Raw genomic sequence first — 57,215 nt, 5'->3', positions numbered from 1 at the left:
ACCCGGAGGCCATCGCGGCGAGCGCCGGGGTGATGCCGGGCAGCCAGCCCAGGTTGACGAGCAGACCGTTCAGGCCCGCGATGATGCCGCAGCCGATCAGCGCCGGGATCAGCGGCACGAAGATGTTCGCGATGCGGCGCAGCAGGAGCTTGAAGGGGGTGGCGTTCTGGGCCTTGCGCTCCGCGCGCAGCGCCGCGCCCTGTACGGCGAGGTCCTCGGCGGTCACGGGGTCACCGCCCGGGACGCCACCAGCCGCGGGGGCGGCCTCGGCAGCCTCGGCGCGCTCCTGCTCGACCAGGGTCTCGAACTCCGGGGTGACGCGGGCGACGGTGCCCGGTCCGAGCACGATCTGGTAGGTGTCGTCCTCGACGACGCCCATCACCGCCGGCAGTGCCTTGAGCTGTTCCTCCTGCACCAGGGTCCGGTCGTGCAGGCCCAGCCGCAGCCGGGTCATGCAGTGGGCCACCGACGCCACGTTCCGCGCTCCGCCCACCAGGGGCAGGATGGCGGCCGCGGTGTCGCGGTACTTGTTCTCGTTCGCCATGAGATCGGCCTTGCTGTGAGTATCGGCTGGTAAATCGGCTGGTACGTCAGGCGGCTGCGGTCTCCAGGGCGCTGCGCAGGTGCCCGTGCGCGTCCTGGAGCAGGCGCTCGGCCGTCCGTGCGTCCACGGATCCGAGCAGGGTGAGGATGGCGTTCTTGACCTCGCCGCCGGTCGCCGCGAGCGCGGCGGCGACGGCCTCGTCGGAGGCGTCGGTCGCGAGGCCCACGATCCGGTGGGCGCGGGCCCGCAGCTTCTCGTTGGAGGCGCGGACGTCGACCATCAGGTTCCCGTAGGTCTTGCCCAGCCTGATCATGGTGATGGTGGAGAACATGTTGAGCACCAGCTTCTGCGCGGTGCCCGCCTTCAGCCGGGTCGAGCCCGTCACGGTCTCCGGTCCGACCACGACCTCGATGCCGTGGTCGGCGGCCGCGGCCAGCGCGCTGTCGGCGTTGCAGGACAGCCCCACCGTGAGCGCGCCGAGGGTGCGCGCGTGCCGGACGGCCTCGACGGCGTACGGGGTGCGGCCCGAGGCGGAGATGCCGACCACCACGTCGTCCGCGGACACCCTCAGTGCGTCCAGGTCCTGACGGGCCCCCTCCTCGGAGTCCTCGGCGCCTTCGACGGCGGTGACCATGGCGGCCGGACCTCCCGCGATGAGGCCCACCACCTGCGACGGGTCGGTGTTGAAGGTGGGCGGGCACTCGGAGGCGTCGAGCACACCGAGCCGTCCGGCGGTGCCCGCCCCGGCGTAGACGAGCCGTCCGCCCCGCGCCATCCGCTCGGCCATGCCGTCGACGGCGGCGGCGATCTCGGGGAGCCGGGCCGCGACCGCCGCGCTGACGGTGGCGTCCTCGGCGTTCATGTGGCGGGCGATGTCCAGCGTGCTCAGGCGGTCGATGTCCGCCAGGTCGGGGCGGTACGCCTCCGTGGCCATGGTGGCGAGCTGGTCACGCAGCAGGCCGTTCCCTACGGCGTCTTGGGTGGACATGAACGTTCACGGCTCCTGTGGTTCGGGCATTTCAGGTGGCTTGGGTGTCTCTGGCGCTTTTCCGTCATACGCGACGGACAGCGGGATCGGCCGGTCCGTGTGACACGAGAGACAGCGACGAAATTTTCTTTCATTTCGCTCCGGCGAAACGAAACATATTTTCAGTGCGCGGGCGCGTCAAGACTCGGTAGGCGATCAGTGGGTCACATCCCGGCCACGGTCGGGGTGGTGGCCTCGTCGAGGAGTTCGAGGATGTGCCGGTAGGGCCGCCCGGTGGCGCGGCTCATCCCGAGCTCACAGGTGCGGTTGCAGGAGGCGTAGGCGTCGTACGAGCGGGTGTTGATCTCGGCGGCCTGGCGGGCCGTGGCCACCGCGGTGACCTCCGGGTGCAGCAGTCCCCGGTCGCCCGCGAACGCGCAGCAGCCCCAGGAGTCGGGCACCGTGACGTCCGGGCTCAGGGCGGCCGCCAGAGTCCGCAGGGCGTCGTCGGCGCCCAGGTGGGTGGTCGAACAGGTGGGATGCAGGGCCAGGGATCCCACGGGCCGCACGGCGGGGAGGGCGGGGAGCAGCCGCTCGGCGGCGAAGGCCACGCTGTCCACGAACCGCAGGGTCGCGTAGCGGGCCCGGTCCTGCTCGGGCAGCGCGTCGGCCAGCCCTTCCAGGCCGTGGGTGCACGAGGAGGCGTCGCAGACGACGGGCAGCCTGCCGTGGTCGGTGGCCGTCCACAGGGCGTCCAGCGTGCGGGCGGCCATGGTGCGGTGGCCCCGCGTGTACCCCTTGGACTGCCAGGGGGTGCCGCAGCACAGGCCGCCCAGTCCGTCCGGCACGGCGACCGGGACCCCCGCCCGCTCGCACAGGCGCAGGAAGGCGTGCGCCGCTCCCCCGGCCCCGCCGGCGCCGTCCTCGGCCGCGAAGAGGCTTCCGATGCAGGCGGCGAAGAACACGGCCTCCGCGTCGGCGGGACGCCGTGGGGCGGGACGGTCCGGCCCGCTGCGCGGCATGTCCGGGGTCCATACGGGGACCAGTTCCCCGGCACCCAGCCCTCGCACCGCCCTCGTCGCCGCCCTGGTGACGGGCAGCGGGACGGCATGGGCCGCCTTGAGCGCCGTACGGACGCCCGCGACCGCTCCTTCCCAGTGCCGCGCCACGCGGTCGGCGGCGCCCTGGGCCGCCTTTCCGTGCCCGTCCGCGCGCAGCCGCTTCATGACCTCGCCCGTGTCGATGTGGACCGGGCAGGCGGTGACGCACAGGCTGTCGGCCGCGCAACTGCCGACGGCCGCGTAGCCGTAGTCGTCCTCCAGGGCGCGGCGCCGGTCGTCGTCGCCCGCGGCCCCCGCGAGGGCGATCTCGCGCAGCAGGGCGATGCGCTGTCGCGGGGTCGTGGTCGCGTCGGCCGTCGGGCAGACGGGCTCGCAATAGCCGCACTCGACGCAGGCGTCCACGGCCGGGTCGACCTCCGGGACGCTCTTCAGGTGGCCGAGGTGCGCGCCGGGGTCGTCGTCGAGGAGGACGCCGGGGCTGAGCAGCCGGTGCGGGTCGCACAACCGCTTGAGCTCCCGCATCACCTCGTAGAGTTCGTCGCCGTACTGGCGCCTGACGAACGGGGCCATGGCGCGTCCGGTGCCGTGCTCGGCCTTGAGCGTGCCGCCCGCCGCAAGGACGAGGTCGACCATGTCGTCGGTGAAGCGGGCGTAGCGGTCCAGTTCGCCGCCGGAGTCGAAGTCCTGGGTCAGCATGAAGTGCAGGTTGCCGTCGCGTGCGTGCCCGAAGATCACCGCGTCGTCGTAGCCGTGCCGGGCGAACAGGTCGATCAGGCCCTCGCCGGTGGCGGTCAGCCGCTCCATCGGCACCGCCACGTCCTCCAGCAGGGCCGTCGTACCGGGGCGGCGCGCGCCGGCGACCGCGGTGTACAGCCCCTTGCGCAGCCGCCAGAGCCGGTTCCGCTCCCCCGCGTCACGGGTGAGCTCCGCCGTGGTGACGGTGGGCAGCTGCCGCAGCGCGGGGTGGGCGGCGGCGACGGTGTGCTCCAGGGCCTCGGCGTCGTCCTCGGCGAACTCGACGAGCAGCGCCGCATGGCCGCCGACGGTGAGAGCGCGCAAGGCCTCCACCGGGTCGGCGGACCGCTGCGCCACCCGCAGGGAGGCGGCGTCGAGCAGTTCCACGGTGCGGGCCCCGGCGGCGAGCAGCGCCGGCAGGCAGTCGGTCGCCTCGGCGAGGCCCGGCAGGACGAGCAGCCCCGTGGCGGTGTGCGGCAGGAGCGGGACCGTGCGGAAGACGGCCTCCGCGACGAACCCGAGCGTGCCCTCGCTGCCCACCATCAGCCGCGCGAGGACGTCGGCCGGGGTGGAGTGGTCGAGGAAGGAGTTCAGCCCATACCCCATGGTGTTCTTCATGGCGAAGAGCCGCTCCACCGTGGCCCGCGACGCGGCCGATCCGCGCACCCGGTCCCGCAGGCGCAGCAGTCCCGCGTGCAGTTCGGGTTCGCGCGCCCGCAGCGCCTCGTCGGCGTCCGCGTCCGCGGTGTCGACGACGGTGCCGGAGGGCAGCACGAACCGCAGGGACTCGATGGTGCGGTAGGCGTTGTCCCGGGTGCCGCAGTTCATGCCGCTGGAGTTGTTGGCGACGAGGCCGCCGATGGTGCAGGCGCTCTCGCTTGCCGGGTCCGGGCCCAGCCGGCGGCCGTACCGGGCGAGCCGGGCGTTGGCCCGGCGGACGGTCAGTCCGGGCTGGAGGCGGACCCGGTGCCCGTCGTCGAGGATCTCCGCGTTGCGCCAGTGCGTGCGTACGTCGATCTGGACGCCGTCGCCGCCGGCCTGGCCGGCGAGGCTGGTGCCGCCGGAGCGCAGGGTCACCGGGACGCCGGCCGCGCGGGCTCCGGCCATCAGTGCGCCGACCTCGCCGGCCGAGGCGGCGCGGACCACCGCGCGCGGGGTGAACAGGTAGGGCGAGGCGTCGTGGGCCGCCGCGATCCGGCGGGGCAGCGCGGTCGTCACCCGGGCCGGGTCGCCGACGCACGAGGCGAGCAGTTCGGCCAGCCGCTCGTCGGAGGGCGGCGACGCGGGGGCGGACGGGACGGAGGCGGTGGGGTGGCTCATGGCTCCTCGGCGCCGCCGGTTCGGCGCGGGACGACGGTGGGTCACGGGAGTATCGGGATCACCGTCGCGCGATGTCAATAACTTACGACCGGATGTGCGACATGTAATTAAATTACATTCGGCGCATGGGCAGGCCTGGGCGCGGGGCGGAGCGGGACATCGGGGTGCCGTCGGGCATGCCGACGCGCAGGTGCTACGGGCGACGCCGCCGGCGTCGCTGCACGGCGGTGTAGGTCTCCTGGAGGGCCGCCGCCGCGGCGTCGTAGGAGCGCTGCGCGACGGCGACGAACAAGCAGTCGACCAGGGCCAGCTGGGCGATCCGGCTGACCGTGGCGCCCGAGCGGAACGGTGTCTCGCGGGCGGAGGTGGTGAGGACGAGGTCGGCCGCCTCCGCCAGCGCGGACCGGGGGAAATTGGTGAGGGCGACGGTGGTCGCTCCCCTGGCGGCGGCCGCGGCCAGCGGCTCGACGGTGTCCTCCGTCTCCCCGGAGTGGGAGATGCCGATCGCCACGTCGCCGGGCCCCAGCAGCGCGGTCGCCGTCAGGGCGGCGTGGACGTCGGTCCACACGAACGCGATGTGGCCGACGCGGTGCAGCTTCTGGTGCAGGTCCTGGCCGACGAAGCCGCTCGCGCCGACGCCGAAGATGTCGATGCGCCGGGCCGTGGCGAGGGCGTCGACGGCCCGGCCGAGGACCGTCGGGTCCACGCTGCGGGCGGTCTCGTCGAGCGCGCGCACCTCGTTGTAGATGATCTTCTTGACGATCTGTTCCAGGGAGTCGGAGGGATCGATGTCGGTGCCCAGCGCCGACTGCTCCCCGCCGACCGCCCGCTCGTGCGCGACCGCGGCGGCCAGGGCGAGCCGCAGCTGGGGGTAGCTGCCGAAGCCGAGCGTCCGGCAGAAGCGCAGCACTGTGGCGGGTGAGGTGGATGCTCGTTCGGCTAGCGCGCCGATGGAGAGTTCCGAGCTGCCGGCCGGGTCCGCGAGCACCGCGTCGGCCACCCGTCGCTCCGAGGGCGGCAGCGTGGGCCGGCCGGCGCGGATGCGGGTCAGGGCGTCGGCTCCGCCCGCACCCACGGGGCCGCGCTCCGGCGTGAGGGGCTCGTCCCGGCGGCTCATCGGCTTCCTCCTGCACCGGACGACGGGGGCGTACGCACCGTGACAGGCAGTTAATCACAACACCAGGTCACGACGGTGCCGGGGCATCCGACGAGCCGCTCGGTCGCTCAGCCGCCCAGGATCCACCACAGCCCGTTGCCGCCGAGGAGCGTGCTGTCCCGCTGGATGAAGCCGAACATGTTCGGCGTGAAGGCGTAGCTGCCCTTGCCGGTCGGGCGTGAGGCGCCACCGGGGATGACGAACACCGCGCCGGTGTAGTCGTTCTCGCAGGCGGCACCGACGAGCAGTTCCGGCATCCCGTCCCGGTCGACGTCCCCGGCCGAGACCGTGGTGCCGAAGCAGTCACGGTGTTCGGAGATGCTCGGGACGCCGGGGGTCTCCTGGTGGAAGGAGTACGCGCCCGCGCCCAGCCCGCCCGTCCGCCGGCCGGGGATCACGGTGACCGTGCCCGCCCTTCTGACGCTGCCGACGGCTTCGTTGGGTGCGCCGACCACGATGTCCGCGAGACCGTCCCGGTTCAGATCGGCCACGGTGACACCGGCACCGAAGGTGTCGCCGCGCTCGCTCGAGCCGGGTACGCCCTCGGTCCGCTGCGTGATCTCCTCGGGCTGCGCGTCGCCGGCGATGCCGTCCGCCGACCCGCGCCAGAGCAGCACACGGCCGCCCAGCGCACCGTCGCAGCAATGGGTCGCCTCCTGGGGGTCACCGACGACGAGGTCGGCGTACCCGTCGCCGTCGACGTCACCGGTCGCGGCGATGAGCCCGTTGCCGTTCCGAAGCCCCTCCGGCCATGGCCGACTTCCCGTCGGGCGCACCCTGACCTGACTGCCCGACAGGTCGGCCCGGTGGCCGCCGAGGGCCACCTGGTCGGGAACGCCGTCGCGGTCGAGGTCGCCGAGTGCCACCGACCCCACGGCGTCCTCCTCCGCGTTCTGCGCCGCGGAGCCGAAGGCGCCGGTACGGCTGAACGGGCCGGTGAAGGCGACGGTCACCTTCGCCCCGCCGACCAGGACCTGCGTCCTGGCGCCCGCCCCCAGGCCGGCCGCGGCCACGTCGAGGCCGTACGCCTGGTTGGCGGCGGCGGCCGGCGGTGGCAGCACCGTGCCGCGGCCGAGGCCGTCCCTGCCGCCCCAGAGCACCATCACGACACCGGAGTTGACGCCGTACGCGGTGTCCTCGTACGGCGAGCCCACCACCAGGTCGGCGTACCCGTCCCGGTTCAGGTCGGCGGTCGCCGTGGAGGCACCGAAGCGGTCGTACGGCTCGACCGAGCCCGGCACGCCGTACGTGTTCTGAGTGATCGTCTTGCGTCGGCCGGCCGAGAGACCGGAGGACGAGCCGTACAGCACCACGACGGCGCCGGCGGCCACCTTGCCGGAGACGTTCGCACCCGGCGCGGGCAGGACCGCGTCCCGGTACCCGTCCCCGTTGAAGTCACCGGGTGCCGCGGCGTGCACGGCGGCGGCCGGAGCCGCGGGCAGCAGCGAGCCCGCCATCAGTCCGGCCGCCATCACCGCGGCCGTTCTCCATCTGCCCATCTGTGCGTCCCCTTCCCCAAGGCGCGGCCAGGGCTCGCGCCGACGGCACACGGGAGGCGCGACGGTCTCCGAGGCCGGTGGAACCGGCCGGACATCGTGCGGCAACCCGTTCGCCATGGATACGTCACAGAGGGGACTCGTGGCCGGGTCGGAAGGTTGTGGGAGCGGTCCGGGCGGCGGTCGCCTCCGGGGCGTTCCGTCAGTTGGGCAGTGAGGACAGCGCGGCGGCGACCCGCTCGGAGGTCTCCGGCGGCGTCGAGGCGTGCGGGGAGAGCCTCAGCGAGTCGGTCCGCACCGTCGCCGTGATCCCCTCGGCCTGCAGCGCCTTGGCGACGAGCAGGGGGTCGTGGTCCGGCAGCGCGAAGGAGAGGATGCCCGCCCGGCGCGCCGGATCGGCCGGGGACAGGACGCGGCCGCCGGAGCGCCGGACGACCTCACCGAGTTCCGCGACCCGCGCTGCGACGGCCTCCTCGATCGCCGCGACGGTGTGCCGTTCCACGAGGTCCAGCGCGGCGGCGAAGGCGCCCGCCGCCACCGGGCTGAGATGCGTGATGGACCATCGCCGCGCGTCGGGGGCGGGCCGGTGCTCCGTGTCGTCGAAGAGGCCGGGCTCCTCGACCCCCGTCCAGCCGGTGAGCACCGGCTCCAGGGTGTCGAGCGCCCGGTCGGACAGGGCGGCGAACCCCGTGGACCAGCCCGCCCGCAGCCACTTCTGGCCGCCCACGACGAGGACGTCGGCGGCCTCCCAGGGCATCTGCGTCACGCCGAAGGCCTGGATGGCGTCGACGATCAGGAGCCGTGATGCCCCGATCACCTCGCGCAGCGCGGCCAGGTCCGCGCGGAACCCGGTGCGGAAGTCCACCGCGCTGACGGACACGGCGACGGTGTCGTCGGTCAGCGCTGCACGGACCAGGTCGGGGCCGACGCCCTCGCCGGGCGCGGGGTCGAGCCAGCGGGGCGTGACCCGGCCCAGGTCCGCGGCGCGGCGCCACGGGTACTGGTTGGAGGGGAAGTCGGTGCGGGGCGCGAGGACGACGCCCTCGCGCATGCCGAGCGCGGCGTGGAAGAGGCCGGTGGACGCGTTGGGCAGGAGCACGGTGTGCCGGGCGTCGGTGCCCGCGAGCCGGGCCGCGCTCTCGCGTGCGGCCAGGTCCGCGCGCATGAGGTCGTCCACGGTCCCGTGGTCGGCCCGCGCGGACTCCTCCATGGCCCGGGCGGTGGCTGCCACGACGTCCCGCGACGGCGGCCCGAACCGGGCGAAGTCCAGGTAGCCGGCGGGTGTGTCGAAGTGCGCTGCGTACGACGTAAGCACGGGGGGCTCTTCCTTCCGGGACGGTGCGATCGAGCGGAGCGGAGCGGCCGCCGGGCCGGGAGCGTGCGTGGCGATCCACCGGCTCCCGCCGTCCCCCACGGTAGGGGCCCTGCCCGGCGCCGCCCGCACCAGGGCCGACGTCCCGGGGCCCGTGCACCGACCGCCGGCGAAACGGCCGGACGCTTCGTCACCAGGTCCGGGGCCACCGAACGGCGGTCCGTCCGGCGCGGCCGAGCGCGAGGTCGACGAGTCGTCGCCAGTCCACCGGCGGCGCCGGGAGCGCGACACCCGGCCGGTCGCGCGGCACCCGGACCCGCAGGGCCCTGTGCCGCAGGGTGCACACCACCGGTGTGGCCATCCGCAGCGCCTCGCCGTCCACCGCCACCGGGATCTCGGCCGTGTCGGCGGTCACCTCGACCCGTCGTGCCGTCCCGACCGTCAGCGCGCCGGACTGCGAGCCCCGCACCGCCAGATCCGCGGCCTGCGCCGCGCTCCCCACCCGGATGGCCACCAGGCCCAGCTCGCCACCGTCGAGCCTCGGCCGGCGTCCGCTCCCGTGGAGCGCGTCGGGTGACGTGTAGGCGTTGTTGCTGACCAGCAGTGCCTGCTGCGAGGCGAGCGACGTGCCGTCGACGCGCGCGTCGAGCCGTCGCACCCGGTCCCCCACCAGCAGTTCCGGCATCACGGTCAGGGCCGTGCCCGCCTTGTCGTCGCGGTACTCGGGGCGCTGCACGACGTCGGCGTAGACCCCGAAGGACACGGTGTTGACGAACGCCCGGCCGTCGACGTCGCCGAGGTCGACCCGGAGTTCCTCGCCGTCGGTCAGCGCGTCGAGGCAGCGCGTCGGGTCGGACCGGTCGAGGCCGAGGTCCATGGCGAAGTGGTTGCGGGTGCCGGCGCAGATCACGAGGAAGGGCAGGTCGTGTTCGGCGGCGACCGCGGCGACCTGGGCCTGGGTGCCGTCGCCTCCCGCGACACCCAGCAGGTCGGCCCCTTCGGCGACCGCCTCGCGGGCCAGCGCGGTCACGTCCGACGGGGCCGAGGGGTCGAGCAGGACGACCCGCGCTCCCATTCGCTCCGCCCGCTCCACGAGTCCGAAGCGGCCGACCTTCCCTCCCCCCGACTTCGGGTTCATGACGAGGAACGGCCGGGCGGGACGGGACGCGGCGACCGTCTCCCTCGCCCGCGCGGGGCCGGCCCGGCGCAACGCCGCCCGGGCGCAGGCGAGCGCGGCCGCCCAGCACAGGATCAGCACCAGGGCGGTCAGCCACAATCCGTCGAACGCGTACAGCACCAGCACCGCGGCGGGCGCGGCGATCGCGAGGGACGCTCCGAACAGGCGCACCAGGCCCCGGTACGCCAGGAACCACCACACCCCCGCCGCCCCGAGGACCAGCCCGAGCAGCCCGGCCGCGATCACCTCCAGGCCGCCCCTGCCCACCGTGAGCGCCAGCACGGCCAGGCAGCCGATCGCCGCCAGCACGGCCAGCCGCGCCAGCAGCCGTGCGAGCGCGCCCCCGTCCCCTCCGGAGCCCGCCATCAGCGCCTTCTCATGACGTGGTCCACCTTTCGGCCCGGTCCGGGACACCAGACTGCGCCCTCACGGACCGGAGGGCATCCCGGCCGGGCGCCGCGTCACCCGGGGCGCACCCGTGGTCGCCGGTTCACCCGTCCAGCGCCAGGGCCTCCCCGACAAATCCCCGAACCGCCTCCAGCGCCTCGGCGCGGTCCGCCGGGACCAGTCCGATGCGGGTGCGCCGGTCGAGCAGGTCGGCCTCGTCCAGGGCGCCCTCGTGGCGCAGTGCCCACACGAGTTCGGCGCCGGTGACGGGGTGGCCCGGCACGACCGGCTCGCCGAGCCGTGGCTCGTCGGCGGCAAGGGCGTGCACGGCCGGTGCCTCCGTGCCGTACCGCTGGACCAGACGGCGCGGCGCCCGCAGCGCGGAGAGCGCGCGGGGCGCGGCCGCGCCCACGAGCGGGAGTGCGGCGGTCGGTGACGGGCCCGCGCTCAGGCCACGGGCGGTGACCGCGGCGTTCACGGCGTCCTGCGCCATCCGGCGGTAGGTGGTGAGCTTGCCGCCGACGACGCTGACCACCCCGTCCGGTGAGGTCAGCACCGCGTGCCGGCGGGAGATGTCCGCCGTGCGTGCGGCCGTCCCGGGCGCCGCGGTCGCCGAGGTGTCGAGCAGGGGGCGCAGGCCGGCGAAGGCGCCGACGACGTCGTCCCGTCCCACGGGGACGTCCAGCACCGAGCCGAGCACGTCGAGCAGGAAGCCGATGTCGGTCTCGGGCACCTCGGGGACATCGGGGACGGGGCCGTCCAGGGGTTCGTCGGTGAGGCCGACGTAGACCCGGCCGTCGTCCTGCGGCAGGACCAGGACGAAGCGGTTCGTCTCACCGGGGACGGGGATGTGCAGCCCGGCGGGGAGCGGCCCGATGCGTTCCGCCCGCAGGACGAGGTGGGTGCCGCGCGAGGGCCGGATGCGGATGCCGTCCACCAGGTCGCCCGCCCACACGCCGGAGGCGTTGATCACGGCGCGGGCACGGATCTCGCCCTCCTCACCGGTGAGTTCGTCGCGGATCCGGGCGCCGGACGCGCTCAGTTCCAGGGCCCGGACCCGGGTCAGCACGCGGGCGCCGCGCGCGGCGGCGGTCCGGGCCAGGGCGGTCACCAGGCGGGTGTCGTCGGTGAGCTTGCCGTCCCAGGACAGCAGTCCGCCCCGCAGCCCCTCGGGGCGCAGCGTGGGGGCCATGTGCCGGGTCTCGACGGCGGTCAGGCGGCGCGGTGCGGGCAGCGTGGCGCGGGCCGTGCGGGCGGTCAGCCGCAGACCGTCGCCCGCCCGGAGTCCGGCCCAGGTCAAGGCCGCCTGTCCGCGGGAGACGAGCCCGGTCAGGGGCAGCACGAAGGGCTGGGCGCGCACCAGATGAGGGGCCGTGCGCTCCATCAGCACGCCGCGTTCGACGGCGCTCTCGTGGGCCACGTCGAGCTGTCCGGAGGCCAGGTAGCGCAGCCCGCCGTGGATGAGCTTGGAGCTCCAGCGGGACGTGCCGAACGCCAGGTCGTGGGCATCGATCGCGACGACGTCCAGGCCGCGGGCCGCGGCGTCGAGGGCCACTCCGGCGCCGGTCGCGCCGAGGCCCACGACCAGCACGTCCACGACGCGGCCGTCGGTGGCCTCGGTCAGTTCACGGCCGCGGCGCGCGGCGGTCAGGGAGCTGCCGGCGGCGGGGCTGCTGGTCGGGCTCATGGGGTGAGGGTCCTCTCCAGAACGGTGCGCAGTTCGGCCAGGAAAGCCGCGGTGGTGAGATCGGGGTCGTCCTCGTCGGTCATGGTGCGCAGCGACAGGGCGAAGGACTGCAGGATCAGCAGGACGGTCCGCGCCTGGCGTTCGGCGGGGGCCTTTCGCACCGAGTCGTCGGCGTGCCCCTTGCGCAGCGCGTCGGTGAGCAGCTCCAGCAGGGCCTCCTGGCTGGCGCCGCGCCGGTCGAGCATGTAGGGCAGCAGGAGTTCGGGGTCGACGTCGACGATCTTCTGGTAGAGCGGATGGGCCCGGAACGCCTCGACGCCGGCCACCAGGCCGTCGACGAGAGGCGCGCGCGTGCCCGCCCCGGGGCGGCTCTCGGGCATGGCGTCCATCGCCACGGCGATCCACTCCCGCGTCATGAGATCGCCCACGAGGGTGCGGACGTCGGGCCAGCGCCGGTAGAGCGTCATCCGGGAGACGCCGGCCCGGCGGGCGACGTCGGTCATGGTCGTGCGCCGGACACCGACCGCGAGGACGCAGTCCCGCACGGCGTCGAGCACCACGTCGCTGTCGGAGGAGTTCTGCGGAACCGATCTGTTGTGACGAATAGGCGCCATGTGTAACAGTGTAACGCCCGACCCGCTCCGGCGGCACACCCTCGAAACCGTGTGAGGACGACAGGCATGGACATGCTGTGGAACGGCTGGGGCGACCCGGCCAGGGCGACGCCGCTGCCCGACAACGTGACAGGGCTGCTGCGCGACTGGCTCGGTGTCACCCCGCATCCCACGGCCCCGGCGGCGCCGGAGGAGGTCGAGATCGCCGCACCCGCCCTGGACGGCGCCGCCCACCAGGCGCTGCTGTCCGCGCTCGGCGACCGCGCGGACCGGGTCCGCACCGACACGGAGGCCCGTCTGCGGCACACCCGCGGCAAGTCCACCCCGGACCTGCTGCGCATCCGCACCGGAGACACCGCCGACGCGCCGGCCGCCGTCGTCCTGCCGGAGAGCCACGACGAGGTGCTCGCCCTGCTCCGCGCCTGTGCGGAACACGGCCTGCCGCTCGTCCCGTTCGGCGGCGGCACCTCGGTCGTCGGAGGGCTCGCTCCCGGCCGCCGCACCCCCTTCGTCGCCCTGGACCTGCGGCGCATGAACCGCCTGCTCGACCTCGACCCCGTCTCGCGCACCGCCACCCTGGAACCCGGCCTGCGCACCCCCGAGGCCGAGGCGGTGCTCGCCGAGCACGGCTTCACCCTCGGCCACTTCCCCCAGTCCTACGAGTGGGCCACCATCGGCGGTTACGCCGCGACCCGCTCCAGCGGGCAGGCCTCCGCCGGCTACGGGCGCTTCGACGAGATGGTGCTGGGCCTGACCGTCGCCACGCCCGAGGGCACCCTGGACACCGGCCGGGCACCTCGGTCGGCCGCGGGGCCCGACCTGCGCCAGATGCTGCTGGGCTCGGAGGGCGCCTTCGGCGTCATCACCTCCGTCACCGTCCGCGTCCGGCCCGTCCCGCGCACCCGGCGCTACGAGGGCTGGCGGTTCGCCTCCTTCGACGCGGGTGCCGCGGCGCTGCGCCGGCTCGCCCAGGACGGGCCGCGCCCCACGGTCCTGCGTCTGTCCGACGAGACCGAGACGCTGATCGGACTCGCCCAGCCGGACGCCATCGGCTCCGCCGTCGAACAGCAGGGCGCCGGATGCCTGGCCGTGGTCGGGTTCGAGGGTACCGAGGCCGACACCGCGCAGCGCCGGGCGGCCGCGGCGCAGGTCCTCGCCGACTGCGGCGGCACCTTCGCGGGCGGCGAACCGGGCGAACGCTGGGCGCACGGCCGCTACTCGGCACCGTACCTGCGCGACGCGCTCCTCGAAGCGGGCGCGTTCGCGGAGACGCTGGAGACGGCCGCGTACTGGTCACGGCTGCCGGGGCTGTATGCCGCCGTCAAGGAGGCGCTGACCCGCACGCTCACCGAGGGCGGCACGCCTCCCCTGGTCATGTGCCACATCTCGCACGTCTACGAGAACGGCGCCTCGCTCTACTTCACCGTCGTCTCGGCGCAGGGCGAGGACCCGGTGGCCCACTGGACGCGGGCCAAGCACGCCGCGAACGACGCGATCCTCGACGCCGGCGGCACCATCACGCACCATCACGGCGTGGGCACCGACCACCGCGCCTGGTACGTGCGGGAGGCCGGCGACCTGGGTGTCGCGGCGCTGCGGGCCGTCAAGCAACGGCTGGACCCGCACGGACTGATGAACCCGGGCGTCCTGCTGCCCGCGGACTGACCCGGCAGCGCTCCCCCGCTCCAGCCCTCCCTCGCTCCAACCCCTCCCCCGCCGGCCCGTCCCTCGCAGGGCCATGGCCCGGCACCCGCCCTGCACGATCGCCAGCCCGGAGGCACATCGATGCGACAGTTCACCGCCGTCGTCAACCCCACCGCGGGCGGAGCCACCGGCGCTGCGGCGCTGCTGAAGGTGGCCCGGCTGCTGCGGGAGGCCGGCGCCGAGCTGGAGACCGAGTACAGCCGCAGCCTCGCCCACGCCCGCGAACTCGCCCGACGGGCCGGGGAGCGCGGGCGGGTGGTGCTCGCCGTCGGCGGCGACGGCATCACCGGGGGCATCGGCGGTGCGCTGAGCGGCACCGGGACCGTCTTCGGCGTGGTCCCGGCCGGCCGCGGCAACGACTTCGCCCGCGCCCTGGGACTGCCGGGCGATCCCGAGAGCCTCGTCAAGATCCTGCTCGACGGCACACCGCGCGCCGTCGACACCATCGAGGTCACCTCGGCCGCCCACGACCGCACCGTCGTCCTCGGCAGCGTCTACGCCGGGGTCGACGCGCTCGCCAACCGCCACGCCAATCGCGCCCGGCTGCTGCGCGGCACCGCCTCCTACTACGCCGGAGCCCTGCGCGCCATCACCACCTGGCGTCCCGCCCGCTACCGGGTCACCGTCGACGGCCGGGAGCACGCGTACGCCGGCTACACCGCGGTGGCCGCCAACTCCGGCTACTACGGTTCCGCCCGCCTGGTCGCACCGGGGGCCCGGCTGGACGACGGGCTGCTGGACGTCGTGATGATCCACGACGCGCCGCGCCGGCTGTTCTTCGCCCTGATGAAGGAACTCGACAGCGGCACCCACGTCGAGCGGCCCCAGGTGAGCGTCGTCCAGGGCAGGGAGATACGCATCGAGGCCGACCGGGAGATCCCCTACGGGGCGGACGGCGAGGTCGAGGCGGTGCTGCCCGTGGAAGCCAGGGTGCTGCCGGGCGCGCTGCGCGTCCTGCACTGAGGGGCGGGCGCCACCGGGGCCGTCGGCGTCCGGGGCGCAGGAACCCCGACTCGTAGGCGAGGACGACGAGTCGGGCCCGGTCGCGGAGCGCGCGTTCGGCCGGCAGGTTGCCCACGTGTGCCCTGACCGTGCTCTCCGCGAGGCACAGCACCGTGCCGGTCTCGGTGTCGGACATCCCGCGGCCGACCAGGCGCAGCCCCAACGGCGGCGGTGCGGGTGGGACCTCTGCCCAGTGGATCGCCGCGTGTCACCTCGGGTGCGGCTGGCGTGCGTGGTGAGGGCGGGGCGCGAGTGCGGTCCGACAATGCGCCCTCCGCCTCATACGGGATGTTTGTGCACCGTGGGGGCAAGACCGCCCCTTTCACGCCGTACCGCCCACCCACCCGTGCTGATTGTCTTGCTGCAGCAGACGGTCCCTCGCGCACCACCGGCCGTTCCGCTCACTGCCGCTCGACATCTGGGAGGGAATGTGTCCGTCGCGGACAGCGTCGCCGGTCCCGACACCGAAGAACCCGCCTCCGCGCCCGAGGAGCGGGAGCTCACGAGCCTCGGTACGCGGGCCGCGCGTCAGCTGGCCACCACCACCAAGTCCGCGCCGCAGATGCGGGGCATCAGCTCCCGGTGGCTGCTGAGGAAGCTGCCCTGGGTGGACGTCAGGGGCGGCACCTACCGGGTCAACCGCCGTCTCCACCTGCGGCCCGGCCGGGGGCGGGTCCACTTCGAGCACAACGGCGCGGACGACGTGCGGGTGGTTCCGCAGACCCTTGCCGAACTGCCCGTCCTGCGCGGCTACCCCGACCTCGACGTCCTGAGGGAGATCGCCGGCCGCTGCGCGCTCCGGGAGGTCCGTGCCGGGCAGGTCCTGATCGAGGCAGGGCAACCCGTCACGGAGGTCCACCTGGTCGTGCACGGCCGCTTCACCCGCTTCGTCACCGGGAAGTACGGCGAGGAGGAGGTGACCGGGGTGGTCGGCGACGGCGACCACCTGGGGGACGAGGCGATCGGCCGCTCCGACCCGCTGTGGCCGCAGTCGGTACGCGCCGAGACGGCCGGCACGCTGCTGGTACTGCCCTTCGCCGCGGTCGGGGAGCTCACCGACCGGGTGCCGTCGCTGGCCGCGCATCTGGCGGCGCACGAGGACCGGCAGCGGCGGCCGGTGAACCGCGAGGGCGAGGCGGAGATGCCGGTGCGGGCCGGCCACAGCGGCGAGCCCACCCTGTCCGGCGGCTTCGTCGACTACGACCTCGCACCGCGCGAGTACGAACTGTCCCTCACCCAGACCGTGCTGCGCGTGCACACGAGGGTCGCCGATCTCTACAACGACCCGATGGACCAGACCCGGCAGCAGTTGCGGCTGACCATCGAGGAGATCCGCGAGCGCCAGGAATGGGAACTGGTGAACAACCGGGAGTTCGGCCTGCTGCACAACGTCGACCACGGTCAGCGCGTCAGCACCTTCACCGGCCCGCCCACCCCCGACGACATGGACGAACTGCTGTCCATGCGCCGCGGCACACGTCTGTTCCTCGCCCACCCCAAGGCGATCGCCGCGTTCTTCCGGCAGTGCAACAAGCGGGGCCTGATGCCCGGTTCGGCCACCGTCGACGGACACCAGGTGCCCGCCTGGCGGGGAGTCCCGATCTACCCCTGCGGCAAGATCCCGGTCTCCGGCGCCCGCACCACCAGCATCCTCGCGCTGCGCACCGGCGAGGCCGACCAGGGCGTCGTCGGCCTGTACCAGACCGGCATCCCCGAGGAGCACCAGCCCGGGCTGAACGTCCGGTTCATGGGCGTCGACAGGGCCGCCCGCGTCAACTACCTCGTGACCGCCTACTACTCGCTGGCCATCCTCGTACCCGACGCGGCCGGAGTCCTGGAGAACGTCCGGATCGGCCGGACCGCCGACTGACCAGGTGGAGCAATACGTCTATGAACAGCCCCTCGAGCACCGCGGCCGGAATCCCGCTGCCCGGTCCGCCGAACCTCGCACAGAGCATCCGGGCCCGGCGCAGCGGCGCCATTCCGGGACTGACCTACCGGCCCGCCACGCCCGCCGACCCGGAGAAGGTCGCGGAGATCGACCGCCGGCTGGAGGCCTGGGCCCGCGGACTTGACCTGTTCCCCGCCGAATGGAGCGGAGACTTCGGCGAGTTCCAGTTCGGCCGCGCCGTGGTCCTGCAACACCCCGCGGCGGCCGACCTGGAGCGCCTCACCGTCGCCGGCAAGCTGCTGCTGGCCGAGAACATCGTCGACAGCTGCTACTGCGAGGAGGACGAGGGCAGGGGCGGTGCGCGACGAGGACTGGGCGGCAGGCTGATCATGGCCCAGTCCGCCCTCGACCCGTTCCACGCCACCCCGGAGACGGAGCAGGACTGGCGCGAGGGCGTCCAGGCCGACGGCCCCCTGCGGTCCTACCACTGGGCGGTCAAGGACTACGCGGTCGTCGCGACCCCCAGCCAGACCGACCGGCTCGTGCAGGACCTCGCCCGGCTGCACCTGGGCTACCTCGCGGAGGCCTCCTGGTCGGAGACGCGTCACAGGCCGCGGGTCTGGGAGTACCTGGTGATGCGGCAGTTCAACAACTTCCGGCCCTGCCTGTCCATCGTCGACGCCGTGGACGGCTACGAACTGCCCGAAGCCCTCTACGCCCGCCCGGAGGTACAGCGCATCACCGTCCTGGCCTGCAACGCCACCACCATCGTCAACGACCTGTACTCGTTCACCAAGGAACTGGCGAGCGATCCCGACCACCTGAACCTGCCCCAGGTGGTGGCCGCGAACGACCGGTGCGGCCTCAAGGCCGCCTACCTGCGCAGCGTCGACATCCACAACGAGGTCATGGACGCGTTCGAGACCGAGGCCGCCGCGCTGTCCGCCACCTCACCGCTCCTCGAACGCTACGCCCGCGGCCTGGCCGACTGGGTGGCGGGCAACCACGAGTGGCACGCCACCAACACCCACCGCTACCGACTGCCCGACTACTGGTGAACCACGCCCTCGGCACGACCAGCCGAAGGCCGATCAGCACACGCACCTGCACCGCAGCACGAAGGAGTCAGCGTTGACCACCATGCACACCGGTACCGCGTCCGCGGCGGTCCCCACCCAGTCCACGTATCAGAACCGCATCGCGGACTACTGGAACGCCGAGGAGAACCCGGTCAACCTCGAACTCGGAAAACTCGACGACCTGTACCACCACCACTACGGCGTCGGCGACGCCGACCGGTCGGTGCTCGAGGAACCCGACGCCGAGCTGCGCCGCGAGCGGATCACCCGTGAACTGCACCGGCTGGAACACGCCCAGGCCGAGCTCCTCGCCTCCCATCTCGGCGAACTCTCCCCGACGGACCGGGTCTTCGACGCCGGCTGCGGTCGGGGCGGCGGCAGCGTCGTCGCGAACCTGCGCTACGGCTGCCATGCCGACGGCGTCACCATCTCCGCCAAGCAGGCCGACTTCGCCAACGAGCAGGCACGCAAACGCGGCATCGACGCCAAGGTGCGCTACCACCACCGCAACATGCTGGACACCGGCCTCACCACCGGCGCCTACGCGGCGTCCTGGAACAACGAGTCCACCATGTACGTCGAACTGGACCTGCTCTTCGCCGAGCACGCCCGCCTGCTGCGCCGGGGCGGCCGCTACGTGGTGATCACCGGCTGCTACAACGACACGTACGGCCAGGCCTCCCGCGAGGTCTCCCTCATCAACGCGCACTACATCTGCGACATCCATCCCCGGTCGGCCTATTTCCGCGCCATGGCCCGCAACCGGCTCGTGCCCGTCCATGTCCAGGACCTCACCGCGGCCGCGATCCCCTACTGGGACCTGCGCCGCGAGGCCGACCACCTGGTCACCGGCATCGAGGACACCTTCCTGAACGCCTACCGCAACGGCAGTTTCCAGTACCTCCTGATCGCGGCCGACCGGGTCTGACACGGCGGTGCGGGGCGGATGGCGAGCCTCTGCCGCCACCCGCCCCGCACCCGCACGCCCACCGGAGACGCGCTCCCAGGTCAGCGCCGCGAGCCGAGGTCCTTGTGGACGGCTCGGGCCACCGCCTCCACGGTCGCCACACCGGCGTCCATCGTGCCGTTGTCCTGGGTGAGCACCGTGAGGGAGTAGTCGCGCCCGCCGCCGGTGAAGGCGCCCATGCTGTGCACCCGCCAGCCGTGCGCCGCGCGCGACAGCCAGCCGTTCTTGACGTGGGTCACGGCGGCGCGGGGCGCGCCCGCGGGAGTGCCCCACCGCTGCGAGGGGACGACCTTGCTCATCAGCTTCAGGAGATAGGCACGCGCCTTGTCACGGAGCACCTCGTTGGGTTCCGTGACGAGGTTCATCAGCTTCTGCGTGTCGGCGGCGGTGATCTGGGTCAGACCCCAGGCCCGGTTGCCGCCGGGCACGGTGCTGGTCATTCCGGCCGCCGCCAGGAATCCCTTCACCTTGGGCACGCCGAGCTGCTTCCACAGTGCGTTGGTGGCGGCGTTGTCCGACGCCGTGATCATCTTGGTCGCGTGCCCGGCCTCGCGCGGGGTGAGATGGCGGTCGTGCCTTTGCACGTCCCACAGCAGTGTCGCGAGGACGGTGACCTTGACGATGCTGGCGGAGTCGAACTTCTGCTCCGCCCGGAGCGTGCACACGGTGTCCGTCGACCGGTCGCGCAGCGACACCGCCGTGACGGCGGTGCGGTGCTCCAGGGAGGCCGTGATGTCCCGCTGCAGTTTCGCCGCCAGCCCGGCCTGGCCCGAGGCGCACTTCACCGGCGGCGTCGCCGCCGCGGCGCCTGCCGCCCCGGACCCCACCACGGCGGGAACCGCCACGCCGGAGACGATCGCCGTGGCCACGAGGCTCCGGGGTATTCGCGTGAGCCGCATTCGCTTCGCTCCGCCCGTTCTTCCGTTGCTGCCGGTCGCTACGGGTGACCAGTCTGGGCGAGTGGCGGTATGGAAGGGAACGTGACGTTCACTACGGTCTGTCCGCCCGGTGCGGGCTGGTCGGACAGCGGGACCGGGGGTGCGGGGGCCTGCGTTCGACGTCCTGGCGTGTGCCGCGCGAGCGGGAGCGAAGGTTCCGCCCGAGCGCGCGGCGCACAGCGGCACGGACCTCAAGTCGGTTGGCGCGAGCCGCCCGTGGCCCTCGGGCCGCGGTGCGCGCCTCGGGATCGCGGACGGCCGCGACGCCGAGCGCCGCCTCGTGAGCGGCGCGCGCACGGGCGCGCGTACCGCGTCGGCGCGCGGCCTCGTGCGGGGTGCGCCGACGCCGTCCGCTGTGACCGACGACTCGCCGGCCCCGGCGGGCGGCGCCCGGCGACCGGCGTCAGCTCGACCGCACCCGTCAGGGCACCCGGGCGGTCCACTGCGGCGAAGTGAACTTCGTCCGTGCCAGCTCCTGCGCGCGGGACAGCTCCTCGTGGGTGACCTTGCCGTCGGTGAGTCCGTACCGGTGGCGGAACGACTCGATCATCCGGGCGATCACGGCCTCCCGCGCCAGTCCGGTCTGCCGACGCAGCGGGTCGACCCGCTTCTTCGCGCTCCTCGTCCCCTTGTCCGAGAGCTTCTCCCGGCCGATGCGCAGCACGTCCAGCATCTTGTCCGCGTCGATGTCGTAGGCCATGGTCACGTGGTGCAGCACGGCCCCGGGTCCGCCGTCGGGTCCCACGACGCGCTTCTGGGCGGCGCCGGCGATCTTGCCCTGGTCGGTGGCGATGTCGTTCAGCGGCTGGTACCAGGCGTTGATGCCCATGTCGCCGAGCGCGCCGAGCACCCAGTCGTCGAGATAGGCGTAGCTGTCCTGGAAGGACAGGCCCTGGACCAGCGCCTCCGGGACGGACAGCGAGTAGGTGATCGTGTTGCCGGGCTCGACGAACATCGCACCGCCGCCGGAGATGCGGCGCACGACGTCGATCCCGTGCCGGTCGGCGCCCTCGGGGTCGACCTCGTTGCGCAGGGACTGGAAGCTGCCGATGATCACCGCCGGCGCGCCCCACTCCCACACCCTGAGGGTCGGCGGCCGGCGTCCCGCGGCGACCTCGGCCGTGAGGACCTCGTCGAGCGCCATGTGCAGTGCCGGAGCCTGCGGTCCCTCGTGGATCAACTGCCAGTCGTAGTCGGTCCAGTCGGTGGCGTGGGCGAGCGCGCGCCGCACCGCGACGGCGATGCCCTCCGAGGTCAGCCCGTACATGACGGTCCCCTCGGGAAGCGCGGCGTCGATCCGCGCCGCCAGTCCGGCCGCGTCGGTGTCGGCGGGAGCGCCGTTCAGGGCGTGGTCGACGGCGTCGAGCGCCTCGTCCGGTTCGAGGAAGAAGTCCCCCGCCACCCGCGCGTGGCGCAGCACGCCGTGTTCGACGTCGACGTCGACATCCACGACGACGAGCTTGCCCCCGGGAACCTTGTACTCACCGTGCACGGCTTCGCCTTCCTTTTATACTGCCCGGGAAACCGCGTCCGCGCGGCGAATGTTCCCCCCTAGGGACACGCGCCCCACCGGGGACCACGACGCCTGAACGGGTCAGGACATGACGGGGTGCCAGCTCGGTTCCAGGCTGTCCAGGAGGGCGTGGAAGGCCGCGTCGGCCCGATCCCAGTGGTCGTCCACGAGCGGGGCGACCAGCAGTCCGAACACCGCGTCGGTCAGGAGTGTGGCCTGGGTCAAGGCCTGGCCGCGGTCCATGCCGAAGTCACGGAAGACCGAGGACAGCAGGTCCGTCCACGCGGTGACGGCGTCGTCCAGCACGGGCCCGTACCGGTCCGGGTGGAGGATGCTGGCGCTCATGATCTCCAGGTAGAGCGGAAGGGTGACGCGTACCTCGGGGTCGTTGAACTGCTCCCACATGTCCTCCAGGAGCCGGCGCAGGCTCGCGGCGTCCGTGGGCGTACCGACCCTGCGCAGGATCTCCCGGGTGCGCAGCAGGGGCCGGCGCTCGTAGACGGCGAGCGCCTCGGCGACCATCCGTTCCTTGCTGCCGAAGTAGTAGAGGAGCATCCGGTCGCTGGTGCCGAGGTCCTGGGCCAGCCGGCGCACGGAGAGGTCCGCGAGTCCGTTGCGCAGCACGTACTCGCGGACGCGGCCGAGGAGGCGGCGTCGCTTCGCCGGGTCGGGTAGGCGTGACATGGGTCCTGGAGGGGCCGGGGGCAGCAATCTCACATGCCCGTTTTACGTACTTTGTGAGGTATTTACCGTAGCACCTATTACATGTATATTTTAGGTGTAGCAGCCGCTACATGAATGAGCCAGGACACCACCACCAGCACAGTAGGGACTGATTCCCATGGCCGCTCAGGCCATCGGCCTCCTCAGCACCTTCCCTCCGGCAGAGGGGCACCCTCGCGGCGACGCCCCCTCCTGGGCCGCCAGGCAGTGGGCGCTGTGGTCGCGCATCTTCGCGCCCCTGCGGCCCTTCGACGCGCCGCGTCGCCGTGCCGGCGCGTGGGAGGCGTCCTGGCCACTGGGGCGGGAGCTCACGTCCGTGCGCAGGGCTCGTCATCTGGTGAGCGCGCAGCTGGGTGCCTGGGCACTGAACGATCACGCCGACACCGTCGAGCTCCTGGTCAGCGAGCTCGTCACCAACGCCCTCACACACACCCGGGGCCCGCTCAGGCTCAACCTCCGGCTGCGCGGGTCGCGGCTGCTGTGCGAGGTCGAGGACACCGAGTCGACCGGCCCCACGCGTTCCGTGATCGACGCGGACGCGGAAGGGGGCCGCGGCACCGAACTCCTCGACGTGCTCGCGGACGCCTGGGGAAGCGTCCGCATGCCCACCGGCAAGACCGTCTGGTTCGAGGTGCACGTCGTGGCGGGCACCGCGGTGCGTGCGCTGTAGGTGTCCCAGGCGCCGGCTCAGCGGGAGGTGAGAGGGGTCTCGGACTCGACACGGGTGAGCTTTTCGGGGTTGCGGACGTAGTACAGATCGGTCACCCGGGCGTTCCCCACACGGAAGGCCAGGACGCCGTCGATCTCGCCGCCCAGACGGAGGAGGAGGCCGGGGTTGCCGTTGACCGTCACGTGCTCGCCGCTCAGGGGGCCGCCCGCCTTGACGAGGCTGCCCGCCATGTACCGGAGTACGTTGTCCGCGCCGACGACCGGCCGCAGGGCGGCCAGCCTGAGGCCACCCCCGTCGCTGACGAACACGACGTCCGGGGCGAGCACGTCGAGCAGGCCCTGGAGATCCCCCGTCACGAGCGCCCGCTGGAACGAGTCCAGCGCCGCCCGGGTCTCGTGCGGCGAAGCCGCCGTACGGGGCCGGCGGGCGTCCACGTGACGGCGGGCACGGTGCGCGGTCTGGCGCACCGCCGCGGGGCTCTTGTCGATCGCCGCCGCGATGTCGTCGTAGTCGAAGGCGAACACCTCGCGCAGTACGAAGACCGCGCGCTCGGTCGGTGACAGGGTTTCCAGGATGAACATGAGGGCCAGCGAGAGGTTCTCGGCGAGTTCGGCGTCCTCGGCCACGTCCGGCGCGGTGAGCAGGGGCTCGGGGAGCCAGGGACCGACGTAGGCCTCCTTGCGCCGCTTGAGGGTGCGCAGCCGGTTGAGTGCCTGCCGGGTGGTGATCCTGACCAGGTAGGCGCGCTGGTCCCGCACCTGTGCCAGGTCGACCTCGACCCACCGCAGCCAGGTCTCCTGGAGGACGTCCTCGGCGTCCGCCGCCGAGCCGAGCATCTCGTAGGCGACGGTGAACAGCAGATCGCGGTGGGCGACGAACGCCTCGGTCGCGGGGTCGGTCAGGTGATCGTTCATGCGGAAGCTTCGCTCTCTCGCTCGTGTGCCGGCCGCCATGCCTCGGTCCGGGTCGGCCGGACCGGCGGCAGTGCCGGCCGGCCCGGCCGACAGGTCCTACGCGGACCGGCGGGTGCTGGTGGGCGTGGTGTGGTCCTCCGGTCGGGTCGCTTCCGTACGGCCGGCGCCGGCGGTGGTGCGGGAGCCGGCCTTGCGTGCCCCGGAGACCAGTTGGCGGGTGGTGAACCGGCAGGCGATCTCCTTGACGCCCGCGCCGGGCCGCCCGCTGATGGAGAGCGCGTTCACCTTGTCGTTCGGGTAGGAGAACTGGGTGACGCCCTCGTTCCGGCCGAGGCTCAGGCACTGCCCGGCGAACAACAGCCGGACGGGAGCGGGAGTCTTCCCCGCGATCCGGCGCAGGAGGGTGGCGGCGGCCCCCGGGCCCAGCTGGACGGCGGCCTGGCAGCTCATCCGGAAGTGCCGGTCCGTGATCACCGCCGCGTCGCCTGCGGCCACGATGCGCGGGTCGTCCACGCTGGTCAGCGTCGCGTCGGTGACCAGGCGGCCCGCGGTGTCGGTGCGCAGCCCGCTGCGGGCGGCGAGGTCCGGGACACGGAATCCCGCGGTCCAGATCGTGACCGCGCCGGCCACCTCGCGGCCGTCGTCGAGTCGTACGCCGTCGCTGGTCACCTCCGCCACCCTCGCTCCGGGACCTTCGAGGACGGTCACACCCAGTCGGGCGAGGCGGCGGGCGACCGGACGGCGGACCCGGGCGTGCAGGGAGGGACCCAGCACGTCTCCGCAGACCAAGGTGACCTTACGGCCCAGCTCCGCCAGCTCGGCGGCGGTCTCCAGACCGGTCGGTCCCGCCCCCACCACGGTCACCGGGCCGGACGCGGGCGTCGCGGCCAGCGCCGAGCGCAGTCGCTGTGCTCCTTCGAGGTCCGAGACCGAGTGGGCGAACTGGGCCGCTCCGGGCACACCGGGATCGGAGGCGCCGCTGCCCACGGCGTAGACGAGGTAGTCGTAGGAGAGCGTGTCGCCGCCCGCCAGCGAGACCTGGCGCTCGGCGGTGTCGATCCGGCTCGCGGTGTCGACCACCAGGCGGACGTTCCCGCCCAGCACCTCACCGAAGCTCTCCACGGCGTCGTCGGAGCCGGTCACGAGCTGGTGCAGGCGGATCCGCTGGACGAACCTCGGACGCGGATTGACCAGCGTCACCGACACACCGTCGCGCCGGGCCAGGCTGTTGGCCGCCGTCACGCCCCCGTACCCGCCGCCGACCACGACCACCTCGACGTTTCGGTTCATCTTCTCTCCTCGTGTTGTGGGCTCGGCATGGAGACACCGCGGGCGGGCCCGTTGTAACAACTCGCGGATGAGACGTGACGCACACCGCGTCGCCCGCGTGCTGTTGCGGACGTCGTGTGGCGCATTTATCGTCGTTAGTAAGTGATTGTGACTGTCAGCCTTCTGAACCAAATGGCCTCAGGGCAGACCGGTAGGCAGCATGGCAAGCCATCGCAACCGGCCCGGGCTCCCGCTCCCGCGTGCCGTCGACGAACTGATCCTCACCACGATCCTGCTGTTCGCGGTGGTGACGATGGTGCGATGGCTGCGCGACCCGCACTCCCCGCTCTACGTGAGCGGCCTGCGCGCGGCACTGCTCGTCGTGGCCGTGGCCTCGGGGCTGCTCGTCGTCGCGTTGATCCTCTCGCCGCCCGGTCGGCGCAGCGGGGGCCACATGAATCCCGCGGTCACGGTGGCGCTGTGGCTCATGGACGTGTTCCCCGGCCGCAGCGTCCTCCCCTACGCCGCCGCGCAGATGGCCGGCTCGGTCATCGGCGTGGCGCTCGCCCGCCTGGTGTGGGGGCCCGTCACCTCGACCCCGTCGATCGGCTACGCCGCCATCAGACCCGGGCCCCACTGGGACGCGTCGAGCGTGTTCCTCGCCGAGGCCGGCTGTTTCGTCGCGCTGACCCTGGTCATCGGCTTCTTTCTCGCCCACCCGGTCTTCGGGCGGTGGCTGCCCTACCTCCTCGGTCTGTCCATCGCCCTGATCATCGTGTGTCTGGGAACGCAGAGCGGCGGCTCGGTCAACCCGGCCCGTCACTTCGGCCCGGCCCTGTTCGCCGGGGACACGAACCAGTTCTGGATCTACGTATTCGCTCCGGTCCTCGGAGCCGTGCTCGGTGCCTCCGTACACCACCTGCTGATGCGCCGGCTCCACACGCACCAGCCCCTCACCTACAAGCTCTGCGGCACCCCGCAACGCTCCGAGCGCCAGGACGAGTCAGCATGAAAGACGTCAAGGAAGACCCCCAAGGCCCCCCGCACCCGACCGGCGGGCAGGCGGGCGGCCCGCCCAGGCCCATCCCGCTCAACTTCTTCGGCAAGCCCTTCGGCCTGGTCGGCCTGGCGAGTGCCTGGCTGACCGCCGCCCAGTACCAGCGCGTGCCACGCGCGGTGGGAGAGGCGTTGCTGGTACTGGCGGCCGTGGTCTGGCTGCTGGTGACCGTGGCCTATCTGGCGCGCGCGGCGCGGTTGCGCTCCCTGGCGCGGGACCTCACCGATCCGGTGGGCGGGCCCTTCGCGGCCCTGTGCCTGATCGTGCCGATGGTGATCGCCGCGTACGGCCTGTTCCCCGTCGCACCGGTGGCCGGCCGGGTGCTGGTCGACGTCTTCCTGGTGCTCACCGTGCTGCTCGGTGCCTGGTTCACGGGTCAGTGGATCTACGGGCGGCTCGACGTCGAGCGCTTCCACCCCGGCTATTTCCTGCCCACGGTCGCGGGCGGGCTGCTGGCCGCGGCGTCGGCGGCCGCGGTGGGGCAGCACCGGCTGGGCGTCATGATGTTCGGCCTGGGCGCGATCTGCTGGCTCATCCTGGGCTCGGTGATCATGGCGCGGCTGCTGTTGCGCCCGATGCTGCCGCCACCCCTGCAACCGACGCTGGCCATCGAGATCGCCCCGGCGGCCGTCGCCAGCATCGCCTATTTCGCCCTCTTCACCGACTCCATCGACACCGTCGCGGCGTTCCTCGGCGGCTACGGACTGCTGATGGTGCTGACGCAGTTCAGGTTGCTGCCCGCCTACGTGAAGCTGCCCTTCATGCCCAGCACCTGGGCGTTCACCTTCAGCTGGGCCGCGGCGGCCGCCGTGGGGATCCACTGGGCGGAGCGCCTGCGGCCGCCCGGAGCGGGCGCGTACACCTATGTGCTGCTGGGGCTCATCAGCGCCCTCGTGGGTGGTGTGGCCGTGCGCACCCTCGTGGCCGCCGCCCGACATCAACTCCTGCCGGCCGCACCGCCGCCGCCCGCGTCGGAGCAGCGGGCGGCCGCGGGCTGAGCCACCGGAAGGGCCCTGGAGCCGCGGGGCCCTTCCGGTGGCTCACGTGGGCCGCTTCGCTCACTCTCCCGACTCGGCCCGGTGAAGCCGGTCGGTCAGCCAGGAGCGCGTGACGCGCCATGCGTGCCCGTCCAGCTCGACCACACCGAAATGATCGGCTCCGGGAGATTCGACGAGCTCGACGTCCGCGCCCTTGGCCGTGGCCGCGTCCGCGTACGTCCGGGCGTACGCGGGCGGAATGACCTCGTCGGCCGTGCCGTGCACGACGAGCACCGGGACGCCGCCGTCGGCGAGCAGGACGGGCGAGGCCACCGCGTACCGCTCCTCGTACTGCGCGAAGCTCCCTCCGAGCAGCAGCCGGGTGATGCCGTCCCCCACGCGGGCGGCCACCGCCGGCCACAGCTCGGGGGCGGAGGGCGGCGGCGAACCGTGCGGAGGCTCGGCGTCGAGGTCCGCCAGCACGCTGCCGAGCCCCACCTTGTCGGCGTCGACCAGGTCGAGCACCCCCGCCAGCGACACGACGCCGATCGGCGTGATCCCGGGCAACGCGCCGGGAACGCCCTCCGGCAGAGCGGCGCGGTGGGCCACCCAGGTGGCGAGCTGCCCGCCCGCCGAGTGCCCGACGACCAGCACACGGCTGGTGTCGATCGCGGGATCGAGATCGGCGACTGCGTCCACGGCCGCCGCGACGTCGTCGAAGGTGCCCGGCCACCCGCCACCGGGTTCGCCCACCCTGCGGTACTCGATGTTCCAGACGGCGAATCCGAGCGAGAGGAGGTCCTGCGCGAGCGGGACGGTCTGCCGGTGATCGAACATCGCCGTCCACCATCCGCCGTGGATCAGCACCACGACGGGGAAGGGTCCGTCTCCCCCGGGGAGGTACAACTCGCCGACCTGGGAGGGCTCCGTGCCGTAGGCGATGGTGCGCACGGCCCGGGGACCGTCGGCCGCGTCGTCGTAGCGCACCCCGCTGCGCACGCCGACCAGTTCGTCGATCGTGGCGAAGAAGGCCGCGATCTCGGGGAGGTTGGCGCCCTTGGCGCGCGAGGCGTCGAAGGCTTCGGCGTCCGCCCACTCGACCAGGTCCAGCCAGGTGTTCTCGGCGACGCGGACCAGGCGCGCCGCGATGAACCCCCGCCGGTCCGTGCGGAACGCGGCGAGCATCGCGGGCCGTGCCGCCAGCATCTCCGACGTTCTGTCCGGAGCGACGACGAAGGTCGTCATTTCGATCACGGACATCTTCTGCTCCTCAGCACCTTGGTCATCGTCTTGATAGTCACTTATCTTGACTATTAAGCGTAGGCCCGGAAGGGGCCGGCGGCAACCCGGGCGGTCGGCCCACTGGCCGGTATCGTCAGCATGAGTGACTATTCATGTAGGTGAAGGAGTTCACGGCTCAGCGGCCCGTTCCGAAGGGGGAGAAGCGACATGCGGCGCAGTGAACGCAAGGTGACGGACCCGGACATCGGGATCATGAGCGCGCGACTGCTCTTCTCCGTCCAGAAGGAACTCTTCCAGAAACTCGCCGAGCAGGGGCACCCCCGGCTGCGCCCCCAGCACGGCGCCGTCATGGGATTCATCGACGAGGAGGGCAGCAGGGCCACCGAACTCTCACGGCTGTCGGGAACCCACAAGCAGGTCATCGGGAACCTGATCGACGAACTGGAGGCCCTCGACTACGTGGAACGGCATCCCGACCCCAAGGACCGGCGTGCCAAGCTGATCATGCCCACCGCGCTCGGGCGCGATCAGATGCGCAAGTCGGACGCCATCATCGCCGCCATCGAGCGGCGGCACGCCGAGGTGATCGGCGAGCAGGAGTACGAGAACTTCAAGACCGTCTTCCGCAAGATCACGGCCCTGCAGCGCAAGCAGTTCGACGAGGCGCCCACCCGGCGGGAGCAGCCGTCCGAGGTCGCCGACGAGCCGGCCTGAGACACCCCGCGCGTACCGTCGCAGCCCTTCGGCCGCCCGCCCGCGCTACGGCGCGAGCCGCCGGTCCGCGGCATCCGACCCCAGCCCGGCCAGCAGCGAGGTGACCACCAGGTCGGTCGACGCCGCCATGTCGACGGAGTCCGGGTCGAGCAGCCACTGGACCTGTAGCCCGTCCATGACGGCGATGATCGCGTTCGCCGCCGCCCCCACGCGCCGGGCGTCGGCCTCCCCCAGCCCGCAGGCCTCGGTCAGCGCCTCGGCGACGAAGGCCCGCAGGCCGCTGTAGCGGTCGCGGAAGTAGGACTGTGCGGGATGGGCGTCGGTCACGGACTCGGCCGACAGGACGGCGTACAGCCGGACGATCCCCTCGCGCTCGGCGTTGCGCCGCGCGGTGTCGACGAGGTGGCGCAGGAACTCCAGCCCTTGGGGGCGCCGGGTCCCCAACTGCGCTATGTCGCGCTGGTCGCGCAGTTCGAGGACGCTGGTGAGCAGCAGCGCCTTGGAACGGAAGTAGTGCAGGACGCCGGCCTGGGTCAGTCCGGCCCGCTCGGCGATCTCCGCAAGGGAGGCGTTGTTGTAACCGCGGGCGGCGAAGGTGTCCATGGCGATCTGCAGGATGTCCTGCTGCCGCTGCCGGGCCTCGGGGCTGCGCGGAACACGAGGGGCCGTCCTGCCTTTGCGTGGGGGCCCGTCCATTGGTTGGTCGCTCACAACGCGACAGCCTACGGCCGCTCCCGTCACGCCCACGTTGATCTTCCCGCGGACCGTAAAGATGTGACCCAGACCACTTACTAACCACTTAGTAGGTGTGCTTTCATGCCCACGCAGCGCCCTCCGTCCCCGGTCGGCCCGAGTTGCCTCCCCGCATGCCCTCTCGAGCCGGCCGGAGCTCCCGCGTCTCACCGAGCCGAAGGAGAACCACTCCGTGTTCCACAGCCCAGGAATCCGCTCCGCGAGAACCAGGACCGCGGCCCTCGCCCTGACCCTCGGACTGGTCACGGCCGGCCTCGGCATGACGGCCACCGGCACCGCTCGGGCCGCCGACCCCGTCGCGCAGGTGTGGGTCACCACCCCCGACGGAGCGAAGAAGCTGACCGCCGAGGGCAGCGTCCCCTTCACCAGCGCCCCCCAGCCGGTCGACATCCGCGTCGACCCCGGCAACCGCGGCCAGCGGTTCACCGGCGCGGGGGCCTCCGTCACGGGCGCGTCGGCCCGTCTCGTCCAGGGCCTGCCGCAGGCCCAGCGCACGCAGCTGATGCAGTCGCTGTTCTCCACGACAGGGGACGGCATCGGGCTCAACTACCTGCGCCAGCCGCTCGGGAGCACCGACTTCGACGCCACCGCCGCCCACTACTCCTACGAGGACTCCCCCGGCCAGTTCTCCATCGCCCGGGACCGCGCCGAGATCATCCCCGTCCTCAAGCAGGCCACCGCCGTCAACCCGTCGATCCGGTTCATGGGGTCGCCCTGGTCCCCGCCCGCGTGGATGAAGACCGGCAACTCGCTCAACGGCGGCAGCCTCCGGCCGGAGAGCTACGGGGCGTACGCCGACTACCTGGTCAAGGCCATCAACGCCTACCGGCAGGAGGGGATCGTCCTCACCGACCTCACGGTGCAGAACGAACCCGAGTTCGCCACCAGTTACCCGTCGATGTCGATGACACCGGCCCAGCAGGCCGACTTCCTGAAGGTCCTCGACCCCAAGCTGACGGCGGCCGGACTGCCGACGAACATCCTTGCCTACGACCACAACTGGGACCACCCGAACTATCCCCTCGACGTCTTCTCCCGCACGGCCGGCATGAGCCGCGTGATCGGTGCCGCCTTCCACTGCTACGGGGGTCAGGTCTCCGCCCAGCAGCAGATCGTCAACGCGGGCAAGCGCGTCTTCTTCACCGAGTGCTCGGGCACCGACAGCGCCAACGCCGCCGCCACGTTCGGTGACACCCTGCGCTGGCACGCCGAGAACCTCGTCGTGCAGAACTTCCGCAACGGCGGTGAGACCGTCCTCACCTGGAACCTCGCCCTGGACCAGAACGGCGGCCCGCACCAGGGCCACTGCACCAACCGGTGCAACGGCGTGGTGGAGATCGCGGGCGGCACCGTGACCCGCAACGCCGAGTACTACGTGCTCGGGCACGTCAGCAAGTTCGTCAGGCCCGGCGCCGTCCGTATCGGGTCCACCAGTCAGGGAGGGGGCGGCGTACAGAACGTCACCTTCGAGAACCCGGACGGCTCCCGCGCCGCCTACGTGGTCAACACCGCGGGCAGCGCCCAGCGTTTCTCGCTCACCGACGGCGGCAGGTCGCTCGCCTACACCCTGCCGGCCGGAGCCGTCGCCACCTTCGTGTGGAACGGCACCAGCGGTGAGCCGACCGGCCCGATCGACCCCGCCGCCTGGTACCAGGTCGTGAACGCGGGCAGCCGCGCCTGTCTGGACGCCGCGGACTGGGGCACCGCCAACGGCACCGCGCTGCAGCAGTGGACCTGCTCGGCCGGCGCCAACCAGGGCTGGCAGTTCCGTCCGACCGGTGACGGCCACTACCAGGTCGTCAACCGCCACAACAACCGGGTGTGGGACGTAGACGGCGGTCCGGGCGCGACCGCCGACGGCGCCAGGGTGCACCTGTGGGAGTACGTCGGAGCCACGAATCAGCAGTGGCGGCCCGAGTCCACCGGGGCGACCGGCCAGTACCGCTTCGTCGCCCGCCACAGCGGCAAGTGCCTGACGGTCGACAACGCCTCCACCGCGAACGGCGCCCGGCTGTCCCAGCAGCCCTGCTCCGGGTCGGCCGCCCAGGCGTTCACGCTGACCGGCTGAGCCGCTGTCGCCGCACCTAAGCGGGGCCCGGCACGCCGGGCCCCGTTCCGCCGCGAGTTGCGGCCCCCGAGGGGGTGCGCCGGCCAAGCGCATGTGTCTCCGCTCACAGGCGGATGACGACGAGGGCGATGTCGTCGCGGGCTCCGCTGGTGACGCGGAGGCGGTCCAGCAAGGCGTCGGCCAGCTCCCCGGGGGGCAGCGTGCTGTCCTTGGCGAGCGCCGAGGTGAGGCGGGCCAGGCTGGCGTCGATGTCCTCGTCGTGGCGTTCGATCAGCCCGTCGGTGTAGAGCACGAGGGTGTCGCCCGGGGTGTAGGACAGGCCGGCCTGGGGGCGCGGGACGTGGTAGGGGCGGGCACCCAGCGGCGGGTCGGTGGCCTGGTCCAGCAGCTCCCAGCTGCCGCACGGGTGGAGCAGGACCGGGGGCAGGTGGCCGGCGTTGCTGTAGATGATCAGTTGGCTGCGGGTGTCGACGAGGACCTTGACCGCGGTCGCGGCGGTCGCGCCTTCCAGGGAGCGGGCGTACAGGCCGAGGACCTCCAGCGCCTGCGCGGGGCTCGGGATGGCCCGGATGGCGGCGCTCAGGGCGCTGCGGAGCATGCCCATGACGGCTGCGGCCTGGAGCCCGTGGCCGACGACGTCGCCGACCGCGGCGGCGTATCGGTCGGGGGGCAGGTCCACGACGTCGTACCAGTCCCCGCACACGTTGAGGGACGTCGTCGCGGGCAGGTACCGGACGGCCATGTTGGTGTGCCGGTCGAGGTCGGGGGCCTGGAGCATGGCTTCCTGCAGGGCGACGGCCACCTGGCGTTCGCGCGCGTGGGCCTGGCGCAGCTCCTGGTTCAGCCGGTGCAGCTGCTGGGCCCGCACGTACAGCTCGGCCGCCAGGCCCTTCTCCCGTTCGGTCGACTCCTCCGCGAGCTGTTGCGCCAGCCGTGACCGGATGAAGGCGGTGACGTCCTCGGACCGCTGCACGATCCACGCCACCCGGCCGTCGGGGCCGGGAACGGGGGTGTGGATGTCGGACCACCACCGCTCCTCGAACCCACCGGGCTCATCGGGCACCAGGAGGTCGTACCGCTGCAGCACCAGCGTGTCCGCGACGCCGCTCTCCTTGACCCGGAGCAGGGACGCCATCAGGGACTGCGTGTCGTCCGGGGCGGCGGGGTTGGCCGGCAGGGCGTCGAAGAAGTACCTCCCGATCAGCTCTTCCCCGGCCCGTCCGGTGGCCTCCGTGAACGCCCCGTTCACGTAACGGATCACCAGGTCCGTGTCCAGGATCAGATACGGGCTCGGTGTGGCGTCGAAGAAGGCCGTGAAATCGATGTCCGCTGCCATGGCGCTGCCTGTCTCCCAGCCTGGAGGCGCCGTCTCCCGCTCCTCCCAATCTACGAGCGAAACGCCTCTTGGGCGCACCGGGGCGGCGCCGGGGCCAGGGGGAGGACGGCGGGGATCAGTGGGCGCGGCGGATGCGGATCGGGCCGTGGGCCTCGGCCGGGTCGACCGGGCGGCCGGACCGGGTGATCTCCACCCGTCCCGCCGCGACCAGGCGGCCGGCCGCGCGGCGGGCGGGTTCCATGAGTGCGCGCCAGCCGTCGTCGTCCCCGTCGTACACGGCCCGCGCCGCGTCGGAGGGGCAGATCGTCGAGGTCGGGGCGCGCCGGTCCAGCAGGTCCAGGATGGCCCGTTCCAGGCGTCGGTCCGTCTGCCGGTCACTCACTCCCTCAGTGTCGCACCGGCGCCGCGACGCCGGGACGGAGGTCGCCGACGCCGCGGTGCGGGCCAGGGCCTGTCTGACAATTCGCGTCGTTGCCCGGGCGGCCGGACGACGTCAGGTGCGTGCTCTCGGTGCGCCGGGCCCTGACCCGCGTACTGGACGTACTCGGGTCAGGGCCCGGTGCGGCGGGAGTGCGTGCATGGCGCCGTCCGGCAGACGGGAATTGTCAGACAGGCCCCAGTGCGGTGGGCCGGGGGTCAGGCGAGACCGGCCCGGGCGGGGCTGTCGTCGAGGAAGCCTCCCGACTGGTGCTGCCAGAGCTTGGCGTAGACGCCGCCCCTGGTGAGCAGGGCGTCGTGCGTGCCCTGCTCGACGACGCGCCCCTGGTCGAGGACGACGAGCCGGTCCATGCCGGCGACCGTGCTCAGCCGGTGCGCCACCACGAGTGCCGTGCGCCCTTCCATGAGTCGCCACAGCGCCTCCTGGACGAGGATCTCGCTCTCCGAGTCCAGGGCGCTGGTCGCCTCGTCCAGCAGCAGGATCGGCGCGTCACGCAGGATCGCCCGGGCGAGCGCCACCCGCTGGCGCTGACCGCCCGACAGCTTGATCCCGCGCTCCCCCACCATGGTGTCGAAGCCGTTCGGCAGGGCGTCGGCGAACTCCGTGACGTGCGCCGCCTCGGCCGCGCGGCGGATCTCGGCGTCGCCCGCGTCCGGCCGGGCGAAGGCGATGTTGTCCCGCAGCGTGCGGTGGAACATCGCCGGGTCCTGCGGCACGTAGGCGATCAGACCGCGCAGGTCGGCCTGGCGCACTCTGCTGATGTCCTGACCGCCGATCAGGATCCGTCCGCCGTCGATGTCCGTCATCCGCAGCAGCAGCCGGGTGAGCGTGGTCTTGCCGCCGCCGGACCGCCCCACGAGGCCCACCCGCGCGCCGGTGGGCACGTCCAGGTCGAGGCCGTCGAACAGGGGCCGGCCGCCGCCGTGGGCGAAGGTCACCTTCTCGAAGCGGACGTCGGCCTCCCCCCTCAGCAGCGGTTCCGGCACGGGCGGATCGAGCACCGTCGGTGGCGTCAGCAGCAGTTCGGTGAACTGGGCGGCCTCCGTCATCGAGCTCTCCAGCCTGCGGTAGATCTGGTTGAACTCGAACATGATCCGGGTCGCGTTGGAGTAGTAGGCGAACGCGACCACGATCGCCTCCACCCCGTGCGTGCCCCCGGCGAGCACGACGGCGAGCAGCAGCCCGAGCGCGTTGGTCAGCACCGACATCGGCGCGACGAACGTGTCGATGCGCAGGTTGCCGTAGTCCCATGACCGCAGGGTGAGCCGTCTGGAGGCGGCGACCCGCGAGCGGTGCTCGGCCGCCTCGCGTTCCTCGGCGGCGAACGCCCGTACCGTGTCCATGTTCATCAGGCTGTCGGCGACGTGCCCCGACACCCGGGCGATCGCCTCCTCGCGCTGGTCGACGAGTGCCTGGCGGCGCCGGATCAGCGGCACCACGCACACCGCGGTCAGCGCGATCATCGCCAACAGCCCGACGACGAGCAGCGGTTCGTAGCGCCACAGCACCACCGCCCCGAACGCCAGCGGCAGGAGGCTGCCCACGATCTGGAACGTCAGCGTGTCGACGAACTGCTCGAACCGCGAGGCGAAGCTCAGCACCCGCTTGGTGAGCGACCCGGCGAAGTTGTCGTGGAAGAACGCGGCGTCCTTCGCGAACAACTCGTCCATGCCGATCACGTACAGGTGCTCGATGCCGAGGGCGTCCAGGCGGTTCAGACAGTGCAGCGCGACGCGCCACAGCGCCTCCGCGAGCAGCAGCACACCGGCGAATCCCAGGACGTACGGCAGTGCGGAGGCGACGGTGAGGTCCGTGTCCCCCGCGACGGCGCCCACCAGCTTGGCGACGATCAGCGGCGCGACGTAGTTGATGCCGATGTTGCCGAGGGCCGTCAGCACCATCGCGGGTACGGTCAGCCACCGTAAGCGGGTCAACTCCCGTCCGTAGTGACGAAGTGCGAGAAGCACCGAGCGCTTGCCCGGCAGCACCCTGCGCGTGTCAGGCGTTCCCATCCCACCTCCTTCGGTCGTCGCGGGCCGCGCCCACGACGGTTACGTTCAGTCACCTTTCGAGTACGGCAGTGTCCCGCGGCGACGCGCCTGTCGTCCAAGCGTTTTCCGGCCTGGAACTGCGAAGGAGCCACCGGCGAGCAAATCGCACGGACCGCTTCCCACTACCCTGAGTAACATGATCAACTTCTGCCTCGGACGTACCGCCTCAACTCCCCGGCGCCCGTTCACTCGTCGCCCTTTTCGCCGTCAACTCCCCTTCGAATTCAAGGACATCGATGTCATTCCCGAGTGATGCCCTGCAGCAGGCCCGCGCCGATTACGAGCACCACATGCAGGCCTGTCGGCAGTGCCGTGCCGACACGGCGCCGTGCGCCGTCGCCAAGCACCTGCTGCGCCTGTACAACAACGCCCGACGAAGCGCCGCCCGCCCGGGCAACGACCGCTGACCGCCCCTCGCGCCCCCGCCCTCCGGCCGGGATGTGGCCTGGACAGGGCCGGGGCGCGACGAACCGCCATCCCCTGCACCGGCCCCCGGCGCACGGCATCGGCGAGATCCGCGGGCGCCGCGGCTCCGAACAACCTGTGAGGGCTTCGTCGGCCCTCACCTCGATCGATCTACCGGCGTGCTCCCCGTTGCCTCCTGCAGAAAGGTGAAGTTTGTCAGGCGGACGGGCCTGCACGAGGTGCGCTTCCCCCCTGGAGGAGCCACTGTCGAGCAGAGCTGAGGGGCGGCCATGAAGCGTGGAAAAGACGCGGGCGCGGAACGCGGCGCGCCGGTCCGGCGACCCCGGTCGTCGGACGACACCCGGGTGGACGAGCTGCTGACGCGCGCCGCCCACGGTGACGAACAGGCCTTCGCCGGGGTGTACGACGCCCTGGCGGCCCCGGTGATGGGGCTGGTCTGGCGAGTGCTGAGGAACGAGGCACTGGCGGAGGAGGTGACCCAGGACGTGATGGTGGAGGTATGGCGTACCGCCGACCACTTCCGAGCGGAGCGGGGCCCCGCCCGCGCCTGGGTGCTCACCGTCGCCCACCGCAGAGCGGTCGACCGCGTACGGTCCGTCTCCGCCGGCAAGGCCCGGGAGCTGCGCACGGCCGTCCTGGAGCAGGAGCGGCCCTTCGACGCCGTGGCCGAGGAGGTAGAGGTGCGCGAGGACCACCGTGTCGTCTTCCGCTGTCTGACCGGCCTGGCCGCGCACCTGCGGCTGCCCCTGGTACTGGCCTACTACGAAGGGCTCACGTACACGGAGGTCGCCGACTGCCTCTCCACACCGGTCGGAACGATCAAGTCGCGGATGCGTCAGGGGCTCCAGCGCCTGCGCGAGTGTCTGGAGGGTCGGTCATGAGACACCCCGAGGACCCCTGCGCGGACGTCGGCGCGTACGCGCTGCACGCCCTGCCTCCCGACGAGGAAGCGGCCTTCGAGAGCCACCTGGCCACCTGCGCCGCGTGCCGGCGCGAGGCCGACGAGGCGTCGCTGACCCTCGCCCGGCTGGGTGCCGTCGAGGGCCGCGAGCCCTCCGCCGACCTGCGCAGGCGGGTCCTGGAACGGATCTCGGCCGAAGGGCGGGAGCGCTCCGTCGCGCCGCGTCAGGACCGCCTCGGCCAGCGGGGGCTGCTGCTGGCGCTGGCCGCGTCCGTGGCGGCGGCCGCGGGGGTGGGCGGCATCGCCTGGTGGCAGCACACGGAGGCCCACGACACCCGTGAGCAGGTCGCCGAGGCAGAGGCCGACACCCAGGCGCTCGTCGGCCTCCTGTCCGCCACCGACGTCAAGATGAGCACGGCGCGGCTGCCGGACAGCGCCACGGCGAGCGTGATCGCCTCCCGCGCCCAGGACCGGACCGCGTTCATCGCCTCGGGCCTGCCGCCCCTGCGTGAGGGACAGGTCTACCAGCTCTGGTACGAACGGGCGTGGCAGTACCGGCCCGCCGGGCTGCTGCACTCCGCGGGCGGGCGTCAGGCCCAGGTCCTCGCCGGGCCCCTGAACGGGGCCACCGCCGTCTGCGTGACCGTCGAACCCGCCGGGGGCGCGGCGCAGCCGACCACGACTCCGCTCGCCAGGATTCCGGTGCTCAGCTGAGAAGTCGCACCGACAGCGCTCGTACGGACGGCGCGTGCGTCAGAGGATTCAGAGGATCCAGCCCTGGGCCCCGCTCGGCTCGCGGGCCGCGAGGTCGGGGCGCGGCAGTTCGGTCGCGTCGGCCTCCTCGCCGAAGACACTCCGTACCCAGGTGGGCCGGTAGACCGTGTCGAGGTACCGCTCGCCGAGGTCCGGCGCGATCGCGACCGGGGTGAGGCCGGGCGTCGCGTGCCGCTCCAGCCAGGACATCGCGCCGCTGACCACCGTGCCGGTCGATCCGCCGAAGAGGAAGCCCCGCTTCGCCATGCCCCGGCAGGCCCGGATGGTGTCGGCCTCCTCGACGCGCACGACCTCGTCGACGTACGACTCGTCCAGCAGCGGCGGCCGGACGCTCATGCCGAGCCCCGGGATCATGCGACGGCCCGGGGGGTCGCCGAAGATGGCGGAGCCGACGCTGTCCACGGCGACGATGCGTACCCGCCGGTGCCAGGACCTGAACCAGCGTGCGCACCCCATCAGGGTGCCGGTGGTGCCGACACCGATGAAGAGCACGTCCAGCTCCGGGAAGAAGCGGGCGATGGCCGGGGCGGTCGTGAAGTAGTGCGCCCGCCAGTTGCCGGGGTTGGTGTACTGGCTCAGCCAGACGTACCGGTCGTCCGCGGAACACATGGCGCGCAGGTAGGCCAGGCGCGCTCCCAGGAGGCCGCCGCTGCCCTGCTCGTGGGAGATGACGTGCACCTGGCTGCCGAGCGCTTCCATCATCTGCCGGGTGGCGAGGTTGCAGCGGGAGTCCGTCACGCAGACGAAGCTGTAGCCCTTGCAGGCCGCGATCATGCTCAGCGCCACGCCGAGGTTGCCGGACGAGGACTCGACGAGGATCGAGTCCTTCGTCAGGACACCGCTGCGCTCGGCGGACTCCACCATCTCGTTGGCGGCCTTCAGCTTGATCGAACCGGCGAAGTTGAACCCCTCGCACTTGAGGAACAGTCGGTGTCCGAGCGTCGACTCCAGGTCGACGTACAGGTCCTCCTCGTTGAAGGCCTGGGGAACGGATATGACTGGCACGATGGCCTCCTCGTCCGTTGCCGGACACCGACGGGGCGGTGGTGGGCGTCCTCAGCCGTGCCGGCGCATTTCGTGGAAGAAGTTGTCGATGATCCGCAGGTCGCCGGAGCGGGCCACCTCCTCGTAGACGAACTTGCCGACCGCGAGGTCGAGGACGCCGAGGCCGAACGGAGAGAACACCACGGGCCTGTCGGCGGGCACCGTCACGCGGCCGGCCAGCACGTCGTCGAGCGTGCCGAGGAGGAAGTCACGGTTGCCGGTGAGGGTCTCGGTGAGGTGCGGTGAGGTGCCCGCCCTGAGGCAGTGGTCGACGTCGTCGACGACGTTGGTGGCGGACAGCAGCACCTGCGGGGCGAGGTCGCGCAGGGAGACGTGCAGGACCACCGGGTTGTGCCCGAACCAGTCCGGGTCGTCGATGTGCGGGCGGTCGGCGACCGTGGCGAACACGATCAGGTCGCTGTCGCGGATCAGCTCGCGCGCGCTGTCGTGCACGGTGACGCGTCCGGCTCCGGACTGTTCCAGGTACGTCCGGAAGGCGGACGCGCTGCCGGCGGACAGGTCGTGCACGCCGACCGCGTCGAAGGACCAGCCGGTGGCGTCCAGGTAGGTGTGGATGTACCGGGCGATCAGGCCGGCTCCGACGAAGCCCAGACGGGTGGGGCGGGGGCGCCCCCTGCTGAGCCGGTCGGCCGCCGAGGCGGCGGACGCGGCGGTCCTGACGGCGCTGATGATCGAGGTCTCCAGGCACGCGTAGGGGTAGCCCGTGGCGGGGTCGTTGAGGATGAGCACGCCCGAAGCCCTCGGGATGCCCGCGGCGACGTTGGTGGGGAAGCTGGAGATCCACTTCAGACCGTCCACCCTGCTCCCGCCGCCGAGGGAGGCGGGCAGGGCGATGATCCGCGAGGTCGGCCGGTCCGGGAAGCGCAGGAAGGACGACGGCGGGTTGACCGTACGCGCCGCCCCGTGCAGGCGGTACGTCGCCTCGATCACCTCCACCATGGCCTTCTCACGCCCGTCGAGGACGTGCTTGACCTGGCTGCCGGGGATGACGGCGAAGGGCGGCACGGCCGGTACGTCGGCCTGGGGGACGCCCTCGTGAGCGGGACGCATCGTGGTCATGACTCTGCCCTCCCGAGGTGGTTGACACGTACCGGGTCCGCCATGGCCACCACCACGTCCCGCGGCCCCTCGTACGCCTCCCGGCTGTGCGCGGTGCGGATGTTGTCCACGAGCATCAGGTCGCCGGGCTGCCAGGCACGGCGCACGGTGTGCGCCTGGTAGGCGCTGTTGATCTGCTCCACGACCTCCTGGGGCACCACGTCGCCGTTGCCGTAACGGGTGTTGAAGGGCAGGTCGTCGGGGCCGTACTCCTCGACGAGGAACTCGCGCACCTCGGGTGCCATCGTCCATTCGTTGAGGAACGCGATCTGGTTGAACCAGCAGCGCAGGCCGGAGACCGGGTGCCGTACCACCGCGCTCCGGTGCTGCCGGGTCCGCAGCGAGCCGTCCGGCTGCCAGGCCCAGTCGATGTCGTGGGCGCGGCAGTACGCCTCGACGGTGTCGTGGTCCTCGGTGCCGAAGGACTGGCTCAGCGTGGCGCCGATCTCGTCGTTGTACGTGCGCGTGAGCAGCCAGCCCTCGCGCTCGAACCGCTCGACGAGTTCGGCCGGCAGTGCCTGGAGCACGGCGGCGGAGTCGGCCACCGTGGTGGCGCCGCCGGTGGTCGGTGCCACCAGGCAGGCGAAGAGCATCAGGCCCGGGCACTCCAGGGCGTAGCTGAGTTCGTGGTGCATGCACATGAGCTGGTTGGGGGGCCACGCCGACGAGGAGTAGACGCCCTCCGCGTGCCGGTCGCGGGCGGCGAACGCCTCGCGCTCGGTCACCGGCCGGTCCGCCACCCGGTGCAGCACCGACGCGACGTCGGCCGCGGTGCGCAGACCGAGGCCCTGGACCGTGACAGCGCCGTGCTCGACGAGCGCCTCGCGCAGTTCCTCGCGGTGGAGGCCCACCCAGGCGGCCGCGTCCGGGCCGGCCTCGGCCTGGAGCACCGTCGGGTCTCCGGGAGCCCGGAGCGCGGCGCTCGCGGCGGTCGGAGGGGGCGTGACGGGGGCCGGGTGCTTGCGGAAGAGCGAAGACAGCATCGTGTACTCCTCGGGACGGCGATCTAGGATTCCGCGGGCAGGGGCACCGCTCGGATCAGGGCCTCGGCCGCCTCCGCCGGGCGGGTGCGCAGGAAGCGCCGGCCGCCGGAGACGTACCGCACGTCGACCTCCTCGGCCACGAGTCGCCAGTCGTCGCCCGGCTCCTGGGCCGCTCCACCGCCTGCTCCGCCCTGACCGGACGTGCCGGCCGCGACCAGCAACGTCACCGGCGCCGTCAGCGGCTCCGCGCCGGGCGGAGGACGGAAGGAGGACGGTACGGAGAGGAACACGCCACGCAGGGCCACCCCGTGCCGCCGCAGGGCTCGGGCCGTCTCCAGGGCCGGCACCGCGCCCGTGCCGTCGCCCCACAGCAGGACGCCGGGCGCGCCGAGGGCGGCGATCCGTGCCGCGACCCGCTCCGGGTCCGGCCGCTCGGCGACGTGGACCGTCACCGCGCCGCCGTTCCCGCCGCCGTCGCCACGGGCGTGCAGGGCTTCGGCGAGCGGCGCGAAGTCCGCGCCGGGCCGGTCCGTGCCGGGGAAGCAGATCAGGGCGGCCCGGGCGGGCGCGTCCGGGGGCGTCAGCGTCGTCAGGGCCGGTGCCGCTTCCGCGTCCGTGGCCGGCCGGCCCGCTGTGCGGGTGTCGATGAGACGGGCCAGTTCGGCCAGCACCGGATGACGGGTCAGGTCACGCAGGGCGACCAGGTGATCGAGGGACACCGCGAGCCGGACGGCCGACAGCGAGGTGCCGCCCAGGTCGAAGAAGTTGTCGCCCCGGCCGACGCGCTCGGGCGGTATGCCGAGCACGGCCGCGAACTTCTCGGCCAGCCGCCGTTCGGTGGGCGTCCCGGGTGCCTCGTGGGCGTCGGCGGCGGTCCCGAGCTCCTCCGCGAGGGCCGCCAGGGCCTTCGTGTCGGTCTTGCCGTTGGCCGTCAGCGGCAGGCGCTCCATCCGATGGAGGGACGACGGGACCATGTACGCGGGGAGCAGGTCGCCGAGCCGCTCGCGGACGTGGTCGGCCGTCAGGGTCCGCTCGCCCGTGTAGAAGGCGGCGAGTTGACGTCCGTGTCCCTGCCCGGTCACCACCACCGCACCGTCGCGGACACCGGGGACCCTGAGCAGGGTGTTCTCGGTCTCCCCGATCTCGACACGGAACCCGCGGATCTTGACCTGGCCGTCGCCGCGGCCCCGGTACTCGAGCTTTCCGTCGGGCAGCCAGCGGCCGAAGTCGCCACCCCGGTAGAGCCGTTGCCCCGGACGGTAGGGGTCTTCCAGATAGGCGAGCCGGGTGCGCTCGGGGTCGCGGACGTATCCGCGGCCGACGCAGACGCCGGAGAAGACGATGGCTCCGGGGGCGCCGAGCGGGACCAGCATCAGGTGGTCGTCGACGACGTAGACGCGCACGTTGTTGACGGGCCGGCCGAGCGGGACGCCGCCGGGTCCGGGCGCGCCGTCCATCACCTCGTGGTTGGTGTCGTCGGACGTCTCGGTCAGCCCGTACGCGTTGACCAGGCGGATCCCGGGTCCCGTGGTGAACCACCGCTGGGCGAGCTCGCTCTTGAGCGCCTCTCCGGTGACCGACACGCAGCGCAGGTCCGGCAGGTCGCGTGGGCTGCGTTCGAGGGCGGACAGGATGACGTCGAGGTACGAGGGCACGACCTGGAGCACGTTGACCCGGCCCTCGACGATCGTGTCGAGGAACCGTTCCGCGTCGAGGATCGCCTCCTGCTCGACCAGCAGGGTCCGGCCCCCGGTCAGCAGGCCGCTCAGCAGCTGCCACAGCGAGATGTCGAAGCACTGCGAGGCGGTCTGCGCCACGACCGTGCCCGCTTCGATGTCCAGGTCGTCGATCTTGGCGTACAGATGGTTGAGCAGGCCCGCGTGCTCGCACATCGCTCCCTTGGGCTCACCGGTCGAGCCCGAGGTGAAGAACAGGTAGGCGAGCCGGCCGGCCGCCACCTCGACCCCCGGGTCGGATCCGTCGGTGGCCCGTTCGGCGACATCCGGCACGAGCAAGGTCCGGATGCGGGGAAGACCCTCCAGTGCCCGGTCCAGGTTGGTCGTGGCGCCCGGCTCGGTCAGCACGAAACGGCAGGCGGCACGGGTCAGCATGGTGGTGATGCGCCCGGGCGGGTAGTGCGGGTCGACGGGAAGGTAGGCGCCGCCCGCCTTGAGGACGGCGAGCACGGCGGCCGGCCAGTTCAGGTCGCGCTCGGTCACCACCGCGACCGTGTCCTCGGGGCGCAGCCCCTCGGCCAGCAGCGCTCGGGCCAGCCGGTTGGCACGGGCGTTCAGTTCCGCGTACGTCCATCTGCGGTCGCCGTGCACGACGGCGACAGCGTCCGGGTGGCTGCGTACGCGGTCCTCGAACAGCTCGTGGCAGCGCCGGTCCGGCAGTTCCCGGGCCGGTCCTGCCAGTCCCTCGGTCTGGAACCTGATCTCCTCGTCGGACAGCAGGCTGCCGCGGTGGTGCGGCGCGGCCGGGTCGGCGGCGATCTGTTCCAGGGCGGCGAGGTGGTATCCGGCGATCCGCGCCGCGCAGCCCGCGTCCAGCCGGTCGGTCCGGTACCGCAGGCGCAGTGCGCGCCGGCCGTCCGTCTCCACCCCTGCCGTGACGGTCAGTACGGTGTCGTCGTCCTCCGCGGGTGCGCGACCTGACGGGTCGAACACCACCTCGGGGTGAGGTGCGGGCACTGCCGTGGGGGCCGAGGGGCCGGATCCCGTCGACAGCAGCTCCGCTTCGGCGCGGTGTGCCTCCGCCAAAAGTTGGTGCCAGGTGCCCGGCCCGACGGCCACGTGGACGGGCAGCGGCGTGGTCGCCCCCGGGGCCGCGTAGCCGGTGCGGACGACGGGGTCGCCGGAGAGTGCGGCGAGCACCTTGACGTGGGCGGCCAGGAGCATCGCCGTGAGCGGCACGCCGAGTTCCCGGACCCGCCGCTCCAGGGCCGTCGTCACCGCCGCCGGGACGGGCGTGACCTGCTCGGCGGTGCCGGGCGCCGGTTCACGGGTCCAGCGCGGCAGGGCCGTGAAGCCGCCCTCGGCCGGCGGGTCGCCGACGGCCGGGTCGGGGTCCACGCTCCGCACGGCCTGGTTGGTGCGGGGGCTCCCGCCGGACGCCGCGTCGCCGCCGTGGGTCCGGCCGTCGGCCGGTGCCGTCACTCTCGCCATCAGCCTTCACCTCCGCCTTCGAGGGGTGCGGGGCGTGCGGGGTTGCCCGCCCAGTGGGCCCGTTCGGGCACCACCTCGCCCTTCATCAGGAAGCAGTCGGCGGCGAGCACGGCACCGTCACCGACCCGCACGCCGTAGTGGACGAACGCTCCGACGCCGAAGGTGCAGCCGGAGCCGATCTCACTGCGGTCCGACTTGAACGCGGCGTCCTCCTGGGAGTGGCACTGGACGATGCTCCCCGCGTTGAAGGTGCAGTTGTCGCCGATCGTGACCATGCCGCGTTCGGTGACCATGAGACCGTCGTCGAACAGCCTGGTGCCGACGCGGACTCCGAGCATCCGCCACAGGAGGCTCTTGAACGGCGTGCCGTTGAGGGCCTGGATGTACGTCTCCGCGGGGACCTTCCAGTAGCGCTCACGCCGCCAGAAGCGGAGGTCGTAGATCGAGCAGAACAACGGCCCCGGCGGGTGCGGCGCCGTCACGATCCGCTCCAGCAGGACGAAGTAGACGACGGTGAAGGGCAGTACGAGGGCGTTGGCCAGGGCGATGGACGCCACGCCCCACTGCGGGTACAGGCTCGCGGCGGACGCGAAGAGCAGGCTGACGCAGAAGAAGTACAGCCACCCCGCGAACAGGTAGCACGCCATGGTGACGGCGTTGTGCCGGTTCTTGGCCGCCAGCCCGCGACGCAGACCGTCGCCCTCCGTCATCTCGTCGAACGTGCTGTCCCGCAGCACCGACCGCGGGATCTCGAAGCTGGGGGAACCCAGCAGCCCCACATCGTGCCGGACCGGCCCGTCGACGGGGACCATCACCTTGGTCGCCAGCAGGCAGTTGTCACCGGTCCTGCCACGTGCCGGGTAGGTGATGCGGTTCCCGAGGAAGTTGTGCGCGCCGATCGCCGTCCGCGACACCCGGAACGACGTGCTGGAGTAGTCGGCGTTCACGACGGAGAGGCCGTCGGCGACCATGGTGCCCGTACCGACCGCGCTCATGAAGGGGCTCTCGTGCTTGACACGGGTACCGAAGTTGGACCCGGTCTGCTCCACCCCGGAGAGGTCGTACCCGATCCAGCGCAGGTAGTGCACGATGCAGGAGCTGTCACCGAACAGGCGGGTGAAGAACCTGCTGTTGGTCATCAGCAGGCTCGCCCGGTGCACGGCGTGGTGGAAGCCGTACAGCGGATACGTCCGGTCCGGCTTGACGAACCGGGCGAGCAGCCGCGGCACGGTGCCGAGGACGAGCAGGCCCGCGGGCACGGCACAGACGAAGACCACGGCCGTGACCGTCAGCACGTCGGCGTAGAAGCCCCAGCGGGCCAGTGACGTCTCCGACCGGACGAGAAACCGGTTGCCCTCCAGGAGGCGGGAGAGCAGCACGTCCAGACAGCCCACCACCATGGGCACGTACACCAGCACCGCGGTCACCAGCAGCAGCCCGCCGTGGACCGCTCTGCGCGCGGTGCCGCAGGGCAGGGGCTGGACCGGCTGGAACTCCGCGTCCGTGGGCTGGCCGGGGGAACCGTGCCAGTGCGCGCCGTCCGGGACCTCCTGCCCGGTGTGCAGCGCGGACGCGTGGCCGAGCTGGGCGGCGTCGCCGAGCTTGGTGCCGATGTCCAGCACCGTCGCCTCGCTGACGACCGCGCCGCGGCCCAGGGTGACGGGGCCGGTCTCGATCACGCCGTCGTGGGCGCGGTAGCCGTTGATCAGCGAGTCCTTGCGGATCAGTGCGCCGTCGCCGATCGTCAGCAGATCGGTGCAGACGGGCATGGCGCGCGAGAGGATGGTGACCCCTCGTCCGACGCGGGCGCCCAGCGCCCTCAGGTAGAGCGGGTACAGCGGCGACCCGGCGAACAGCGCGACGGGACTGGACCGCACCAGCGTCCTGACGAGCCAGAAGCGGAAGTAGGGCAGACTCCAGACGCGGATCCGCCGCGGTTTCCACCGGCCGATGAGCAGCCACTTCGCGACCACCGGCAGGGCGCACAGGAGCACCAGCACCCCGGCACCGAACACGACGGACCGCAGATAGGCCTGCCACAGGCTCTGCCCGCCCGAGATCCAGTCGTAACCCCGGGTGGTGACGACGGCCACGAGGCCGGCGTAGCCGAGATAGCTCAGCAGTTGCAGGACACCGCAGAGCACGTAGTGAGGACGGCCCGTCGCCGCCACGGACGGCGCGGGGGCGGTGACCGTCGGCGTGCTCGGCTCCGCTTCCCGGGCCGTGCCGTCCGCCAGGGCCGCCGTGAGGGCGGCGATGGTCGGATGCCGGTACACGTCGCGCATCGACACCGACGGCAGGTCGGGCCGCTTCCTGACACGCGCGCAGAAGTGCGCCATGACGAGGGAGTCGGCCCCCAGGTCGTGGAAGAAGTTGCTGTCGAGGGGCACCTCGTCGAGCTGCGCGACGTCCGCGAGCAGGCGGGCGAGCGTCACCTCGGTACCGGGGACGGCGGCGGTGTCCAGGGCCCTGAGCTGCTGTCCCGTCATACGCACTCCTTCGGCTGGCGGCGGCCGACCGTCCTGTTCTGCCCCCTATTCGTTGCCGACGGGGCGAGGTATGAGGGAGCCGCGCAGGTTCTCGTACCGTGTGCGCCGGCTCCCGCTGAGTGACACCGCGGCGCAGGGGCCACCGGCGGCCGTGCGTCCGGCATAGAGTTCCCTCGGCACCGGGGAGGGCGCATGGGGGGACACATGGGGGTCGGGACCGTTCCGGGGTGGGCTTCCACGCTGGATTCCGTGGTGGTGTACGCGCAGGGCGCGCTCTGCCGCCGGCTCGCCCGGGGCACTGTCCCGGAGGACGGCCGGGTCCGGGTCACGGGCCTGCCCCGTTCCATGGACCCGGGCTCGCTGCGCGCGCGGGTCGTGGGCGGCACGGGGGTGCGGGTCACCGAGGCCAGGGTGGAGGTCGAGGCGGAACGGCCCGGTGCCCGCCCGGTCGGCGAGCTGCTCCGTGAAGTCGAACGGCTGCGCGACATCCGGCACGCCACCCACGCCCGGTGGACCAGGCAGCGGGGACTGATCGAGGAGGTGGCGGCGCTGCGCCCGGTGCCGCCACCCCGGGCGAAGGACGCCCCGCACCGTCGCACTCCTGTCGACGCCTGGCTGGGACTCGCCGACTTCGTCGACGACCGGCTGGCCGCGCTGCATGGCCGCCTTCGTGAGCTGGAGGAGGAGCTGAAGGCCGTCGAGCACGAGCTGGACGTCGCCACCGACAGACTCTCCCGCGCCTCCACCGATGCGCCCGCGGCGCATGTGGAGACCTGTCTGGGTGCCGTGCTGACCCTCACCGGCGACGCCGGGACGGACGTCGAGGTGGAGGTGGAGTACGGGGTGCCCGGTGCCGTCTGGGTGCCGGCCTACCGCCTCACCCGGCGTCGGGGCGAGGGCGAGGGACGACTGGCGCTGCGCGCGGCGGTCGCCCAGCGCACCGGCGAGGACTGGATCGGCGTGCGGGTCTCGCTGGCGACGGCGGACCTGCGGCGCCGCGCCGACGCGCCCCGGCTCCGCTCGCTGCGCATCGGACGCAGTCAGCCCGCCCCCGCGCCGTCGGGCTGGCGCGAGCCCCCGCGCGGGCTGAGCGACCTCTTCGCCGGGTACGACGCGGCAGGACCGGCCCCGAGCGCCGCGGGCGCCGCGGCGCGGGGTGCCACCGCTCCGCCGGGTCCGCTTCCGCCTCCACCGCCCCCAGCGACGCCCCCGCTCACGGCGGGCTACGGCGCGCCGGCCGCCGCCCTGCCGGTCCCCGGCGGCCCACCCGCGCTTCCCGCACCCGCCGGAGCCGGCCGTCCGGTGGTCGGCGGCTCCCCTCCCGCGTTCGGGCGGGAGAACGCCTCCCGGCCCGCCGCCCCCCGGACCGGCGCCCGGCCGGGCGCCGTGAGCCCGGCGGCCCCCGCCATGGCCCCTGCGGCCCCCGGCCGGGCGGCGCCGCCACCGCCGCCCGCCCCTCAGCTCGCGCCCGCCGCCCCCACGGCTCCCCCGGCAGGGCCCGCGCGGCCGAGCGGAGCCGCCCTCGACTACGCCGCCCTCGTGCTGTGCGGGCCCGAGGCGCAGGAGGGACGCCGGGGCCGGCTGTTCCCGGACGCGGCGGTCGACCCGGTGACCTCCGAGCGCCGCCGGCGCGCCGAGCAGGCCGCGGCGCTGCCCCTGCCCGCACGCGCCGTGCGTCCCCGCGAATCGGCCGGTTCCTTCGACCACCGCTACGACGCCGCCGCCCCGGCCGACATCCCCTCGGACGGCACGTGGCACACCGTCACCGTCGGCGAGGTGGCGGTCGGTCTGCGGACCGAGTACCTGTGCGTGCCGTCGGTGGAGGAGGCCGTCCACACGACGCTGGTGCTCACCAACGACACCGATCAGGCGCTGCTGGCCGGACCGCTGGAGGTGGCGGCCGACGGGGACTTCCTGGCGAGCACCTCCCTGCCCACCCTCGCTCCCGGCGGAGTGTGCCGGGTGGGTCTCGGCCGTGAGGAGGCCGTCAAGGTCACTCGCCGCACCGACCTGCACGAGTCGACCTCGGGACTGCGCAACAACGTGACCGTGCTCGACCACCACGTCCGTGTGGAGCTGGCCAACCGGCTCGCGGTCGACATCACCGTGGAGGTCCGCGAACGGGTGCCGGTCACCTCCGAGGCGGACGTACGGATCGAGGAGAAGGCCGACTGGAGCGCACCGGCACCGGGCGCGGAGGCCGAACCGCACGCGCCGGGCACCCGCCTGTGGCGGATCGAACTGCCGGCCCGCGCCACCGTCGCCCTCGACGGCGGTTACGTCATCCGCATCCCGGTCGGCAAAGCCCTGACCGGCGGCAACCGCAGGAGCTGACCCGTGATGCCCACGAGCCCCGAGCCGATCCCCCTTCCCGTCACCGCCGTCACCTGCCTGGAGGACCGGGCACATGTGGAACGCGCCGTCGAGCTGGACCTGGAGGCCGGCACCCGGCGGCTGCGCCTCGGGCCGGTCAGCGCCCTGACCGTCGACCGCAGCCTGCACGCCGAACTCACCGCCGGTCACCGGGCGACCGTGCTCGACGTGCGGGTGGTCCGCACCTGGACGCCGCGAGGGCCGGGGCCGGCCGACGACGACTCCCTCCTGCGCCGGCGCGTGCGCACACTCGAAGACGAACAGCACGCCCTGGAACAGCGACGCGAGCGCCTGCACGCCCGCACCGACCTCCTCGGCCGGCTCGCCACCGACCTGCTGCGGGAGATCGGTGAGGGCGCCGGGCGCGGAGAGGCCGAGAAGGACCGCTGGAACCGCGAACTGGACCGGATCGACGGCGAACGCGACACCTACGGCGAGCAGCTGCGCACGGTGGACGCCCGGCTGACCGAGCTCGCCGCCGAACTCTCCGACACCGGGCGCGCGCTGCGGCTCGCGGAGACGCAGCCCGCGGAGCTGGTCGGGCACGTCGAACTGACCGTCCGGGCGGAGGACTCCGGCCCTGCCACCCTGCGCCTGACCCACCTCGTCCCCTGTGCGCTGTGGCGCCCCGCCTACCGGGCCGTGCTCGACGGTGACGCGCTCACGCTGGACACGGACGCGGTGGTCTGGCAGCGCACCGGCGAGGACTGGTCGAACGTACGCCTGACCCTGTCGACGGCCCGCTCCGCGGGCCCCACCCAGCCGCCGCGCCTCGGGGAGGACAGGCTGACGTTGCAGGACCGTTCGCCCGCCGAGCGGCGCACCGTCCACGTCGAGTTGCGCGAGGAGGAGGTCACGGACCTCGGCCCCTCCCCCGAGCAGGGCCTGCCCGGGGTCGACGACGGCGGCGAGGTCCGCGTCCTGCGGTGCGGCGCGCCGGTCTCCGTGCCGTCGGACGGACGGGCCCACCGCGTGCCGCTCTCGTCGTTCACCACACCCGCGAGCAGCCAGTACGTCTGCGCACCCGAGCTGTCCCCGCTGGTCGGCCGGATCGTGCGGTGCGACAACCGCTCCGGACACGCACTGCTCGCCGGGCCGGTGGACCTCGTCAGCGGCAGCGGGTTCGGCGGTCGCGGCACTCTGGACTTCACCGCCCCCGGCGCCCCGCTCGAACTCGCCTTCGGCAGCCGTGACGACCACCGGGTCCTGCGGCGCGCCGAGGAGACCCGTGACACGTCCGGACTCACCCAGCGGACCGTCCTCACCCGCACCGTCCAGCTCCACCTCTCCCGCTTCTCGGCACCCGCCGAACACGGCGACCACGTGGTCGTCGTACGCGAACGCATCCCCGTCTCCGAGACGTCGGCGGTGGAGGTGAACCTGCGGGCCAAGGCCTGCTCCCCCGCACCCGACGAGATCGACGCCGACGGCATCGTCCGCTGGAACGTCACCCTGCCTCCGGGAGGCACGCGCTCCGTCACCCTGGTCTACGACGTCACGGCGGGCGCCCAGGTGAGCGGCCTGTGACCGACGGTCCGTGGCCGACGGCCGGAAGGAAACGGGCACCGTAACCGTTTGGGAAGTAACCTGGCTGATGCCGACGACGACCGAGGAGGCCCGCGACAGTGCCGCGCACCGCCGAGACCAGTCCGCTGACGCAGCCGCCGGCGGCTGACATGGTCCTGGACTTCGTCAACACGCACCCCGCAGGACCCCACCGGTTGCCGGAGCGCTTCGGAAGCGCGGACGACCTGCACGCGTGGCTGCTGGAGCAGGCCATGGGCGCGGAGACGACCCATGTCACGGAGGCCGACGCGGCAGGCGCCCGGGAACTGCGCCAGGCCCTGATCACCGTGCTGCTGGCGCACTCCGGCGACAAGGAGACCACCCCGGGGGCGCTCGCGGAGGCGGAGGAGTACCTGCGGCACGTGGCCACCCGCTACCCCTTGGTCACGGTCGTCACCGCCTCGGGAGCGTCCCTGGCGCCCGCGCAGAGCGACGTCCCGGGCCTGTTCGGCACGGTTCTGGCGAACGCCACCGAGCTGGCACAGGCGGGCGTCTGGGACCGGGTGCGGGCCTGCCGGCACCAGCCGTGCCACTTCGGCTTCTTCGACCGGACGCGCAACAAGAACGCCGTCTTCTGCGGCCCGCGCTGCGGTTCGCGGGAGTCGATGCGGGCGTACCGGCAGCGCAAGAAGGCCCTGGGTTCTTCCTGACGGGCGGCAGCGCGCCACCCTTTCACCGTACCGACCACCCGATGTGAGGCTCCTCTCCTCGTGGCGGCTTGGCGGTTATGAGCAAAACCCGTACGGTCATAACCAAGCCCCATCGCACCAAGAAGAGGAACGAGTCCCCACATGTACATGAAGCTCGAAGTCACCGTGCTGCCCGTCTCCGACGTCGACCGCGCGAAGTCCTTCTACGAAGCGCTGGGCTTCCGCCTCGACATCGACAAGGCCGCCGGCGACGACTGGCGCGCGGTGCACCTCACGCCGCCCGGCTCCGAATGCTCGATCATGTTCGGCAAGGGCATGACCTCCGCCGAGCCGGGCTCGGCGCAGGGCCTCTACCTCGCCGTCCGTGACATCGAGGAGGCCCGTTCGGAACTCCTCGGCCGCGGCATCGAGGTGAGCGAGATCTTCCACGACGCCGGAGGCGTCATCTTCCACGGCCACGAGGGCGGAGACGTCACCCACCGACTCGAGGGCCAGGGCCGTCGACCCGGCCTCCACCCGGAGCGCACCTCCTACGCGTCCTTCGCCACCTTCAGCGACCCCGACGGCAACGGCTGGGTCCTCCAGGAGATCCAGCAGCGCCTCCCGGGCCGCTGAGACCGGGCGACAGCTGTCGTCGCCCAATTCCTCGATCTGACCACGGAATTCGGGACACCCAGGGCGATGACCTGCGGCAACGATTAGTGAGATCCCTCCACCCCCTGTCTGCGCAGGTGGTGCCTGTCCGAACAAGTAGGGCGCTGGTCTTTACCTGTCCCTGAAGGATTCTTCGTGCACCGGCCATCCTCCCTTGGTCGATCTCCCACCAAAGATCCTTACGTTCGCGGCCAAGCACCAAAAGACAGCAATGGAGGATCTAGTGTCCCTGGACGCTCGTAGAGCGCGGCGCTTCGCCGCGCCTGCGGCCACCGCGGTCGCCGCGGTCGTGGTGACGATGGTGGTCAACCCGACGCTCGGCGCGTCGGCTTCGGCCCCGCACGCCACGACCAGCTCGAAGCCGGCGACCGCCAAGAACGTCATCTTCATCAACGGCGACGGCATGGGCGCCGCCATGCGCCAGGCCGCCCGCCTGCACCTGACCGGCCTCGAAGGCCAGCTCGCGATGGACAAGCTGCCCGCCTCGGGTCAGCTGACCACCGAGCCCGACGACCCGAAGGCCGTCGTCACCGACTCGGCCGCCGCGGCGTCCGCGTGGGCCACGGGTGAGAAGACCTACAACGGCGCGATCAGCGTCGACGTGGACGGCAACCCGCTGGCCACCCTCGGCCAGCAGGCCAAGGCGGCCGGCAAGGCCACCGGCCTGGTCACCACCGCGCAGGTGACCGACGCGTCGCCGGCGGCGTTCTTCGCGAACACCGCCAACCGTTCGGCGCAGGACGAGATCGCCCGTCAGTACATCGAGGTCAGCAAGCCCGACGTCATCCTGGGTGGCGGCGAGGACTGGTGGCTGCCCGCCGGCAGCCCCGGTGCCTTCAAGGACCAGCCCGCCGAGGACCCCTCCGAGGCGAGCAAGGGCACCAAGGGCAACCTGATCAAGGAGGCCCAGAAGGCCGGTTACTCCTACGTCTCCGACGGCGACGAGCTCGGCCGCGCCAAGGGCGGCAAGCTTCTGGGCCTCTTCGCCAACGAGGAGATGTTCCAGCAGCGCGCCGAGGGTCAGGGCGACGTCTACAGCCCCGTGGTCGGTCTCTCGACCATGACGAGCAAGGCCCTGAGCACGCTGGACAAGAGCAAGAAGGGCTTCTTCCTCATGGTCGAGGAGGAGGCCACCGACGAGTTCGCGCACTCCAACAACGGCACCCGCGTCCTGCAGTCCATGCAGGAGCTGGAGAAGGCGGTGGCCGTGGCCCGTGCCTACGTCGCCACCCACCCCGACACCCTGCTGGTCGTCACCGGCGACCACGAGACCGGCGGCCTGGCCGTCGAGGAGTCGGACGCCGGTGACGAGTCCGGCGACGCCATCTCGGCCGAGGACGGTCCGTTCGCCATCCGCGGCAGTCAGAAGAACTTCTTCATCGACTGGACCACCTCCGGCCACACCGGTGTGGACGTTCCGGTGACCGCGGCCGGGCCGCTGTCCGACCGCTTCAGCGGCAAGCACGCCAACACCTACGTGTACGACGTGCTGCGCGAGGCACTCACCCGCCGCTGACCTCAGGCCGGCGGTCACCGCACACCCACCGTGCGGTCGAGCGGATCCTGACCGGAACACGGTCGGGATCCGCTCTCCCGTCCCCGGCGTCTACTGGGCGCGGAACTCCGGCGTGCGTTCCGGCGCCGCCGCCGCGAGGGCGTCGGTCACCTCCGCGACGCCGGCGCGCAGGCCGTAGACCGGGGTGCCGGGCTGCTGGCGCCAGGAGTCGTCGAGCCCGCCGGCGTCGACCGTGTCGAAGCCGATCTCGTCGATCAGCGCCCTCACCTTGCGCTTGGCCGCCTCGTCGTCGCCGGCCACCGGCAGCGCCATGCGGTCCGGGGCGCCCGCGGGCAGGGCACGCTCCACGATGTCCTGGGCGAAGGTGCCGTTGAAGGCCTTGATCACGGGGTGCCCGATCCGGCGTTCGGTCCAGCGGCTCTCCGTCAGCCCCTCGTCCTCGATCGCGGCGATCCGGCCGTCGCGCTGCTGCGGGTAGTAGTTGCCGGTGTCGATGACCGCGACGCCTTCCGCGGCCCCGGCAAGGATTCCGGGCGGGAGGGCGGGGACGGACTTCATCGGGACCGTGACGACGACGATCTCGGCGCCGCGGGCCGCCTCGTCGGCCGGGACAGGGGTGGCACCGGTCTCCTCGGCCAGTTCCTTCAGGGTCTCGGGACCGCGTGAGTTCGCGACGAAGACGTCGTGGCCCAGGGCGGTGAGGCGTCGGGTGAGGTTGCCACCGATGTTGCCGGCGCCGATGATGCCGATCTTCATGACAGGGCCTTCCGGGTGTGACCACTCGTACTCTCGCGCGCAACGCCACCGTGGACGCGGCTATTCCGGTAGGTGGTCCGAACGGGGTATGCAGATGGCGTCAAAGACTCAACTCCCCTGTCCCTGGAGGACTTCGTGCGACTCCTGCCCCGCTCCCCGTCCGGCTGGACCATGGCCGGGTTCGGTGTCCTAGCCGCCGTCATGGGTGTGGTGGGGCTCGTCGCCCCGGACTCCCTGCTCACGATCATGGGATTCTCGCCCGTGGCGGGCTCCCGCGCCGAGGGTGACCACACGCTGGTCTTCGTGACCGCGTCCTCCATGGCGGCGCTCAACATGGGCGTGTACTACGTCCTGGCGGCGCTCTCCGACTGGAAGGCGTTCTTCCGCTGGACCGTCCCGTTCCGCCTGCTGACGTGCACGGTCTTCACACTCGCCGTGATCGGTGGCCGCGCTCCCGGCGCCTTCCTCGGCGTGGGCATATGGGAGGGCATCGGCGCACTGGCCACGGGCGCGGCACTCCACCACGAGCGCCGACGCACGCCACAGGGGGCCGAGCAGGGACGCGGGCTTCGCACCGGCGCGTGACCTGGGCGGGCGGGGGCACAGCGCGGCCACGCATCGCCGCGCATCCCGGGTGGACAGCAGGCACAGCGCCACCACGCAGGAGCCGCATGACCCGGGCAGGCAGCACACACAGCCCCGCCACCCACCAGCCGCATGACCCGGGCGGGAGGGGCCGGTGCGCCGGTGGTGCCGGGCACGGTGCGGCCCACCCGTCCGCGCGGGGCCTCCGCGCGCCGTCCGGCGGCGCCCCGCGCAGGTGGATTCGTGCGCGGGGCGGGGCAGCCGTCCGCCGGCGGCTCAGGCGAGTTCGACCAGCAGGTCGCCGCCCTCGACCTGCTGGATGCGGTTGATCGCCAGTCGCGTCACCCGGCCGGCCTTCGGGGCCGTGATCGCCGCTTCCATCTTCATCGCCTCGATCGTGGCCACCGTGGCCCCGGACTCCACCTCGTCCCCTTCGGCGACGGTGAGGGTCACCACGCCGGCGAACGGCGCCGCGACGTGTCCGGCGTTCGTCCGGTCCGCCTTCTCGGTGACCGGGACGTCCGAGGCGGCGGCCCTGTCGCGCACCTGGATCGGCCGCAGCTGACCGTTCAGGGACGACATCACGGTACGCATCCCGCGTTCGTCCGCGTCACCGACGGCCTGCAACTCGATCAGCAGCCGCACACCCCGCTCCAGGTCGACGCCGTACTCCTTGCCCGGGCGCAGCCCGTAGAAGAAGGCCTTGCTGTCCAGCACGCTGGTGTCGCCGTACGAGTCGCGGTGCGCCTCGAACTCGCGGGTCGGTCCCGGGAACAGCAGCCGGTTGAGCGTCGCCCGTCGGTCCTTCGCCAGCCCCTCGCGGTCCTCGGCGCCCAGTTCCGCCACCGGCTTGGCCTCGGCACGCCCCCGCAGCGCCCTGGTGCGGAACGGCTCGGGCCAGCCGCCGGGCGGAGTGCCGAGCTCACCGCGCAGGAAGCCGACGACGGAGTCGGGGATGTCGAACCTGTCGGGCTCCGCCTCGAAGTGGTCCGGGGACACGCCGGCACCCACCAGGTGCAGCGCCAGGTCGCCCACCACCTTCGACGAGGGGGTGACCTTGACCAGACGGCCGAGCATCCGGTCGGCGGCGGCGTACATCGCCTCGATCTCCTCGAAGCGGTCGCCGAGGCCCAGCGCGACGGCCTGGGTGCGCAGGTTGGAGAGCTGCCCGCCGGGGATCTCGTGGTGGTAGACACGGCCGGTCGGTGAGGCCAGACCCGCCTCGAAGGGGGCGTAGACCTTGCGGACGCTCTCCCAGTACGGCTCCAGGTCACCGACGGCCTGGAGGTCGAGGCCCGTCGGCCGTTCGGAGTGGTCCGTCGCGGCCACGAGGGCGGACAGCGACGGCTGCGAGGTCGTACCGGCCATGGAGGCCACCGCCCCGTCCACCGCGTCGGCTCCGGCCTGGACGGCGGCGAGGTAGGTGGCCAGCTGGCCGCCCGCCGTGTCGTGGGTGTGGATGTGGACCGGCAGCCCGAACTCGCGGCGCAGCGCCGACACCAGCTTGGCCGCGGCCGGTGCGCGCAGCAGGCCGGCCATGTCCTTGACGGCCAGCACGTGCGCGCCCGCGTCCACGATCTGCTCGGCCAGGCGCAGGTAGTAGTCCAGGGTGTAGAGCCGCTCGGCCGGGTCGGACAGGTCGGAGGTGTAGCACAGGGCGACCTCCGCGACGGCCGTGCCGGTCTCCCGTACGGCGTCGATGGCGGGCCGCATCTGGTCGATGTCGTTGAGGGCGTCGAAAATGCGGAAGATGTCGATGCCGGTGGCCGCCGCCTCCTGCACGAACGCGTCGGTCACCTCGGTGGGATACGGGGTGTAGCCCACGGTGTTGCGGCCGCGCAGCAGCATCTGAAGGCAGATGTTCGGCACCGCCTCCCGCAGGGCCGCCAGCCGCTCCCACGGGTCCTCGGCGAGGAAGCGCAGGGCGACGTCGTAGGTCGCGCCGCCCCAGCATTCCAGGGACAGCAGCTGGGGCATCGTCCGCGCCACGACGGGGGCGACGGCGAGCAGGTCCTTGGTGCGTACCCGGGTGGCGAGCAGCGACTGGTGGGCGTCGCGGAACGTGGTGTCGGTGACACCGATGGTCGGGGACGCGCGCAGCCAGCCGGCGAAGCCCTCCGGGCCGAGTTCGGCGAGCCGCTGCCGGGATCCGGCCGCCGGTTCCCCGGACGGGAGCGCGGGCAGCTTCGTCAACGGGTCGATGAGGTCCGGCCGTTCGCCGTGCGGCTTGTTGACCGTGACGTCGGCCAGGTAGGTCAGCAGTTTCGTGCCGCGGTCGGCGGAGTGCCGGGCGGTGAGCAGGTGCGGGCGCTGCTCGATGAAGGACGTGGTGACCCGGCCGGCCTGGAAGTCGGGGTCGTCGAGCACGGCCTGCAGGAAGGGGATGTTGGTGGACACGCCGCGGATGCGGAACTCGGCGACGGCGCGCCGGGCCCTGCCCACCGCGGTG

At 72.6% G+C, this 57,215-nt stretch carries 45 protein-coding genes (2 of these 45 only partly in view); 19 read left to right on the top strand and 26 right to left on the bottom strand.

Annotation, left to right across the window (positions count from 1 at the left end; genetic code table 11):
• From ACIP2X_RS05930 to ACIP2X_RS05890, 9 genes are all read right to left on the bottom strand, one after another.
• Window positions 1–544, bottom strand: partial view of a PTS transporter subunit EIIC gene (locus tag ACIP2X_RS05930; protein ID WP_401668021.1) — the start only. Its footprint begins 1,031 nt before the window's first position; 544 of the gene's 1,575 nt are visible here — the first part of the coding sequence; it begins with the start codon at window positions 542–544; its stop codon lies beyond the left edge, outside the window.
• Window positions 545–590: 46 nt separating this feature from the next.
• Window positions 591–1,532 (bottom strand): N-acetylmuramic acid 6-phosphate etherase, encoded by a 942-nt coding sequence (gene murQ / locus ACIP2X_RS05925; RefSeq protein WP_401668018.1) that lies wholly within the window; start codon window positions 1,530–1,532, stop codon window positions 591–593.
• 203 nt (window positions 1,533–1,735) lie between these two features.
• The gene (locus ACIP2X_RS05920; RefSeq protein WP_401668015.1) at window positions 1,736–4,627 is read right to left on the bottom strand and encodes an FAD-binding and (Fe-S)-binding domain-containing protein; all 2,892 of its coding nucleotides are present in this window, start codon (window positions 4,625–4,627) and stop codon (window positions 1,736–1,738) included.
• Window positions 4,628–4,820: 193 nt separating this feature from the next.
• Window positions 4,821–5,744, bottom strand: coding sequence for a MurR/RpiR family transcriptional regulator (locus tag ACIP2X_RS05915; RefSeq protein WP_401668013.1), 924 nt, complete (start codon window positions 5,742–5,744; stop codon window positions 4,821–4,823).
• A gap of 107 nt (window positions 5,745–5,851) precedes the next feature.
• Window positions 5,852–7,282: an FG-GAP-like repeat-containing protein gene (locus ACIP2X_RS05910; RefSeq protein ID WP_401668010.1), complete on the bottom strand. Its 1,431-nt coding sequence runs from the start codon at window positions 7,280–7,282 to the stop codon at window positions 5,852–5,854.
• A 199-nt stretch (window positions 7,283–7,481) separates the two neighbouring features.
• Window positions 7,482–8,594 carry an aminotransferase class V-fold PLP-dependent enzyme gene (locus ACIP2X_RS05905; protein WP_401668007.1) on the bottom strand — a complete coding sequence of 371 codons (1,113 nt, stop codon included), beginning with the start codon at window positions 8,592–8,594 and terminating at the stop codon, window positions 7,482–7,484.
• 187 nt (window positions 8,595–8,781) lie between these two features.
• Window positions 8,782–10,134 (bottom strand): diacylglycerol/lipid kinase family protein, encoded by a 1,353-nt coding sequence (locus ACIP2X_RS05900; RefSeq protein WP_401668005.1) that lies wholly within the window; start codon window positions 10,132–10,134, stop codon window positions 8,782–8,784.
• Window positions 10,135–10,258: 124 nt separating this feature from the next.
• Window positions 10,259–11,842, bottom strand: coding sequence for a glycerol-3-phosphate dehydrogenase/oxidase (locus ACIP2X_RS05895; protein WP_401668003.1), 1,584 nt, complete (start codon window positions 11,840–11,842; stop codon window positions 10,259–10,261).
• Window positions 11,839–12,456 carry a TetR/AcrR family transcriptional regulator gene (locus ACIP2X_RS05890; RefSeq protein ID WP_401668001.1) on the bottom strand — a complete coding sequence of 206 codons (618 nt, stop codon included), beginning with the start codon at window positions 12,454–12,456 and terminating at the stop codon, window positions 11,839–11,841. The genes ACIP2X_RS05895 and ACIP2X_RS05890 overlap by 4 nt, the downstream gene beginning before the upstream one ends.
• A gap of 66 nt (window positions 12,457–12,522) precedes the next feature.
• Between ACIP2X_RS05890 and ACIP2X_RS05885 the strand changes: the two genes are divergently transcribed.
• From ACIP2X_RS05885 to ACIP2X_RS05865, 5 genes are all read left to right on the top strand, one after another.
• Window positions 12,523–14,121, top strand: coding sequence for an FAD-binding oxidoreductase (locus tag ACIP2X_RS05885; RefSeq protein ID WP_401667999.1), 1,599 nt, complete (start codon window positions 12,523–12,525; stop codon window positions 14,119–14,121).
• 120 nt (window positions 14,122–14,241) lie between these two features.
• Window positions 14,242–15,123 (top strand): YegS/Rv2252/BmrU family lipid kinase, encoded by an 882-nt coding sequence (locus ACIP2X_RS05880; protein WP_401667997.1) that lies wholly within the window; start codon window positions 14,242–14,244, stop codon window positions 15,121–15,123.
• A gap of 469 nt (window positions 15,124–15,592) precedes the next feature.
• A complete protein-coding gene (locus ACIP2X_RS05875; RefSeq protein ID WP_401667994.1) occupies window positions 15,593–17,032 on the top strand; it encodes a family 2B encapsulin nanocompartment shell protein in 1,440 nt (479 codons plus the stop codon).
• Window positions 17,033–17,052: 20 nt separating this feature from the next.
• Window positions 17,053–18,111, top strand: coding sequence for a family 2 encapsulin nanocompartment cargo protein terpene cyclase (locus tag ACIP2X_RS05870; RefSeq protein ID WP_401667991.1), 1,059 nt, complete (start codon window positions 17,053–17,055; stop codon window positions 18,109–18,111).
• Window positions 18,112–18,193: 82 nt separating this feature from the next.
• The gene (locus ACIP2X_RS05865) at window positions 18,194–19,060 is read left to right on the top strand and encodes a geranyl diphosphate 2-C-methyltransferase (protein ID WP_401668907.1); all 867 of its coding nucleotides are present in this window, start codon (window positions 18,194–18,196) and stop codon (window positions 19,058–19,060) included.
• 80 nt (window positions 19,061–19,140) lie between these two features.
• Here ACIP2X_RS05865 and ACIP2X_RS05860 read toward each other — a convergent pair whose 3' ends face one another.
• From ACIP2X_RS05860 to ACIP2X_RS05850, 3 genes are all read right to left on the bottom strand, one after another.
• Window positions 19,141–19,998 carry a serine hydrolase gene (locus ACIP2X_RS05860; RefSeq protein WP_401667988.1) on the bottom strand — a complete coding sequence of 286 codons (858 nt, stop codon included), beginning with the start codon at window positions 19,996–19,998 and terminating at the stop codon, window positions 19,141–19,143.
• Between the two features lie 460 nt (window positions 19,999–20,458).
• Window positions 20,459–21,529 carry a biotin/lipoate A/B protein ligase family protein gene (locus ACIP2X_RS05855; protein ID WP_401667985.1) on the bottom strand — a complete coding sequence of 357 codons (1,071 nt, stop codon included), beginning with the start codon at window positions 21,527–21,529 and terminating at the stop codon, window positions 20,459–20,461.
• Between the two features lie 102 nt (window positions 21,530–21,631).
• Window positions 21,632–22,234, bottom strand: coding sequence for a TetR/AcrR family transcriptional regulator (locus tag ACIP2X_RS05850; protein ID WP_401667982.1), 603 nt, complete (start codon window positions 22,232–22,234; stop codon window positions 21,632–21,634).
• 157 nt (window positions 22,235–22,391) lie between these two features.
• On the opposite strand from ACIP2X_RS05850, the gene ACIP2X_RS05845 reads away from it, so the two are divergent.
• A complete protein-coding gene (locus ACIP2X_RS05845; RefSeq protein WP_401667980.1) occupies window positions 22,392–22,943 on the top strand; it encodes an ATP-binding protein in 552 nt (183 codons plus the stop codon).
• Between the two features lie 17 nt (window positions 22,944–22,960).
• Here ACIP2X_RS05845 and ACIP2X_RS05840 read toward each other — a convergent pair whose 3' ends face one another.
• Together ACIP2X_RS05840 and ACIP2X_RS05835 are read right to left on the bottom strand one after the other, a co-directional pair.
• Entirely contained in the window at window positions 22,961–23,857 is an 897-nt protein-coding gene (locus ACIP2X_RS05840; protein WP_401667977.1) for an RNA polymerase sigma-70 factor, read from the bottom strand.
• Window positions 23,858–23,953: 96 nt separating this feature from the next.
• On the bottom strand, window positions 23,954–25,147 hold the full coding sequence (locus ACIP2X_RS05835) for an NAD(P)/FAD-dependent oxidoreductase (RefSeq protein WP_401667974.1): 1,194 nt from the start codon (window positions 25,145–25,147) through the stop codon (window positions 23,954–23,956).
• Window positions 25,148–25,346: 199 nt separating this feature from the next.
• Between ACIP2X_RS05835 and ACIP2X_RS05830 the strand changes: the two genes are divergently transcribed.
• Window positions 25,347–26,138, top strand: coding sequence for an MIP/aquaporin family protein (locus ACIP2X_RS05830; protein ID WP_401667972.1), 792 nt, complete (start codon window positions 25,347–25,349; stop codon window positions 26,136–26,138).
• Window positions 26,135–27,181 (top strand): TDT family transporter, encoded by a 1,047-nt coding sequence (locus tag ACIP2X_RS05825; RefSeq protein WP_401667969.1) that lies wholly within the window; start codon window positions 26,135–26,137, stop codon window positions 27,179–27,181. Before ACIP2X_RS05830 ends, ACIP2X_RS05825 begins: the two co-directional genes overlap by 4 nt.
• A 60-nt stretch (window positions 27,182–27,241) precedes the next feature.
• Here the strand turns inward: ACIP2X_RS05825 and ACIP2X_RS05820 are convergent, their stop codons facing one another.
• Entirely contained in the window at window positions 27,242–28,420 is a 1,179-nt protein-coding gene (locus ACIP2X_RS05820) for an alpha/beta fold hydrolase (protein WP_401667966.1), read from the bottom strand.
• 189 nt (window positions 28,421–28,609) lie between these two features.
• Here ACIP2X_RS05820 and ACIP2X_RS05815 point away from each other — a divergent pair, with 189 nt between their 5' ends.
• Window positions 28,610–29,116, top strand: a complete 507-nt coding sequence (locus ACIP2X_RS05815; RefSeq protein ID WP_401667963.1) for a MarR family winged helix-turn-helix transcriptional regulator — start codon at window positions 28,610–28,612, stop codon at window positions 29,114–29,116.
• 45 nt (window positions 29,117–29,161) lie between these two features.
• Here the strand turns inward: ACIP2X_RS05815 and ACIP2X_RS05810 are convergent, their stop codons facing one another.
• The gene (locus tag ACIP2X_RS05810; protein ID WP_401668904.1) at window positions 29,162–29,719 is read right to left on the bottom strand and encodes a TetR/AcrR family transcriptional regulator; all 558 of its coding nucleotides are present in this window, start codon (window positions 29,717–29,719) and stop codon (window positions 29,162–29,164) included.
• Window positions 29,720–30,128: 409 nt separating this feature from the next.
• Here ACIP2X_RS05810 and ACIP2X_RS05805 point away from each other — a divergent pair, with 409 nt between their 5' ends.
• The gene (locus ACIP2X_RS05805) at window positions 30,129–31,937 is read left to right on the top strand and encodes an RICIN domain-containing protein (protein ID WP_401668901.1); all 1,809 of its coding nucleotides are present in this window, start codon (window positions 30,129–30,131) and stop codon (window positions 31,935–31,937) included.
• Between the two features lie 103 nt (window positions 31,938–32,040).
• Here ACIP2X_RS05805 and ACIP2X_RS05800 read toward each other — a convergent pair whose 3' ends face one another.
• The 3 genes from ACIP2X_RS05800 to ACIP2X_RS05790 all read right to left on the bottom strand — a co-directional run bounded on the left by ACIP2X_RS05800 (window position 32,041) and on the right by ACIP2X_RS05790 (window position 35,724).
• A complete protein-coding gene (locus tag ACIP2X_RS05800; protein ID WP_401667961.1) occupies window positions 32,041–33,273 on the bottom strand; it encodes a PP2C family protein-serine/threonine phosphatase in 1,233 nt (410 codons plus the stop codon).
• 115 nt (window positions 33,274–33,388) lie between these two features.
• Window positions 33,389–33,655 (bottom strand): DUF3253 domain-containing protein, encoded by a 267-nt coding sequence (locus ACIP2X_RS05795; RefSeq protein WP_401667959.1) that lies wholly within the window; start codon window positions 33,653–33,655, stop codon window positions 33,389–33,391.
• Window positions 33,656–33,909: 254 nt separating this feature from the next.
• Window positions 33,910–35,724 (bottom strand): ABC transporter ATP-binding protein, encoded by a 1,815-nt coding sequence (locus ACIP2X_RS05790; protein WP_401667957.1) that lies wholly within the window; start codon window positions 35,722–35,724, stop codon window positions 33,910–33,912.
• A 275-nt stretch (window positions 35,725–35,999) separates the two neighbouring features.
• On the opposite strand from ACIP2X_RS05790, the gene ACIP2X_RS05785 reads away from it, so the two are divergent.
• The 3 genes from ACIP2X_RS05785 (at window position 36,000) to ACIP2X_RS05775 (ending at window position 37,804) form a co-directional block, all read left to right on the top strand.
• Complete coding sequence (locus ACIP2X_RS05785) at window positions 36,000–36,170, top strand: hypothetical protein (protein ID WP_401667955.1); 171 nt, start codon at window positions 36,000–36,002, stop codon at window positions 36,168–36,170.
• 288 nt (window positions 36,171–36,458) lie between these two features.
• On the top strand, window positions 36,459–37,070 hold the full coding sequence (gene sigK / locus ACIP2X_RS05780; RefSeq protein ID WP_401667953.1) for an ECF RNA polymerase sigma factor SigK: 612 nt from the start codon (window positions 36,459–36,461) through the stop codon (window positions 37,068–37,070).
• A complete protein-coding gene (locus ACIP2X_RS05775) occupies window positions 37,067–37,804 on the top strand; it encodes an anti-sigma factor domain-containing protein (RefSeq protein WP_401667951.1) in 738 nt (245 codons plus the stop codon). The genes sigK and ACIP2X_RS05775 overlap by 4 nt, the downstream gene beginning before the upstream one ends.
• Window positions 37,805–37,852: 48 nt before the next feature.
• Here ACIP2X_RS05775 and sbnA read toward each other — a convergent pair whose 3' ends face one another.
• Genes sbnA through ACIP2X_RS05750 form a run of 5 tightly spaced genes read right to left on the bottom strand, consistent with a single transcriptional unit; the run spans window position 37,853 to window position 46,666 of the window.
• A complete protein-coding gene (gene sbnA, locus ACIP2X_RS05770) occupies window positions 37,853–38,869 on the bottom strand; it encodes a 2,3-diaminopropionate biosynthesis protein SbnA (protein ID WP_401667949.1) in 1,017 nt (338 codons plus the stop codon).
• A 51-nt stretch (window positions 38,870–38,920) separates the two neighbouring features.
• On the bottom strand, window positions 38,921–39,988 hold the full coding sequence (sbnB, locus tag ACIP2X_RS05765; RefSeq protein ID WP_401667947.1) for a 2,3-diaminopropionate biosynthesis protein SbnB: 1,068 nt from the start codon (window positions 39,986–39,988) through the stop codon (window positions 38,921–38,923).
• A complete protein-coding gene (locus tag ACIP2X_RS05760) occupies window positions 39,985–41,010 on the bottom strand; it encodes a TauD/TfdA family dioxygenase (protein ID WP_401667944.1) in 1,026 nt (341 codons plus the stop codon). Before ACIP2X_RS05760 ends, sbnB begins: the two co-directional genes overlap by 4 nt.
• 23 nt (window positions 41,011–41,033) lie before the next feature.
• The gene (locus ACIP2X_RS05755) at window positions 41,034–44,177 is read right to left on the bottom strand and encodes an amino acid adenylation domain-containing protein (RefSeq protein WP_401667941.1); all 3,144 of its coding nucleotides are present in this window, start codon (window positions 44,175–44,177) and stop codon (window positions 41,034–41,036) included.
• A complete protein-coding gene (locus ACIP2X_RS05750; RefSeq protein ID WP_401667938.1) occupies window positions 44,177–46,666 on the bottom strand; it encodes a Pls/PosA family non-ribosomal peptide synthetase in 2,490 nt (829 codons plus the stop codon). Before ACIP2X_RS05750 ends, ACIP2X_RS05755 begins: the two co-directional genes overlap by 1 nt.
• 204 nt (window positions 46,667–46,870) lie before the next feature.
• On the opposite strand from ACIP2X_RS05750, the gene ACIP2X_RS05745 reads away from it, so the two are divergent.
• The 5 genes from ACIP2X_RS05745 (at window position 46,871) to ACIP2X_RS05725 (ending at window position 53,425) form a co-directional block, all read left to right on the top strand.
• Window positions 46,871–49,000, top strand: a complete 2,130-nt coding sequence (locus ACIP2X_RS05745; RefSeq protein ID WP_401668899.1) for a DUF4139 domain-containing protein — start codon at window positions 46,871–46,873, stop codon at window positions 48,998–49,000.
• A 6-nt stretch (window positions 49,001–49,006) separates the two neighbouring features.
• Window positions 49,007–50,566, top strand: a complete 1,560-nt coding sequence (locus ACIP2X_RS05740; protein WP_401667935.1) for a mucoidy inhibitor MuiA family protein — start codon at window positions 49,007–49,009, stop codon at window positions 50,564–50,566.
• A 98-nt stretch (window positions 50,567–50,664) separates the two neighbouring features.
• The gene (locus ACIP2X_RS05735) at window positions 50,665–51,255 is read left to right on the top strand and encodes a CGNR zinc finger domain-containing protein (protein WP_401667933.1); all 591 of its coding nucleotides are present in this window, start codon (window positions 50,665–50,667) and stop codon (window positions 51,253–51,255) included.
• 141 nt (window positions 51,256–51,396) lie between these two features.
• Window positions 51,397–51,870 carry a VOC family protein gene (locus ACIP2X_RS05730; RefSeq protein WP_401667930.1) on the top strand — a complete coding sequence of 158 codons (474 nt, stop codon included), beginning with the start codon at window positions 51,397–51,399 and terminating at the stop codon, window positions 51,868–51,870.
• Window positions 51,871–52,132: 262 nt separating this feature from the next.
• A complete protein-coding gene (locus ACIP2X_RS05725) occupies window positions 52,133–53,425 on the top strand; it encodes an alkaline phosphatase (RefSeq protein WP_401667928.1) in 1,293 nt (430 codons plus the stop codon).
• 90 nt (window positions 53,426–53,515) lie between these two features.
• Here ACIP2X_RS05725 and ACIP2X_RS05720 read toward each other — a convergent pair whose 3' ends face one another.
• The gene (locus tag ACIP2X_RS05720; protein ID WP_401667925.1) at window positions 53,516–54,181 is read right to left on the bottom strand and encodes an NADPH-dependent F420 reductase; all 666 of its coding nucleotides are present in this window, start codon (window positions 54,179–54,181) and stop codon (window positions 53,516–53,518) included.
• A gap of 135 nt (window positions 54,182–54,316) precedes the next feature.
• Between ACIP2X_RS05720 and ACIP2X_RS05715 the strand changes: the two genes are divergently transcribed.
• Window positions 54,317–54,766 carry a hypothetical protein gene (locus ACIP2X_RS05715; protein ID WP_401667923.1) on the top strand — a complete coding sequence of 150 codons (450 nt, stop codon included), beginning with the start codon at window positions 54,317–54,319 and terminating at the stop codon, window positions 54,764–54,766.
• A gap of 276 nt (window positions 54,767–55,042) precedes the next feature.
• Here the strand turns inward: ACIP2X_RS05715 and ACIP2X_RS05710 are convergent, their stop codons facing one another.
• Window positions 55,043–57,215, bottom strand: the 3' portion of a protein-coding gene (locus tag ACIP2X_RS05710) for a pyruvate carboxylase (RefSeq protein WP_401667920.1). It continues 1,202 nt past the right edge of the window; only the last 2,173 of its 3,375 coding nucleotides appear in the window; its start codon lies off the right edge, out of view — the gene reads right to left on this strand; its stop codon occupies window positions 55,043–55,045.

The organism is Streptomyces sp. NPDC089424, assembly GCF_044749345.1.
Lineage (GTDB): Bacteria > Actinomycetota > Actinomycetes > Streptomycetales > Streptomycetaceae > Streptomyces.
Note: the sequence above shows the minus strand (reverse complement) of the source record. Positions and strands in the feature narration are given on the sequence as shown.

Coding starts and splice junctions, on each gene's coding strand:
- murQ (WP_401668018.1), bottom strand. CDS start 1,532: ATGTCCACCCAAGACGCCGTAGGGAACGGCCTGCTGCGTGACCAGCTC.
- ACIP2X_RS05920 (WP_401668015.1), bottom strand. CDS start 4,627: ATGAGCCACCCCACCGCCTCCGTCCCGTCCGCCCCCGCGTCGCCGCCC.
- ACIP2X_RS05915 (WP_401668013.1), bottom strand. CDS start 5,744: ATGAGCCGCCGGGACGAGCCCCTCACGCCGGAGCGCGGCCCCGTGGGT.
- ACIP2X_RS05910 (WP_401668010.1), bottom strand. CDS start 7,282: ATGGGCAGATGGAGAACGGCCGCGGTGATGGCGGCCGGACTGATGGCG.
- ACIP2X_RS05900 (WP_401668005.1), bottom strand. CDS start 10,134: ATGGCGGGCTCCGGAGGGGACGGGGGCGCGCTCGCACGGCTGCTGGCG.
- ACIP2X_RS05895 (WP_401668003.1), bottom strand. CDS start 11,842: ATGAGCCCGACCAGCAGCCCCGCCGCCGGCAGCTCCCTGACCGCCGCG.
- ACIP2X_RS05890 (WP_401668001.1), bottom strand. CDS start 12,456: ATGGCGCCTATTCGTCACAACAGATCGGTTCCGCAGAACTCCTCCGAC.
- ACIP2X_RS05885 (WP_401667999.1), top strand. CDS start 12,523: ATGGACATGCTGTGGAACGGCTGGGGCGACCCGGCCAGGGCGACGCCG.
- ACIP2X_RS05880 (WP_401667997.1), top strand. CDS start 14,242: ATGCGACAGTTCACCGCCGTCGTCAACCCCACCGCGGGCGGAGCCACC.
- ACIP2X_RS05870 (WP_401667991.1), top strand. CDS start 17,053: ATGAACAGCCCCTCGAGCACCGCGGCCGGAATCCCGCTGCCCGGTCCG.
- ACIP2X_RS05865 (WP_401668907.1), top strand. CDS start 18,194: ATGCACACCGGTACCGCGTCCGCGGCGGTCCCCACCCAGTCCACGTAT.
- ACIP2X_RS05860 (WP_401667988.1), bottom strand. CDS start 19,998: ATGCGGCTCACGCGAATACCCCGGAGCCTCGTGGCCACGGCGATCGTC.
- ACIP2X_RS05850 (WP_401667982.1), bottom strand. CDS start 22,234: ATGTCACGCCTACCCGACCCGGCGAAGCGACGCCGCCTCCTCGGCCGC.
- ACIP2X_RS05845 (WP_401667980.1), top strand. CDS start 22,392: ATGGCCGCTCAGGCCATCGGCCTCCTCAGCACCTTCCCTCCGGCAGAG.
- ACIP2X_RS05840 (WP_401667977.1), bottom strand. CDS start 23,857: ATGAACGATCACCTGACCGACCCCGCGACCGAGGCGTTCGTCGCCCAC.
- ACIP2X_RS05835 (WP_401667974.1), bottom strand. CDS start 25,147: ATGAACCGAAACGTCGAGGTGGTCGTGGTCGGCGGCGGGTACGGGGGC.
- ACIP2X_RS05830 (WP_401667972.1), top strand. CDS start 25,347: ATGGCAAGCCATCGCAACCGGCCCGGGCTCCCGCTCCCGCGTGCCGTC.
- ACIP2X_RS05825 (WP_401667969.1), top strand. CDS start 26,135: ATGAAAGACGTCAAGGAAGACCCCCAAGGCCCCCCGCACCCGACCGGC.
- ACIP2X_RS05820 (WP_401667966.1), bottom strand. CDS start 28,420: ATGTCCGTGATCGAAATGACGACCTTCGTCGTCGCTCCGGACAGAACG.
- ACIP2X_RS05815 (WP_401667963.1), top strand. CDS start 28,610: ATGCGGCGCAGTGAACGCAAGGTGACGGACCCGGACATCGGGATCATG.
- ACIP2X_RS05810 (WP_401668904.1), bottom strand. CDS start 29,719: ATGGACACCTTCGCCGCCCGCGGTTACAACAACGCCTCCCTTGCGGAG.
- ACIP2X_RS05805 (WP_401668901.1), top strand. CDS start 30,129: ATGACGGCCACCGGCACCGCTCGGGCCGCCGACCCCGTCGCGCAGGTG.
- ACIP2X_RS05800 (WP_401667961.1), bottom strand. CDS start 33,273: ATGGCAGCGGACATCGATTTCACGGCCTTCTTCGACGCCACACCGAGC.
- ACIP2X_RS05790 (WP_401667957.1), bottom strand. CDS start 35,724: ATGGGAACGCCTGACACGCGCAGGGTGCTGCCGGGCAAGCGCTCGGTG.
- ACIP2X_RS05785 (WP_401667955.1), top strand. CDS start 36,000: ATGTCATTCCCGAGTGATGCCCTGCAGCAGGCCCGCGCCGATTACGAG.
- sigK (WP_401667953.1), top strand. CDS start 36,459: ATGAAGCGTGGAAAAGACGCGGGCGCGGAACGCGGCGCGCCGGTCCGG.
- ACIP2X_RS05775 (WP_401667951.1), top strand. CDS start 37,067: ATGAGACACCCCGAGGACCCCTGCGCGGACGTCGGCGCGTACGCGCTG.
- sbnB (WP_401667947.1), bottom strand. CDS start 39,988: ATGACCACGATGCGTCCCGCTCACGAGGGCGTCCCCCAGGCCGACGTA.
- ACIP2X_RS05760 (WP_401667944.1), bottom strand. CDS start 41,010: ATGCTGTCTTCGCTCTTCCGCAAGCACCCGGCCCCCGTCACGCCCCCT.
- ACIP2X_RS05755 (WP_401667941.1), bottom strand. CDS start 44,177: ATGGCGAGAGTGACGGCACCGGCCGACGGCCGGACCCACGGCGGCGAC.
- ACIP2X_RS05750 (WP_401667938.1), bottom strand. CDS start 46,666: ATGACGGGACAGCAGCTCAGGGCCCTGGACACCGCCGCCGTCCCCGGT.
- ACIP2X_RS05745 (WP_401668899.1), top strand. CDS start 46,871: ATGGGGGTCGGGACCGTTCCGGGGTGGGCTTCCACGCTGGATTCCGTG.
- ACIP2X_RS05740 (WP_401667935.1), top strand. CDS start 49,007: ATGCCCACGAGCCCCGAGCCGATCCCCCTTCCCGTCACCGCCGTCACC.
- ACIP2X_RS05730 (WP_401667930.1), top strand. CDS start 51,397: ATGTACATGAAGCTCGAAGTCACCGTGCTGCCCGTCTCCGACGTCGAC.
- ACIP2X_RS05720 (WP_401667925.1), bottom strand. CDS start 54,181: ATGAAGATCGGCATCATCGGCGCCGGCAACATCGGTGGCAACCTCACC.